Source organism: Corallococcus exercitus, assembly GCF_042231735.1.
Classification (GTDB): Bacteria; Myxococcota; Myxococcia; order Myxococcales; family Myxococcaceae; genus Corallococcus; species Corallococcus exercitus_B.
Window position 1 is genome coordinate 6,743,986 of sequence record NZ_CP102577.1, and the last position, 56,294, is coordinate 6,800,279.

Consider the following 56,294-nt stretch of genomic DNA (forward strand, 5'->3'; position numbering starts at 1 on the left):
CGGCGCCACGCCGTTGAGCCACAGCATCAGCCGCCCCTGGAGGAACGCCGGCACCGACGTGCGGCCCGGCCGCTTCGCCAGGCGCACCACCGCCTTCGCCACCAGGTCCACGTCGTACGTGGGCGGCACCGGCACGGGCTTCTTCCCGAGCATCGTGGGCGCGTGGTCGAACATGGGCGTGGACACGGACGGCACCAGCACGTTGGACACCTGGATGCCCGTGCCCTTCAGCTCCAGCTCCAGCGACTCCGCCCACCCCAGCGTCGCGTGCTTCGCCGCCGCGTACGCGGACAACAGCGGCGCGGACCCGGACGACAGCATGGACTGGATGTTGAGCAGGTGGCCGTGGCCCTGCTTACGGAAGTGCGGCAGCACCGCGCGCGCGAAGCGGAAGTAGCCGAAGCACGCCACGTCGAACACGCGCGTGATGTGCTCCCAGGGCAGCTGGTCGAAGTACCCGTAGGACTGCACCGCCGCCGCGTTCACCAGCAGGTCCACGCGGCCGTAGTGCGCCACGCACTCGCGCACCACGCGCTCCACGTCCTCCGCCACCGTGACGTCGCCTTCACACACCAGGCACTCGCCGCCCTTCTGGAGCACCTCCACGCGCAGCCGCTCCAGCGCCGCCTGGCGCCGCGCGGTGACGCACAGCCGCACGCCGGCCTCCGCCAGGCGCAGCGCGGACTGCCAGCCCACGCCGCTCGACGCGCCCGTGACGATGGCCACCTGCCCCTTCAAGTCCTCGTGACGCGCCATGCGCTTTCGCCCCTCCTCGCGAAGAGGTGGGGCCTCCGGGCGGGCTTCGCACGAGCCAGGCCCCGAAATCCGCCGCGCATCCCTCCCTCGCCCGGCCGCCCTGCGGGCCGGGGGGCAGGACGCCCAGGGGCTTCAGGACCAGGAGACGTCGTAGACGGCGTCCACCAGCGACTGCGCCTTGCCGCGCACCTGCACGTCGTGCACGCCCGTCACCTCCAGCGCGGACTGGAGGATGCCCTCGTTGTAGGCCACCGGCATCAACGAGCGCTTCATGATGACCCGGCCCGACGTGGGCCCCGTCCACTCCACGGTGCGCTCGCCGAAGTTCAGCGCCGTGCGGTAGCCGGAGTGCATCAGCTCCAGCAGCCGCTTCGGGTCGCCTCCCGCCTGCTGCACGAAGTCGCGCGCGAACATGGAGTTGAGGAAGTCCAGCATCGCCTGCGTGCCAATCTGCCGCTGCGCCGCCTCATGCCCGCCGACGAGCGACGAGAGCTGCTCGGCCGCGACGTAGGACAGCCGCAGGAAGCGCGGGAACGGATAGGTCTGCATGGGCATGAAGTCAGCGGTCTCGCCCACCTGCTCCAGACAGCGCGTCACCGCCTCCGGTCCGCCCAGGAAGCGCACCGCGTCCAGCACGCCCAGGAAGAACAGGCCGCGGCTCGTGTCCTCCGGCGTCGTCGCGGCGAGGCGGGCCTCCAGGTCACGGGCGACGTCCTCGGGGAGATTCAGCGCGCCGTGCGGCATCAGCGTCGTCCTTTGAATGAGGGGGAATGGGCCAGGCGGGGGCCTGACGGGGCGCGAGGATTCCACAGGTCCCGTTCCATCGCGAGTCCTGGATGGCCCCGCCTTGCGCCACGCGACACATGTCTCACGACGTGGGAGGTCCTTCCGGGTCTTCCCTGGATGGAGGCAGGAAGCGGCGCACCACTTCCATCAGCGGATCCACCGCCACGGGCTTGCGCAGGTAGGCCGAGGCGCCCGGCGGATGGAAGGGGCTGCCGGACAGCACGATGATGGGCACGCCCTCCAGCATGCGTTCCTCGGACAGCCGCGCGAGGAAGGCCTGTCCGTCCATCACCGGCATCATCAGGTCCAGCATCACCAGCCCTGGACGGGGATGGGACTTCAGCCAGTTCCATGCGTCCTGACCGTGGATGCATTGCGCGACGCGATAGCCCTCCATCTCCAACAGCGTCGCGACCGCGTCCCGGATGTCTTCCTCGTCCTCGATCAAGAGGATGAGGGGGGCACTGTCTGTCATGCAGTGTCTCCACTCGCTCTCCGCCACGTCGTCCGGCCGTCACGTGGCTGTGGGTCGTCCGGCTCCTCCTGAAGGCACGGAAGGCCCACGGAGAGGGTGGAGCCGGACGAGGCGTTGGCACCGTGGAGAAATAACGGCTGGAGCCCCCCGGTCTGATTTCGCGTGCCGTGCATTTTCATGCCTGCCCGCCTGCTCTGACCCCCGCTTCGCGGTCGCAGGCCTTCGCGGCACTGGCCTCCCCCGCCGCACGTCCCCATCTTGTGGGTCGGGGTTCCACGTGCGCGTCCCCTCTGGAGAGGAGCGGCCTTGAAGTTCCGCGACCTGTTGAACGGCTGGCCCGTGCTGCGGCAGCTCGCCCGGGGGGACGGGCGGGCGCTGGGGGACACGGCGATGACGGCGCGCAGCCGGTCGCTGGAGCCGCGCACGAAGTCCGCGGATGCGGTGGTGAAGTCCATCTGCCCGTACTGCGCGGTGGGCTGCGGGCAGGAGGTGCACGTGCGCGACGGGCGCATCCTCGACATCGAGGGTGACCCGCATTCCCCCATCTCACGCGGCAGGCTGTGTCCCAAGGGGGCCGCGACCTTCCAGTTGGTCACGGGAACGCAACGCGTCCAGCAGGTCCTCTACCGCCGCCCCGGTGGCACCGAGTGGGAGCCCCTCCCGCTGGAAGAGGCGATGGACAAGGTGGCCGAGCGCGTGAAGCGCACGCGCGACGCGACGTTCCAGCAGCGTGACGCGCAGGGCCGGTGGGTGAACCGGACGCTGGGGCTGGCGCACCTGGGCGGGGCCACGCTGGACAACGAGGAGAACTACCTCCTCAAGAAGCTGTTCAGCGCGCTGGGCGTCGTGCAGGTGGAGAACCAGGCTCGAATATGACACGCGTCCACGGTGCCCGGTCTGGGCATCACGTTCGGCCGCGGCGGCGCCACGACGTTCCAGCAGGACCTGCAGCACTCGGACTGCATCCTCATCCAGGGGTCCAACATGGCCGAGTGCCATCCGGTGGGCTTCCAGTGGGTGATGGAGGCGAAGGCCCGGGGCGCGAAGGTCATCCACGTGGACCCGCGCTACACGCGCACCAGCGCGGTGTCGGACCTCTACGCGCCCATCCGCGTGGGCACGGACATCGCGTTCCTGGGCGGGCTCATCCACTACGTGCTGGAGCACGAGCGGTACTTCCGTGACTACGTGGTGCAGTACACCAACGCGGCCACGCTCATCCGCGAGGACTTCGTGGACACGGAGGACCTGGAGGGGCTCTTCAGCGGCTTCCAGGCGAAGGAGAACCGCTACGACATCCACAGCTGGCAGTACCAGGACGTGCCCGGCGTGGTGCCGGCGGCGGGCCACAAGGAGCTGACGGACGAGCCCGGCGCGGGCGGCGGCGGACACGAGCACCAGGCGGACCTGGACGACCGGCACCGCGACGAGACGCTCCAGCATCCCCGGTGCGTGTTCCAGCTGCTCAAGCGCCACTTCTCCCGCTACACGCCCCAGGTGGTGTCCCAGGTGTGCGGCGTGCCGGAGGAGCTGTTCCTCCAGGTGGCCCGGACGCTGTGTGACAACTCCACCCCGGAGCGCACCAGCGCGTTCTGCTACGCGGTGGGCTGGACGCAGCACTCGGTGGGCGTGCAGTACATCCGCACCGCGGCCATCCTCCAGCTCCTGCTGGGCAACATCGGCCGGCCGGGCGGCGGCATCCTCGCGCTGCGCGGGCACGCGTCCATCCAGGGCTCCACGGACATCCCCACGCTCTACGACCTGCTGCCGGGCTACCTGCCCATGCCGAACGCGGCCAGCACCCCGGGCGGGCTGGAGCACTACATCCGCAACAACAAGTCCGGCAGCGGCTGGTGGTCGGAGTTCCCCAAGTACGCGGTGTCGCTGCTCAAGGCCTGGTTCGGGGACAAGGCCACGAAGGACAACGACTACCTCTTCGCGCACCTGCCCCGGCTGACGGGGAACCACTCGCACATGCGGACGGTGGCGGACATGGCGGACGGGAAGCTCCAGGGCTACTTCGTCATGGGCGAGAACCCCGCCGTGGGCAGCATGAACGGGGCGCTCCAGCGCAAGGGGCTGCGCAAGCTGGACTGGCTGGTGGTGCGCGACTTCACCCTCATCGAGACGGCGGAGTTCTGGCGCACGGCGCCGGAGGTGCGGTCCGGGCAGGTGCGGCCGGAGGACATCCCCACGGAGGTGTTCTTCTTCCCGGCCGCCGCGCACACGGAGAAGGACGGCAGCTTCACCAACACGCAGCGGCTGCTGCAATGGCACCACAAGGCGGTGGAGCCGGCGGGGGACACGCGCAGCGAGCTGCACTTCGCCTACCACCTGGGGCGCAAGCTGCGGCGGCTCTACGCGGGCTCCACGGACCCCAAGGACGCGCCGCTGCTGGATTTGACGTGGGACTACCCGACGCACGGGCCGCACGCGGAGCCGTCCGCGGAGGCCGTGCTGAAGGAGATCAACGGCTACACGGTGGCGGACGGCAGGCCGGTGGAGGGCTTCACGGCGCTGAAGGACGACGGCTCCACGGCGTGCGGCTGTTGGATCTACTCGGGCAGCTACAAGGACGGCGTCAACCAGACGGCGCGGCGCAAGTCCGGGAAGGAGCAGACGTGGGTGGCGCCCGACTGGGGCTGGGCGTGGCCGGCCAACCGGCGGATGCTCTACAACCGCGCGTCGGCGGACGTGGACGGCAAGCCCTGGAGCGAGCGCAAGCGCTACGTGTGGTGGGACGCCGGCCAGAAGCAGTGGACGGGCGAGGACGTGCCGGACTTCATCGCGGACCGGCCGCCGGAGTACCGGCCGCCTCCGGGCGCGACGGGGCTGGAGACGCTCGCGGGGAATGATCCGTTCCTCCTCCAGGCGGACGGCAAGGGCTGGCTCTTCGCGCCCAGCGGGACGATGGACGGGCCGCTGCCCACGCACTACGAGCCCATGGAGTCGGTGGTGCCCAACCCGCTCTACGCGCAGCAGTGCAACCCCACGCGGGTGGAGTGGCGGCGCAAGGACAATCCCTATCACCGGGCCTGGGACGACCCGCGCTACCCGTACCTCGTCACGACCTACCGGCTCACCGAGCACCACACCGCGGGCGGCATGTCGCGCTGGCTGTCGTGGCTGAGCGAGCTGCAGCCGGAGATGTTCTGCGAAATCTCTCCGGAGCTGGCGCGGGAGAAGGGGCTGAAGAACGGGGACTGGTGCACGCTCGTCACGGCGCGAGGGGACATGGAGTGCCGGGCGCTCGTCACGGAGCGCATCCGCCCGCTGAAGGTGAAGGGGCGGCAGGTGCACCAGATTGGCCTGCCGTACCACTGGGGCGTCACGGGGCGCGTGCGCGGCGAGGGGGCCAACGAGCTGACGTCGTTCGTCGCGGATCAGAACGTGGACATCCAGGAGTCGAAGGCGTTCACGGCGGACCTGCGCGCGGGGCGGATGCGTTCCGGGGAGCGGGCCGCGGCGGGAGCGGCGCCGCCTCCTCTCACGGTGCCGGAGTTGCCGCGCGACGTGACGCCGCCGCAGGAGACGACCGACCACGTGGAAACCCAGGACTCCGAGGGGAAGGGATAGGCGCATGGGGAGCCGCAAGGGGTTCTTCACGGACACGACGCTCTGCATCGGCTGCAAGGCGTGCGAGGTCGCGTGCAAGCAGTGGAACCAGCTTCCGGACGACGGCTTCCACTTCACGGGCATGTCCTACGACCAGACGGCGCACCTGGGCGCGTCGACGTGGCGGCACGTGGCGTTCGTGGAGCGGCCGGTGCCGATGCCGGGGCAGGCGTCGGGCGCGGGGGACTTCTCCTGGCTGATGATGTCGGACGTGTGCAAGCACTGCCAGCGCGCGGGGTGCCTGGAGGCATGTCCCACGGGCGCCATCGTGCGCACGGAGTTCGACACGGTCTACGTGCAGCCGGACGTGTGCAACGGCTGCGGCTACTGCGTGTCGGCGTGTCCGTTCGGGGTGATTGACCGGCGCGAGGACGACGGGCGCGCGTGGAAGTGCACGCTCTGTTACGACCGCATCGGCGACGACCAGACGCCCGCGTGCGCGAAGGCGTGTCCCACGGCGTCCATCCAGTACGGCGACCTGGACGAGCTTCACGCGCGAGCGGTGACGCGGGTGCGCGACCTGCATGACCGGGGCGTCACGGACGCGTACCTGTACGGGAAGGACGCGGAGAACCAGCCGGGCACGGGTGGGCTCAACGCGTTCTTCCTGCTGCTGGACAAGCCGGAGGTCTACAACCTGCCGCCCGACCCGGTGGTGCCGACGAAGAAGGCGCCGCGGTCGTGGGCCTCGGTGGCGATGGGCGCGGTGGGCATGGTGGCGGTGGCGCTGGGCGCGGTGGCGTTCGGGCGGGAGGGCCGAGGATGAGTGACGACACGCTGCTGGACCGGCTGCAGCGCAAGGCGGACGGGCGGAACATCGATTCGCGCGCGGGCATCCTGGAGGGCGAGGGCGCGCAGCAGCGGGTGAAGGACCCGGAGCCCGCGAGGCACGGGGCGGAGGTGCTGCCCACGGTGCCGTCGAGGTCGGGGCCGGACAGCGCGGGGGCTCCGAGCTACTACGGCATGCCGGTGTTGAAGGAGTCGCTGTGGATCTGGACGGTCCCGGCGTACTTCTACGTGGGCGGGGTGGCGGGCGCGGCGAGCGTGCTCGGGGTGACGCTGGAGTCGCTGGGCGGGCGGCGGCTGCATCGGCTGGCGGAGCGCTGTCACACGGTGTCCACGGCGGGCGACCTCGTGAGCGCGGTGCTGTTGATCCACGACCTGGGCCGGCCGTCGCGCTTCCTGAACATGCTGCGCGTGTTCAGGCCCACGTCCCCCATGAGCATGGGTTCGTGGGTGCTGGCGGGTTCGGGCGCGGTGAACTCGGCGTCGTGGGTGCTGCGGCGCAGGCCCGGGGTCCTGGGAGGACTGGGGCGTGCGGCGGGGTGGATGGGCGCGGTGTTGGGCCTGCCGCTCGCGGGGTACACGGCGGTGCTGGTGAGCAACACGGCGGTGCCGCTCTGGCAGCAGGTGGGGCGCACGCTGCCGTTCTTCTTCATGTCCTCCGCGACGGCGAGCGCGGGGAGCCTGTTGTCCCTGTTCCCGCACACGGCCGCGGAGGAGCGCGTGCTGCGCCGCTTCCGCATCGCGGGCAAGGTGGCGGAGCTGTTCACGCGCGAGGCGGTGGAGCTGGAGGCGCGGCAGGTCGCGGAGGTGGGCAAGCCGCTGCGCACGGGAGCGTCCGGAGCGCTGTGGATGCTGTCGCGGACATGCTCGATGGCAGGGCTGGTGGTGGACGTGCTGCCGGGGCGGTCGCGGTGGAAGCAGGTAGCAGCGGACGTGCTGTCCACGGCGGGCGCGGTGGCCGCGCGCTACGGAATCATCCAGGCGGGCAAAGCGTCCTCGAGGAACCCGCAGGCCACGTTCCAGGGACAGCGACAGGGACTGGGTGCGGCGCAGGTGGAGGGGAACACGGAGGCATCAGATGGAAAGCCCCTGAGCTTCCCGTTGCCCGTGCTGGGGCAGGGCGCGGCACGCACGGCACCCCGGCCGGAAGCACCGTACGCACGGTTCATGGTGACGCAGCCGGACCCGTGACGCCGCTTCCACGGCCTCCTCACCCCACCTTGCACTGATCGACGCTTGCCACGAAGCGCGTATAGGATCCGCTCTTCGCGGCGGGCTTCCTGGCCAGCCCCTTCTCTCGCACCGCCTGAGCAATCGCGGGTGAGTCTGACTCCTGGTAGGTCTGGAAGCTTTTACGCTTATCGGGCTTGAGGTCCTTGGGAACTACCCGCTTCTTGAGTTCCTCCTTCGCGTCCTTGAGCCGTCCTACATCCTTGCCGATGTAGTCATCGGGAGCGCGCCAACTCTTGGGGCGAACGGCCTGGACCGCATCGGGCCACATGAACCACCACGCCTCCAGTTCCCATGCAGGGACGACCGCATGGGCCGGGCAGCCGGCTTGCTGCATGGCTTGCTCGATTTTTCTGCAAGCCTCTTCATGTTTCGGCTCGAGGTCGTCGCAGTCTTCGTGAGCAAAAACGCAAACGATGTCTTGAGTGGCTCGGCTGATATCCACAACGTCCGCGATCTTCTTCGCGCGCTCCGGAACGTCCTCAGGCCGTGCGTTCTTGATCAGGACCAAAGGGTCCCTTCGGGTCTGGACCTTTCCGACGAGGTCCCCCCGAAGAGCCACGATGAGTTCCTTGAGTGACTTCCTGTCGTTCTCGCTCTCACCGAAAACCAGTATCTGCTGGGGCCGCTTCCCCTTGGCCTTTTGACGAGAAGCCTTCTTGCTGCTCACCGGGGAACGCCTCCGAGAGAACCGGTGAACCACAACTCCCCCAGCCCCATCCGGCCGTTGGCCCTTTCCTCCATGGCCCGAACATCCTCCGGATCTGCTGCGGGAATGACCGACTCCCCAGTCTCCGTGTTGCGCTCACAGACAATGAGCTCGTCCGCACTCAACCTGTTGACGAGGGATGGCGAGTGGGTCGCGATGAGGAACTGCGTTCGCTTCGAGGCCGCGCGCAGGAGATCCACGAGCCGGTCGAACACGTAGGGGTGGAAGCCATGGTCGATTTCCTCCACACAGGTGAGCTGGGGTGGCTGGGGGTCGTAAAGCAATGCCAAGAAAGCCAGCGCACGCACGGTGCCAAACGAAGCTTCGGCCAGCGTCGTACGTCCCCTCAGACCCGACTCCTCCAACTCGATCGCGACTGCTTCCTCGGCACCGCCCACATTCCGGAAGTGGATGCGCACGAGGCCTGGGACGATGACCCGAGCGTCATCCTGGAGACGTTCAAAGTTCTCCTCGTCCTGGCGCAGGTAATTGAGGAACGCCGCGAGATTGCTGGCATCCGCCTGCAGCGTGGGGGTGGCGCTCACCGCCGAAGGGAGCCTCGCGGCGCGAGCATCCACATCAAAGACTCGGAAGGTGGAGAACAGCTCGGCGACCTTTCGCACCTCGTCGCCTCCGGAGGAGGCTGCCAGTCGCGGGAGGGTTGAAAGGCCGAGCGAATCACTACGGAGGGAGGGCCCACTTTTCGTGGTCGTCTTCTCTCCGTGGGTTTCACGTAAGTCCACCTTGGAGCCGCTGATGGTGATGCGCCGTCCCCGACCCTTAACCCGTTTGAAGGTGAACTGCTCATTTCGCTTGAGGATAAGGCCGATCCTGGTGCCCTCCGGAGCCCTGATGCGCCCTCTCATGCCAGAGATGCTGAGGACGTACTCGTCCGGAGCATCCTCATGCGAATGAGCAGTCACCTTCGCCTTCACATGGACGCGGATGCGCGGGTCGGCGGGGCTACTCGCCGTGTTCTCCCCACGGAATTGGACCCTCCACAACCCCCCACGTTTATCCAGCGCTGGCCGCAGGTCCTCGCGTACCGAGTCACCCAGGAACTGGAGGAGGTCCAGCAGGTTGGACTTGCCGCTTCCATTCGGGCCAACCAAAACGTTCAGCGGGCCGAGCCGCACGGTGACGTTCCGCAGGCTCTTGTAGTTCTTCACGGAAAGTTCGAGGAGCGGCCTCATGCCGTGCGACTTGACCATGATGCGCTCAGTGCCTCAAGCGCAGGTGCATCCGCTCGTTGATGAAGCACTGGTGGCCGCTAAAGCGGGTGCGAAGCATCCAGGCCCAGTGTCCGTGACGACTGAGAGATCCAATCCGCCAGCGCGCCATCCAAGACCCGTCCTGTCGTGGCCTCGTCGTACTTGAGCGATCGCCCCAGCGCGCGAGCAAGTCCCACCAGAACGCAATCCAGCTTTTCGGTCGCCCGCTGCACGGCGCTGTCCGCGCGTCGCGCAGACCTCAAGCGCCGCGCGGCCTCGCTGGAGCGAGGCGCTCCCAATGCAGGAAGGTGGTTCGACAGGAGCGACATCAGCACGTCCAGCCCCACGTCACTTGCGAGCGCGGCGAGATGCTCGCCCAGAAGCAGAACGAACCGCGCCTGCTCCTGCTGTTCGTCGGTCATCCGCGTTCCCGTGTCGAACGACCAGCTCGTGAACGCCTCCGAGTGGGGAACCCGCATCTCCGACAACTGCTTGTGCAGCGACAGGAAGAGGACGTACTCCGGCTTCTCTCCCACGTTCTCCAGCCGGACGCTGACGACCTGGCTCCCGGTTCGCAGCCGCGCCTTGAGCGATCTCAGGAAGGGTTCACCTTCCGCGCCCTCCAGCGCGTAGCGAATCAGCGAGTTCCAGTCCCGGGTCATCTCGAGATGATCCACCCGTCCATCCAACCGTCAACTCACCGCTCCGGCAACGTGACGCCGTACCGCGCCAGGTCCTCCGGCGTGTTCACGTTCGCCAGCGCGCGCAGCTCCGGATCCACCGCGCGCAAGGCGTCCACGGGCAGTGTCCGCGTGCGGAAGCGCATCAGCACCCGCCGCATGGACGGATCCTCCGCCAGCGCTTCGCCCCACCGCGTCACCAGGTCCGCGCGGTACGCCGCGAACAACGGCTCCCACCGTCCATCTCGCTCGAAGCACACCGCGTCCACGTCATCCGCCCGCGCGTCCAGCACCACCCGCGCCGCGGCCTCCGTGACGAACGGCATGTCACACGCCACCACGAACACCCACGGTGTGCGGGCCGCTCCCAGGGCCGCATGAACTCCCCCAGGGGCTCCCTTGCCGTGCACGGTGTCCTTCACCGTGCGAAGCCCGAAGCGCTCGTACGGTTCCGGAACATTCGCCACCAGCAGCACGTCCCCGAAATGCGACCCGAACGCCCGCAGGCGTTCCAGGGTTGTGAGCCCCTCCACGCTCAGCAGCCCCTTGGCCACGCCTCCCAGCCGGGTCCCCTGCCCCCCTGCCAGGATGGCCAGCGTCACGTCGGGAAAGGTCGTGGTTGCGTCCATGTCCGCCGACCCTACACAGCTTTCCCTCCGTCCACGCCCCCGCCGCTCCGCCCGGAAAGCACGCCACTCCCTGGATTTCGCCAAGCCCCAGAGGGAGGGAGCAGCCGCCGGTCCCATGCCCCCCGTGGACAAGGCACGCGCACCCCGTCGTAGAGTCCGGCTCCCCCTCCTGGACGCATGCCGCTGACTCCCCTCCCCGCCGCGCGACTGGCCGCGCTCGATGCCATCGCGCCCGCGGCCCCCACGCACCTTCCCCTGCTGGAAGCCCATGGCCGGTTCCTCGCCGCTGGCATCGCCGCGCCCCGCGCGCTGCCCGGCTGCGACAACTCCGCCATGGACGGGTGGGCCGTGCGCGCCGAGGAGACCCGGGGCGCCAACCGCGACCGCCCCGCGCGCCTGCGCATCGTCGACACCGTCTACGCCGGCCACCTGCCGCGCCGCACCCTCCAGCCCGGCGAGGCCGCGCGCGTCTTCACCGGCGCCCCGCTCTCCCCCGGCGCCGACGCCGTCGTCCGCCAGGAGGCCGCGCGCCCCACCGACGACGGCACCCACGTGGACCTCTTCGTCTCCGTCACGCCCGGCCACGACCTGCGCCGCGCGGGCGAAGAGGTGAGGGCCGGCACGCAGCTGTTCTCCGCGGGCCAGCGCGTGGATGCCACCGTGCTCGGCGTGCTCGCGTCGCTGGGTGAGGCCACCGCGCTCGTGCGCCCCGCGCCGCGCGTCGCCGTCGTCGCCACCGGGGATGAGCTCGTTCCTCCCGGCCAGCCCGCGCAGCCGCACCAGGTCTTCGAGAGCAACCGCATCCTCGTGGCCGCGCTCGCCCGCGAGGCCGGCGCGGACGTCACGCACCTGGGCCGCTCGCGCGACGACGAGGCGGAGCTGCACGCGCAGCTGGAGCAGCTGGCGCCCCAGGTGGACGTGCTCATCACCACCGGCGGCGCGTCCGTGGGTGATCGGGATTGCGTGAAGCGGGTCCTCTCCCGCATGGGAGCCCGGTTCCTCGTGGATGGCGTCGCGCTCAAGCCCGGCAAGCCCGTGGCCGTGGCCCGCCTGGGCTCCACCGCCGTCGTCGTGCTGCCCGGCAACCCCGGCGCCGCCACCGTCGCGTTTGACCAATTCGCGCGGCCCCTCCTCTTCAAGCACCAGGGCGTCGTCGAACAGCGCCGCGTCACCCGCGCCCGCCTCTCCGAGTCACGCCACAAGCAGGCGGGCCTCACGTACCTCGTCACCGTCGCGGCGCTCGAAGCCCGTGACGACGGCGCCCACCCGTGGGCGCGCCTGCGTCCCCAGGGCGCCGGACAGATTCTGCAGAACGTGGCGGCTCGCGGCTGGGCCGTGCTCCCCGCGGGCCGCGCCGACTTCGCCGAGGGCGAGGCCGTGGACGTGCAGCTCTTCGACCAGCCGGACTTCCAACCCGTGGAGGCCGCGTGAAGCCGCCTCCCGCGCTCGCCGTCATCGGTTGGTCCGGCGCCGGCAAGACGACGCTCCTGGAGCGCCTGCTGCCGGAGCTGGCCTCGCGCGGGCTGCGCGTGGCGTACGTGAAGCACTCGTCGGACGCGCACCCGCTCCACCGCCCGGGCAGCGACACCGCGCGCCTGGACGCCGCGGGCGCCGTGACCACGGGCTTCGCCACGCCGGACGGCACGCAGCTCACCACCCGGCAGCCGCTGTCCCCCGCGCTGCTGACGCGCGACACGGACCGCGTGGACCTGCTGCTCGTGGAGGGCTGGAAGGACGGCCCGCTCCCGAAGCTGGAGGTGTGGCGCGAGGGACTGGAAGCGCCGCTCGCGGCGTCACGTCCCGACGTGCTCGCCGTGGTGACGGACGCGCCCGCGCTTCCACCCTCCGTCGCCTCGCGTCACCGCCTGCCAGTGAATGCACGCGCCGTCGCGGACTTCCTCACCGCGTGGCTGCGTGATCAGTCCGCGCCGCGGAAGGTCCCTCGTTCCGAGCCGCGCGGCGTCACGCACCGCTCCGTGCGCCGCTTCGACGGTGACACGCTCCGTGCCACCGAGGATGACCGCGTGGCCGTGGAGGAGCCGCTGGAGATCCGCGTGAGCGGCGACACCGTCGCCACCACCATGCGAACCCCAGGCCATGATCGAGAGCTCGCGGTGGGCTTCCTCTTCGCCGAAGGCATCGTTACTGATGGGGACGACCTGGGCAGCCTCTTCCACTGCGGCCATCCCGGCGAGGAAGGTTACGGCAACGTGTTGGAAGTCGTTCCCGCCGCCGGCGCCGTGCTCGACCTGGAGCGCGTGGAGGCCACCCGCCGCGGCACCCTCACCACCTCCGCGTGCGGCGTGTGCGGCCGCCGCGACGTGGATGACCTGATGGCCACCTGCGACCCGGTTGCGCCGGGCCCCGTCCTCTCCGCCCGCACCGTGGCCCGCGCCACCGAACGCCTGCGCGACATCCAGTACGCCTTCGAGCACACCGGCGGAGTGCACGCCGCCGCCGTGCTGGATGCCCATGGCGGATTGCTCGCCGCCCATGAGGACGTGGGCCGCCACAACGCCGTGGACAAGGTGGTGGGCGCCCTGGTCCTGGCCGGCGCCGTGCGCAGCCCGCGCCGGCTGCCCACCCCGCCGTTTCCCGCCGCCCCCACGGTCCTCGCCGTCAGCGGCCGCGCCAGCTTCGAGATCGTCCAGAAGGCCGCCCGCGCCCGCATCCCCGTCGTCGTCAGCGTGTCCGCCGCCAGCTCCCTGGCCATCGACCTGGCCCTGCGTGCTGGCGTGACGCTCGCCGCGTTCTCAAGGAACGGCCGCTGCAACGTCTACACCGCGACAGAACGCCTACAGCCCCACGCCCAACCCCCGGGAATCCCTCATGACTTCCGCCATGACCCACCCCGGTGAAGGGGCAGGCAGCCAGGTGTCAGACCGGCATCGTACATGCAGTCCACGACCCGGCCGGGTCAGTTTGGAGTCCACGGAAGATCCAATGGACCCGCCAGACTTCAATCTCTCCGGACACGAAGTCGCATCAGACGTCCGGCGCAGGGCTCCAAGCTTTCACATGCTGTCACGTCTTTCTTGCTGAGCAGTGGTTGCGCCGCGACGCACAATTTGGCAGTCTTGCATTTCCTCCTGGTTAAACTTTTCTAGCCTAGACGGTATCCTCTGCGAAACCTGAACGTGAGCAGAGGGGGGTGGACACGATGAGCAGTGCGACTGCAAGCGCCGAGGTCAAGGCATCCGCGTCGACAGTGAATGCGGCCCCGACCGAGGTCACCGATCCGCCGCGCCTGGCGCCGGGCTTCGCGGCGAAGTTGAACCTCACCGTGGACGTGGCGCTGCTGGTGGGGGTGCTGCTGGGGTCCGCGTGGATGCGGGGTGGGCTGACGTTCCCCATGAGCTGGGAGCTGCCCAGCATGGTGGTGACGGCGGTGCTGGTGTGGCTCATCACGGGCACGGCGCTGTGCCTCTACGACTCGCGCTTCGCCGAGCGCAGCAAGCTGGATCACGTGGCGCTGGTGTCCGTCACCACGCTGGCCGTCGTGACGGTGCAGGCGGTGCTGGAGCTGGCGATGCCCGCGGCGGCCCAGGTGGGGCTGGCGCCGCTGCTCTTCATCTTCTGGCCGGTGGCGCTGCTGCTGCGCCTGGGCGTCTTCCGCCAGGTGGCCTCGCAGGAGGCCCCCACGGAGGAGGTGCTCATCGTGGGCACCGGCGCCATGGGCCGCTACACGGGCGAGGACCTGCTCAAGCGCGGCCGTCACAAGATCCTGGGCTACGTGCGCTTCCCGGAGGACCACGCCTCGGGTGACAGCCTGCCGGCGGACGTGCTGGGGCCCGCGGACGAGTTGGAGCGCCTCTTGCGCACGCTGCCCGTCAGCGAGGTCTACATCGCGGGCAACACGCTCAAGCAGGGCGAGTCCATGCAGGCGGCCATCAAGCTGGCGGAGCGCTTCGGCGTGCCGTTCGCGCTGCCGGCGCACTCGTTCCGCCTGGACCGCGCCCGCCCGGTGGAGTCCCGCGCGGTGGCGGACGGCTACCTGCACTTCGCCGCGGTGGCGCCCAAGCCGCACCAGATGGCCATGAAGCGCCTGTTCGACATCGCGGTGTCCGCGGTGGCGCTGTGGGCGCTGCTGCCGCTGTTCGCGGTGGTGGCGGCGGCCATCAAGCTCACCTCGCGCGGCCCCATCTTCTTCAAGCAGCTGCGCACCGGGCAGCACGGCAAGCCGTTCTACATGATGAAGTTCCGCTCCATGGTGGTGAACGCGGAGGAGCTCAAGGAGCGGCTGGCCGCGCAGAACGAGCAGACCGGCCCCGTCTTCAAGATGAAGAACGACCCGCGCATCACCGGCATCGGGCGGTTCATCCGCAAGTTCTCCATCGACGAACTGCCCCAGTTCCTCAACGTGCTGCGCGGTGAGATGAGCATCGTGGGCCCGCGCCCGCCGGTGCCCAGCGAGGTGGCGAAGTACGAGACGTGGCAGCGCCGCCGCCTGTCCGTGCGTCCGGGCCTCACCTGCATCTGGCAGGTGTCCGGCCGCAACCAGATCTCCTTCGAGCAGTGGATGTACCTGGACATGCAGTACATCGACCACTGGAGCCTCACCGGCGACCTGCGGCTGCTCCTGCAGACGGTGCCCGTGGTCATCACCGGTCGCGGGGCAAGCTAGCGACCGGAGTGTGCTTCCCGGGCCCGGCGTTGACGCGCCGGGCCCGTTTGTCTTTCCATGGGGCGGGCCTTCCTCCCCTTGAGTGCGCAGCAACCCCCGAAGGCCCGCATCATCCATGACCGTGAACAGTTCGACCTCCCCCTCCGCTGAAGCCGACGACGGCGCCCGTGCGAACGAAGTGCGCGGCGCGGTCCGCAGCACCCTGCAGCTCGGGGGCTCGCTGATGGTGACGTACGCCATCGCCCTGGGCATCCGCGCGCTGATGCCGCGCTACCTGGGCCCGGAGGCGTTCGGCTACTTCAACTGGTCGGAGGCGTTCGCCGCCACGTTCTTCGTGGCCACGAACCTGGGCCTGGAGACGTACATCCGCAAGGAGGTGCCCGTCCGCCCGGATCACGCGAGCGACTTCTTCGGCACCACCATGCTGCTGCGCCTGGCGATGACGCTCGTCCTCATGGTGGCGCTGGCGCTGGTGCTCCACCACACGGGCGAGCCCGCGGAGGTGCAGCACCTGGTGCAGTGGTTCGCGGTGGCCCAGTCGCTCATCGTCGTCAACGCGTCCATGGCCGCGCTGCTGCACTCCAAGGGCAAGGTCGCGGGCCTGTCCGTGTCCAACGTCATCACCAAGATTGTGTGGGGCGGGGGCCTGGCGCTGATGGCCGCGCTGGGCGTGGGCCTGGAGTGGCTGGCCGTGCCCATGGTGGCGTCCGAAGCGGTGAAGCTCATCATCAGCTGGAAGCTGGCGAAGCAGCACCTCAACCTCCAGTTCCGCATCGACATCGCCGCGACGAAGAAGGTGATGAAGGCGTGCCTGCCGTTCTTCCTCACCGCGGCGGCGCTGGCGTGCAACGGCCGCACGGACATGTCGCTGTTGGGCAAGCTCGCGTCGAAGGAGGAGGTGGGCTGGTACGGCGGTGCGTTCAGCATCGCGGGGCTGACCTTCCTCATCTCCCCCATCTTCGGCTGGGTGCTGATGCCCATGATGTCGCGCGCGGCGGCCCGCTCCCCCCAGGAGCTGTCGAACCTGACGCGCCGCTCGCTGGAGGGCGTGCTCGCGTTCACCGTGCCGGTGATGATGGCCATGGTGCTGGGCGCGGACCTCTGGGTGCGCCTGATGTGCGGCCCCGGCTTCGAGCCCGCGGCGCTGCCCCTGCGCGTGCTGTCCCCCATCTTCGTGATGGCCTACGTCACCATGGTGAGCAGCATCTGGCTCACCATGTCCAACAAGGAGTGGTGGGTGACGCTGGCGGCCACCATGGGCGCGGTGGTGAACCCCCTGCTCAACCTGGCGCTCATCCCCTGGCTGTACGGGCGCATTGGCCCGTCCGGCGGCGCCACCGCCACGGCGCTGTCCATGTTCCTGACGGAGGTCATCGTCACGGTGCTCTTCCTCAGCCGCATGGGAAGGAACTCCTTCGACCGGCGTTCGCTGGTCATGGTGGCGAAGACGGCCGTGGTGTGCGGCGTGTGCGTGGCCCTGGACCGCGTGCTGATGGGCGCCGGCCTGGCGCCGTGGCCCCGGCTGGGGCTGACGGCCGCCGCCTACGTGGTGGGCGTGCTGGGCACCGGCGCGGTGCGCCCCGCGGAGCTGCTGCAAGTGGTGCGCATGGCGCGCCAGCGCGGTGGTAATGGAGCATCCGCCGAGGTGGCCGTGCCGGCCGCCCCCACCGCGTGAGGAGCGCCATGCCGTCCGTTCCGTCCCGATTCCGCGGCCCCGTCTCCCGCGCCCTCGCGTGCGCCGGGCTGCTGCTGCTCCTCCCCGCCTGCAGCGGCCTGGGCAAGTACACCTGGGTGAACGACTACCAGGAGAAGCCCGTCGCGTCGGACGAGGCCTACCGCATCGTCCCCGGCGACGTGCTCAACGTGAAGGTGTTTGGCCAGGAGGCGCTCACCACGCGCGCCAAGGTGCGCGAGGACGGCCACATCAGCCTCACCTTCCTGGACGACGTGGAGGCCGCGGGGCACTCCCCCGCCCTGCTGGCGCAGCAGATCCAGACGCGGCTCAAGGACTTCATCAACCACCCCGTCGTCACGGTGTCGCTGGAGGAAGCGCGCCCCATGTCGGTGACGATGCTGGGCGAGGTGGCGAACGTGGGCGCGCACGTGCTGGACCCGGGCGCGACGCTGCTCCAGGCGCTGGGCGCCGCGGGCAGCTTCACGGACTACGCCCACCGCGACCGCATCTTCGTGCTGCGCCGGGACGACCCGCAGGCCGAGCAGCCCACGCGCATCCGCGTGCGCTACGAGGACATCATCCGCGGCGAGGGCCGCGCGGCGGCCTTCCGCCTGCGCCCCGGCGACGTGGTGGTGGTGGAATAGCCGGATGCTGGACGCGGCCCTCGCGAGCCTGTGGCTGGAGGTGGCCTCCTCCGCCGTGACGTACAGCACCGCGGCCCGCGTGGACACGCGCGCGCGCTCCATGGATCAGCAGGCCACGGGTGAGCCGGTGGCCCCCGTGGCGGCGGACATGGACATCGTCCCCACGCTGGGCCTGAAGTACGACGACGGCAGCGCGGTGGCGTCGGTGGAGTACGCGCCGCGCATCTCCTTCCGCGAGGCCACCACCAACCCCCGCACCGAAGTGCAGCACGTGGGGCGCCTGTTGGGGGACTGGCGCCCATCCCGCGGCCTCACCCTGCACGGCACCCAGGAGTTCGTGCTGGGCCAGGTGAACCTCTTCACCAACCTGCCCCTGGGCGGCAGCCTGGACGACGACCCCGCGATTCCCGGGGACACGCCCGGCACGGACCTGCCCATCCAGCCCCTGCCGGAGGGCGTGGACACGGTGTTCTTCCTGTCCTCGCTGACGACGCTGGCGGCGGAGACGGTGTGGCTGGGCCCGGGCTGGCGGCTGTCGGGCAGCGCGGGCTTCTCCGCCAGCGGCGGCCTGGACGACGCGGCGAAGGAGGCCGTGCCCTTCCAGTACGGCCCGCGCGCGCAGCTGTCCCTGGGCCATTCCCCCGCGCCCCGGCACACCCTGGCCACCACGGTGGGCTACACGGACTCCCGCTTCTCCACCGGCGCGCGCGCCACCGTGACGACGCTCACCGGCGCCTGGACGCACCGGCTGGACCGGCGCACGTCGCTGGAGGCCGGGGTGGGCGTGGGCGTGGCGTACTCCGTGCGCGCCACGGAGGACGCTGCCCCGGACGACCCCGGGACGCCGGACGTCACCCCGTCAGCCACCACGTCAGGTGGTAGACGGCTGACGACCCTTCAGGTCGGGGACGCCCCGGTGGCGGACCCGGCGCAGCGCCTGGAGCTGCTCCCGGACCTGACGCTGGCGGTGACCCACCGGGTGCCGTCGCGGGTGGCGGACTTCAACGGCCGGCTCTCCGCGCGGGTGACGCCCTTCGTGGACCGGCTGACGGGGCTCGTCTACCCGAGGGCCGACCTGACGTTGAACGGCACCTGGGCGCTGGGGCCGCGCTTCCGGCTTTCCGGGACGGCGGGCAGCGCTTTCGCGGTAGGCGGGGCCGTGGGGGACCGGCAGGTGGTGGGCGGTGTGGGCGCGGGTTGGACGTTGAACCGGTGGGTGGCCCTGGAGGTGGACACCCGCACGGCGTGGACTCGCTCGCCCGACGTGGAGGCGGCCCGCACGGTGTGGTCCGCGACGCTGGGACTGACGGTCCAGAAAACGGGTATCCTCTGAGGCTCCCGACATGGCGAAGCTCATCCTCCTGTCCGTCCTCGTTGCCACCATCGCGCTGCCCGGAGCGGCCGCGCGCGATGCGCACCCCTGGCGGGGGATGAAGAAGGCCATCCTGTGGGTGGCCCTCTTCAACATGGCGTACGCATATGGCGTGCTCGTCCTCGTGCCCAAGTACGGGTTCGGGTGAGGGAAGGAAAGGCGTCAGACGTGATGGAGCTCCAACAGCTCACCGTCCTCCTGGTGGAGGACTCTCCGATGTTCCGCGTCATGCTGCGTGACATGCTCCAGCAGATGGGCGTGAAGAACGTGGTGGAGCAGCCCAACGGCAAGGCCGCCATGGAGTACCTGAAGACGGGCGAGCACACGCCGGACCTGGTGTGCCTGGACCTGACGTTGCCGGACGTGTCCGGCTACGACGTCTGCGAGCACATCCGCCGCACGCCCGCCATCGCGCACATCCCGGTGTTGATGGTGAGCGCGCGCAACCTGCCGGAGGACAAGGCGTACGCGGAAGAGGCGGGCGCCAACGGCTACCTGGGCAAGCCCTTCACGCCCGAGGAGCTGGAGAAGCGCGTGCGCCAGGTGCTGAAGACCGCGGCTCCCCGGGGCAGCGCATGACGACGCCCGCCCCCCGCACGCCGCGCCCCGCCGCGCCCCCGCCACCGTACGTCCCCGAGCGCGAGGAGACGAACGCGCCGGCCGACCTCATCGACTGGGGCTTCCTGTTCGACGGGCTGGGCTTCGTGCGCCGGGCGATCTTCCGGCACTGGTTCCTGGGGTTGTGCATCATCGCGGTGATGAGTGGACTGGGCTCGCTGGCGGCGAAGCTGATGCCGCGCAAGTACCACGTCGAGACGCGGATGCTGACGTACCGCAACCTCATCATCTCCTCGCTGGTGAACCCGGGCCGCTCCATCCCGGTGGAGGCGGATCAGCCCACGCGCGCCGCGTGGGAGATGGTGCTCAGCCGGGGCAACCTCAAGTCCGTCATCAAGAACGCGAAGCTCATCGAGTACTGGGACCACATGCGCTCGCCCATGAGCCGCATGAAGGAGCAGCTCCTGAAGAAGGCCCCGCCCCCCATGTCCGACGAGGACAAGGAGGAGGCGCTCATCGCCATGCTGGAGACCAGCCTCAACGTGATGGCGGAGGGCGGCAGCGGCACGGTCACCATCGGGGTGGACTGGAGCGACCCGCAGATGGCCTTCAACATCGTGGAGGCCGCGGCGCAGAACTTCCTCGACATGCGCCACGAGTCGGAGATGGGCGCCATCTCCGAGTCCGTGAACATCCTCCAGGGCCAGGTGGCCAACGAGGCCGCGAACATCAAGCAGGCCATCAACGACCTGGAGCGCGCGGTGAAGCAGGCGGACGCGCGCCGCAAGAAGAAGGAAGCGGACCCCAAGCAGGCCAGCGCGCGGCAGGCGCTCCTGCAGACGGACCACGCGCTCGCGCAGCTGAAGTTCCTGGTGCAGGCCAAGCGCCGCGCCATCCGCGACGTGGAGGAGTTCCGCGGCCGCCGCCTCACGGAGCTGCGCGCGCAGCTGGCCGAGCAGCGCGTCGTCTTCTCCCCGCAGCACCCGGTGATTGTCGACCTGGAGCAGCGCGTGGCGACGATGCAGGCGGACTCGCCGCAGCTCACCTCGCTGCGCTCCGAGGAGCAGTCGCTCATCCAAGAGTACCTGCGCATGGGCGGCACGGACGTGGACTCCGCGACGGAGGGCACGAGCCTGGCGGGCTTCGGCGGTCCCATGGCGGGCGCGATGCTGGGCACGCCGGATGATCCGGAGGTGGCGGTGGCCACGGACCGGATGCGCATGGTGGTGATGCGGCACCAGGAGAAGCTGCGCCGGCTGGACCAGGCGCAGACGGAGCTGGAGATCTCCAAGGTCTCCATGAAGCACCGCTACAGCGTGCTCCTGCCGGCGCTCTTCCCGGAGAAGCCGTCCAAGCCGAACCCGAAGCTCATCGCCATCGCGGGCGTGGTGGGCGGGGTGGCGCTGGCGGTGTTCGCGGCGGTGGCGCTGGACATCCTGCGCCGCCGGGTGCTGGAGCGGTGGCAGGTGGAGCGGTTGCTCAAGCTGCCGGTGCTGGCGGAGCTGGAACGCCGCTGAAGGTTCGTGCGCTCGGCCGTCCATGAAGATGGCGCGAGCGCGGGGGTGACACTGTCGTGACGGTCTGGACCTGGGTGGACGTGGCGCTGTGCGTGGGACTCCTGCCGGTGGCGGTGGGCTGCGGCTACCTGCTGCTCCTGACGCTGTTGTCGGGACGCAAGGCGGCGCCGGTGCCGCCGTCGCCCGCGACGCGGAAGTTCGACGTCATCATTCCCTCGCACAACGAGGAGCTGGGCATTGCCCGGACGGTGGCGAACCTGTCCGCGGTGGACTACCCCACGCACCTGCGGCGCATCATCGTCGTGGCGGACAACTGCTCGGACGCGACCGCGGAGAAGGCGCGGGAGGCGGGCGCCACGGTGCTGGAGCGCCAGGACGCGGAGAAGCGCGGCAAGGGCTACGCGCTGGCGCACGCCTTCGAGCGCAGCCAGCGCGACGGCTTCGCGGACGCAGTGGTGGTGGTGGACGCGGACACGGTGGTGTCCTCGAACCTGCTGCACGCGTTCTCCCGCCGGCTGGAGGACGGGGCGCACGGCGTGCAGGCGCACTACGGCGTGATGAACCCCACGGCGTCGTGGCGCACGCGGCTGATGACCATTGCCCTGGGCATGTTCCACCGCGTGCGCTCCATGGGGCGCGAGCGGATGGGCGTGTCCTGCGGCCTGCGCGGCAACGGCATGTGCTTCACGCACGCGGTGCTCAAGCAGGTGCCGCACGACGCATTCAGCGTGGTGGAGGACCTGGAGTACGGCATCCGCCTGGCCCGCGCGGGGCACCGCGTGCACTACGCCTGGGAGGCGGAGGTGCTGGGGGAGATGGTGACGGCGGAGAAGCAGAGCCGCTCGCAGCGTCAGCGCTGGGAAGGTGGCCGCGCGCAGATGCGCAAGCTGCACGGCTGGCCGCTGCTCAGTGACGCGCTGAAGCAGAAGAGCGGGCTGCTGCTGGACCTGTCCATGGACGTGCTGGTGCCGCCGCTGAGCCAGCTGGTGCTGGCGACGGTGGCGGGCTCGGTGCTGGCGGCCGGGGTGGCGTGGCTGTCCGGCGGCACGGCGGTGGCGGCGTCCGCGCTGGCGTCGTTCGGCCTGATGTCGCTGGCGCTGTACGTGCTGCGCGGCTGGTGGGTGTCCGGCGTGGGCGCGCGCGGTCTGCTGGACCTGGCGTGGGCGCCCCTCTACGTGGTGTGGAAGGTGTGGCTGATGGTGCGCGGCCCCGGCGCGGAGAAGCGCGGCGAGTGGGTGCGCACCACGCGCGAGGCCGAGCGCCGGTAGCGCTCAGGCTCGGGGCTTCCGCTTCGCCGGAGGCTTTTGCGCGCCGAGCGACGCCTGGATGGGGCACACGGTGTCCGGGGGACAGAAGCCCTCGGCCATCAGGGTGGTGATGGCGCTGCGCATGCGGCGCAGGTCGTCGATGCGCGCGTCGATGGCCTGGACCTTCGCCTCGGCGAAGCGGGCCACGTCGCGGGTGGGGGTGCCGCGCTGGCCGGTGAGGGCGAGGACGGCGGACACCTCCTTCAGCGTGAAGCCCAGCTCCTGGGAGCGGCGGATGAAGCGCACGCGGATGGCGGCTTCGGGGCCGTAGAGGCGCTGGCCGCTCTCGCTGCGGTCCATGGGCAGGAGCAGCTTGCGGCGCTCGTAGAAGCGCAGCGTGGACAGCTTCACGCCGGATTCACGCGCGAGCGCGCCGATGCGCAGGGGGGTCACTTCAACGGGCCGTCGCGGGGATGCCACCACGCCACCTCCTGATGCCGAGGATGGCACCGCCCTGGGCGAACATCCACGCCAGCTCCAGCACGAGGAACCCCACGAGCATCCGCGTCGCACCCTGCGTGAGGGCCCACGCCATCCACGAGGAGAACAACGCGCGGCCCGCGGTGTCGATGGCGCCGTTGAACGCGGTGGGATGGACGAGCCGCACCACCGACCACAGCGTCACGATGCTGCCGAACAGGGCCACGAAGAACAGGTGCGTGGGCGTGAACGCGGGGAGCGGCTCACCGCCTGGCCCCAGCGCCTGGTGCAAGGCCTGGAGGTTCGACAGCACCAGCTCCGCGGTCCACGGCGTGGCGAAGGGGACGGTGACGACGAAGTCATACAGCGCGCTGGCGAAGACGACACGGCGAAGCAGGGACGGTTCAGGGTTCATGCGAAGGACCCTAACCCCTGCACCTTGGTGCAGAGGCAAGGGCCTCCGTTCAGGCCCCCGTCGCGGAAGCCGCCTGTCGCCGTGCGCCGAGCAGGAACGCCCCCTGCACGAACATGCCCGCGGCCTCCATCACGAGGAACGCGCCCAGCACCTGGGATGCCCCCTGCGTGAGCGCCAGCACCATCCACGCGGCGACGAGTCCCCGGCCCACCGTGTCGATGGCGCCATGCAGCGCGGTGGGCTGGAGAACGCGAACCAGCGCCCAGATGACGGCGAGCACGCCGAAGAGGGCGACGAAGAACAGGTGCATGGGCGTGAAGGCCGGCAGGGCCTCACCGCCCAGCGCCAGGCCCTCGTGAACCCACCGCATGACGCCCAGCATCGCTGCCGCCGTCCACGGAGTGGCGAACGGCAACGTGACGCACAGGTCGTAGACCGCGAAGCCACGGACGGCGCGCTGGAGCAGGGAGGGGCTCACCGCGCCCTCAGTCCGCCAGCGGCATGCCGAAGTCCGGCTGGCCGCGCTCGCCGGACACCCAGCGATACACCTCCAGCACCTGCTCCGCCTTCGCCTTCCAGGTGAAGTGCTTGAAGATGCGCGCCCTCGCGCGCTCGCCCATGGGGCCAATCACGGACGGGTCCGCGACCAGCTTCTCCAGCACGCCGCGCACGCGCTCCACGATCTCCTGCGGCGTGCCCATGGGGATGGCGAAGCCCGTGGTCGGGCTGACAATCTCACCCGGACCGCCGTAGTCCATCACGATGGGCACCAGCCCCAGCGCCATCGCCTCCGCCACCACCGCGCCGCCGAACTCGCGCACGCTGGGGAAGCCGAAGATGTGGTTCTTCGACAGGCGGCCCTGCAGCTCCTGGTGCTTCACCCAGCCGGCGAACGTCACCCCGTTCTCCAGCCCGCCCCGCGCCACCTGCGCGCGCAGGTTCTGCATCTCCGCGCCGTCGCCGATGAGCTCCACCTGCACCTTGCCCTCGCGCACCAGCGGCGCCGCCGCGTCGATGAGCATCGCCATGCCCTTGTACGGCACGAAGCGCCCCACGAACGCCACCCGCAGCGGCTCTCCCGGCTTCGGCGGCTCCGCCTTCGACGTGCCGAAGCGCCGCACGTCGATGGCGTTCTCCGGGATGTAGACCACCTTGTCCTGGTACTCCTGGGACAGCTGCGCCCGCGTCGCCCGCGAGCCCATCATCAGCGCCGCCGCGTTCTGCCGCGTCGACTTGTAGAAGGGCATCAGCTTGTAGACGTCCCGGATGTAGCTCAGCCACTCGCGCTCACGCACGCGCGCGTCCCCGAAGCCCTTGGGCCACGGCAGGCCGCCGTTCATGGGCCCCATGATGAAGGGCACCCCCGCGTCCGCGCACCGCGCCGCCAGCGTGCTGGGCGTCGTGGGGCTGATGGGCGTGTAGCGGTGCACCACGTCGAATTCCTTCGCGCGGATGCGGTCCCCGAAGCGCCGCCAGAGCAGCTCCTCGAAGTAGTAGTACGGCAGCACGCTCAGCGCCGTGGCCGTCGTCCAGCCCACGCCCGCCTTGCCGCGCAGCACCTCGCCCACCTTCTCCAGCGGACGCTCCACCGGCGTGGAGTCCAGCGCGGTGAAGTCCTTCCCCTCCACCAGCCCCTGCTTGAGGATGTTCTCGCGGTTGCGCACCTGGGTGACCAGGTGCACGTCCGCCACCTCGGCGAGCGCCCGGGCCAGGGACCAGCCTTCCAGGGGAACGCTCACCCAGTCTGGGTTGCACAGCTCAGCAATCAGGAGGACGCGGGGTCGGGAGCCAGCCATACGCCTTCCGCATCTATCCCAACCCGGGCCCGGGATATAGCCTCCCCCTCGCTCCGATGGCCGCCTTCAAACCCTCCCCCGCCGCCTGGCTCCAGTACATCGTCATGGTCGTGGGCCTGGGGGCCGTCACCCTGGGTGCGGCCGCCGTGGGTAACGGGGACCCCATCGTCACGCTGGCGCCCGTGCTGGCCTTCACGGTGGTGTGGTGCATCCTGAAGATGCCGCTGCGCTACCTGGCCATCACGGTGCTCTACCTGGTGCTCGCGGTGGACTACACGCCCGAGCGCCCCCAGTCGATGTTCTGGCCCTCGCCGCTGTTCCCCCTGGGCAAGCTGCTCTTCACGCAGATGCACGAGCTGGTGGGCATTGGCGCCCTGCGCTTCCCGCTCATCGACGGGCTCATCATCGGCGCCATCGGCATTGGCATCTACCGGCGGGCCACGAAGTCCAAGATTGATCCGCCGGTGGTGCCCATCCCCCGGCCGCTGGCGGTGGTGCTGGCGCTGTCCTTCTTCTCCATCATGTGGATGGAGGTGTGGGGCATCGCGCGGGGCGGGGACATCAAGAACTCGCTCTGGCAGTGGCACCAGGCCGCGGTGCTTCCGCTGGTGGCGATGATGTACCACTACAGCCTGCGCGGGCCGGAGGACTGGCCGCTGGTGGCGAAGACCATCATCGCGGCGGCGCTGACCAAGTCCGCGGTGAGCACCTACTTCGCGCTCGTCGTCGTGCCGGCGCAGGGGCTGGAGGTGGAGTACACGACCTGCCACTCCGACTCGATGACGTTCATCTTCGCGCTCACCGTGTGCATCACGCGCTGGCTGGAGAAGCCCAAGTCCGGCCACGCCATCCGCGGCATCATCATCATGGTGCTGGTGTTCATCGGGATGTTCTTCAACGACCGCCGGCTCGCGTACGTGAGCCTCGTGGGCGGGCTGGCGGCGGCGTACTTCTTCAACCCGTGGACGCCGCTGAAGAAGGCCCTCACGCGCGGCCTCATCGCGTGCTCGCCGCTGCTGGTCGTGTACTTCCTGGTGGGGTGGAGCTCGAACAGCAGCGTGTTCAAGCCGGTGGCGACCTTCCGCTCCATCATCGAGGGCCAGCACGCCGAAGGAGAGCTGGACTACCGCGACATCGAGAACCTCAACCTCATCGCGACGTGGAACACGAACCCCGTCTTCGGCACGGGCTACGGGCACGAGTTCCTGGAGCCCTACCCGCTGCCCAACATCGCGTTCGTGTTCCCCACGTACCGCTTCCATCCGCACAACTCGCTGTTGGGCCTCCTGGCCTTCGGCGGGTGGTTCGGGTTCACGGGCGTGTGGATGTACCTGGTGGTGACGGTGTACCTGGCGGCGCGCGCGTACCACCGGGCGTACGCGGCGGAACACCGAACAGCGTGCCTGGTCATCGTGGGCGTGGTGGCGTCCTACCTGAACCAGGTGTTCGGAGACATGGGCATCATCTCGTACATCTGCACGTTCCAGGTCGCGGTGTGCTCGGTGCTCGCGGGCAAGCTGGCCATGGTCACCGGCGCGTGGCCCTGGCCCCAGCGGGAGAAGGTGCTGGGCCTCACACGCGCGGCGCCGGAAGAGGCCCCGCCCACCGGCGCGACGGCGGCCTAGCGCTGGATGGCCAGGATGCGCCACTGGCGCGTGTCGATGGCGTACGTGGCGCTCGCGTCCGTCACGGGCCCGTCGGAGTTGCAGGCGTCCTGCCGGGGCACGAAGCGCACGAACAGCACGCCCTCCGGGCCGGGCGCCGTCCACACGTCGAAGGAGTCCCGCCGGTAGAGGCACAGCTCGTCCGCGGTCGCGCCCTTGTGCGGCTTCAGGTCCAGGGGGCGGAAGTCATCCATCGCCAGCTGCGTCGCGGCCGCCACGAGGGCGGGCGTCCGCATGCGCCCCTCCGCGGGCAGGTCCAGCGGGAACTGGAAGCGGGCCGCCTCCTCCGGGGGCGCGTGCGGAGGACGCACGGGCCGCGTGAAGAGCGCGCAGGCGCACAGGGGCAACGCCAGCAGCGCCGCCAGCCCGCGCTTCACCACCACCCGCCGCAATGCCGAACCCTCGCGCCCCATCTAGTCCTCCACGGGCGTGATGAAGCCCGTGTCCTTGTCCGCTTCATGGATGTACCCGATGAGCTTCCACGCCTTGCCCTGCCGCAGATAGACCTCGCCCGGACGGCGCTCGCCCTGGTGGGGGACGAGCTTCGTGATGGTACATCCTGAATCAAATTGGACCCGCAGGGTCCAACGTTGTGACTGACTCCAGCGGTCCTCCTGTGACATTCCCGACGGGAACCAGGGGTGGCTGTGGAAGTCCGCCAGCGTGGACGCGGCCCCCCGGTCGTCCTTCACGATGCTGGGCACGCTGCAGCTCTTGCGGCGCAGGTCCGCGCCCACCAGCGTCGTGCGCCCCAGGGGCGACGGCCAGCTCGCGTAGTACTCGCCGGAGCCCAGCGAGTAGATGAGCCCGCAGTACTCCTGGCCGAAGTCCCGCTCCCTGGCCCGGTCCAGCGCCATCACCGCCGGACAGAGCTGGTCGATGACCTCATCCACGTCCGAGGACGGATGCACCGCGGGCCACGGGCCCTTCACCCAGACCCTGGCGCCCTGCTGGCCGAAGAGGGTCTCCCTGCCGCTCTGGAAGTAGGACGTGCCGACGCAGCCCAGCAGCAACGCCACGCCCACCGTCCATGCATTCCGTCCGCGCATCCCGTCTCGCCGCTCCCATGAGGGGAACCGGGAAAACGCATAGCACGGCCAAAACTACAAAACCAGAATTCAAAGAAAGTCATACCCGGCCCGTCCGCCCTGCGGCCAGCCCTTGGCTTCCCGCGTCATCCCCGGTGGACAGCCCCTGCCGGGGATGATTGTTTGCTCTCAAATCATCCAGGAGATGGGGAGAGCGCCGTGCGCCGTTTCGTGACGCCGTGGTTGTGGGCAGTGCTGCTGCTGGGGCCCGTGGGGGCCTTCGCCGACACGCAGGGGCCGGAGCAGCGGTCACCGCTGCTGGAGATGCTGCCGCCGGTGTTCTTCACACGCCCGCTGTGGGTGCTGGAGACGTGGCAGTGGCTGGGGCTCGCGGTCGTGCTCGTGGGGGCGTGGGGGGTGGGGCGGCTGGTGGAGGCGGTGACGTTGCGGGTGGGGGCCCGGGCCGCGGGGCTGACGAAGTCCGGCTGGGATGACGAGCTGCTGGCGGCGGGCCGGGGGAGCATCCGCTACGTGCTGGCGGGGATGCTGGCGGCGGCGGGGGTGCGCTTCCTGCGGATGCCGCCGGAGGCCGAGGCGACAGTGGACCTGGGGGCGCGCTCGGTGGTCATCGTGGCGGTGGCGCTGTTCGTGCTGCGCTTCCTCACCCGGGCCGCGCGGTTCCTGGAGGCCCGGGTCGCCAGGTCGCCCGAGGGCACGGACGTGGCGCGGGTGCGTGGGCTGCGCACGCAGCTGGCCATCCTGCGGCGCGTGGTGGAGGTGGCGGTGGTGCTGGTGGCCGCGTCGCTGCTGCTCCTCCAGTTCGAGGCGGTGCGCAACGTGGGCGTGTCGCTGCTGGCGTCCGCGGGCATCGCGGGCCTGGCCATTGGCCTCGCCGCGCAGAAGTCGCTCTCCACGCTGTTCGCGGGCATCCAGCTGTCCATCACGCAGCCCATGCGCATTGGCGACACGGTCATCATCGAGAACGAGTGGGGGTGGATCGAGGAGATCACCCTCACCTACGTCGTCGTGAAGGTGTGGGATTTGCGCCGACTGGTCATCCCCATCACGCAGTTCCTGGAGAAGCCCTTCCAGAACTGGAGCAAGGTGTCGCCGGAGATACTGGGCACGGCGGAGCTGTACGTGGACTTCCGCACGGACGTGCCCGCGGTGCGCGCGGAGCTCAAGCGCATCCTGGAGCAGGAGTCCAACGGGCTGTGGGACGGCAAGGTGCAGGGGCTCCAGGTGACGGACCTGAGCGAGCGCACCATGAAGCTGCGCGCCCTGGTGAGCGCGGCGGATTCAGGCAAGGCGTTCGACCTGCGCTGCCTGGTGCGGGAGAAGCTGGTGGCCTACCTCCAGGCCCAGCCGCACGGGCTGCCGCTGCTGCGCGCGGAGGCCACGCCCCTGCCCTTCCCGGAGGAGAAGGCCGCGGGCCCGGCGCTCCTGGCCGCGCGCGTGGGCAACACCGCCCGCGTGGAACCCCAGCGCTGACGGCCGGCTTCAGTGCCACGCGCCCACGGAGAGCTTGCGCTGCTCCGCGATGGGCTGGAGCCGCTCGCGGAGTTGTTCGCGCACCTGGTGGAGCCACCAGCCCACCGTGCCCGTGGAGCGGCCCACCTGGGCGCCGATGCTCACATAGGAGCGCCCCTGCGCGCGCAGGTGGAACACCTCGCGCTGCTGCGGCGGCAGGCGGTCCACGGCCTCGCGCAGGTCCTTCTCCTGGATGAAGGTCCAGAGCTCGCCGCCCTCGGCCTCCTGCGGGTCGTCCGCGAGCACCGTCACCCAGCCCGCGTTCACCGCCTTGCGCTGCTCCGCGCGGTGGTGGCGCAACAGGCTGATGGCCCGCGTGTTGATGACCCGCCCCGTCCACGCCCGGAAGGCCTCCGCGCCCTGCAGGTGCAGCCGCTCCTTCCACGCCTCGTCCAGCGCGTGCTGCACCAGGTCCTCCGCGTCCGCGGCGTTCCCCAGGATGCGCTGCGCGTGCTTCAAGAGCCCCGAACGGAATTGGATGACCAGCGCCGCGAACGTCTGCATCTCTTTGTCAGCCATGGAAGTGCCCCCCGAGCCGCGTTCCGTGCACGACCATGATGACAAAGGTTTTCAAATACGGCGTCGCATCCTTTCCGGGAATTACCAAGAGTGTCTGGAAATCCTATCCCACCCGGCCATTTCCACCGCCGCTGTCCCGAATGCATCCAGTGTCTGTCTTTCGGATGTCCACCGGGGGCAGGCCTCCCGGGGTTTCAGACAGAAGCCGGCCGGGATGATCAGCAGTCGTCATCGCGGGCGACTCCTCTCGACGAAGGCCCTCCGGGGCGATTGACCGGCCTCGCTTCGTGGCGCCGGGCGGGTGGGGCAAAACGCCCCGGTGAGGCGAGGCGTCCGGAGGGATGGGGCAGAACGCCCCGGCCCGATGCATGAAACACGCGTGATGACACGGCAGGGTTCTTGCTGACACGGCCCTGTCCCGCGGCCGGTGCCGGATCCACCGCCCCACACCCCATGACGGATCCGGCGCTGGCCGCGAGGCAGGAAGGCGGCAACCCCTCATGCTCGAAACCCGGCGCCCCGGGTCGGCCGTCCGCGACGTGCTTCCCTACCGGAAGCCGAAGCTGGGACGGGACTACTGGATCAAGGACCACGTCCTGCCCAACGCGCTGGAGGTCTACGAGCGCAACCTGGCCCGCGAGGACTGGACGATGGGTGCCCCGTGGCGCCCGGAAGTCTGGCCCGGCATCCGCGCCCCCCACGCGCTCACGCCTGAAGAGCTGGCGCCCGTGGAGCGGTGGATCCGCGAACAGGCCGGCGTGCGCGCCCTCACACAGGAGGCTCCCGCGCAGGGCTCGCTGTCCCACAACCACGTGCAGCTCGTGGGGGAGAAGGAGTCCACCGCCAAGCCTCACGTGGACTCGCTGGCGCTGTGCGACTTCGCGGGCGTCATCTACCTGCACCCCAGGCCGCCCGTGCGGCACGTGGGCACGTCCTTCTACCGGCTGCGCATGCCCGGCGGCGGACTGGGCGGCAACACCTGCCCTCCCGGCTGCGTCAACCTCACCCAGGCCTTCGGCGTGACGAAGCTGCCCGCGAACGCGTGGGTGCAGGACGTGGCGGTGGAGAACGTCTTCAACCGCCTCATCGTGTACCGAGCCGACTTCGTGCACTCGGCGACCGCGTACTTCGGGCAGGGCGACAAGCGGAACAAGCGCGCCACCGCCCTCTTCTTCTGGAAGGCCGTGCGTTAGGCCCGCGCGTCCAGCATCCGCGCCAGCATGTCCGCGCTGCGCTCGCTGCTGAACTGCTCCTCCACCTTGCGGCGGCCCGCCTCGCCCAGCCGGACCGCTTCGGCCGGGTCCCGCGCCAGCTTCTCCAGCTTCTCCGCCAGCACCGCGGGCGCCTGCGGCGGCACCAGCACGCCGTCCACGCCGTCGTCCACCAGCTCCTTCACGCCGCCCGCGCCCGTCACCACCACTGGCGCGCGCATGGCCATGGCCTCCATGATGGCCACGCCCAGCGGCTCCTGGAGGCTCGCCAGCGAGAAGAGGTGCGAGCGCTGGATGCCGTCCTTCACCACGTCCTCGCTCACCGCGCCCAGGAGCGTCACCGCGTCCGTCAGGCCGTCCTGCTGAAGCTTCGCCTCCAGCACCTTGCGGTACGTGGTGCCGCCCGCCTCGTCCTCGCCCGCGATGGATAGCCGCGCGTCGATGCCCTTCTTGCGCAGCATCCCCACCGCGTCGATGAGGTCCGCGTGCCCCTTGCACGGGTTCAGCCGGCCGCACGCGAACAGCCGCAGCGGGCCCTCACCCGACCACGGCTCGTAGGCCACCGTGCGCTGGAAGCGCGACAGCTCCACGCCCATGGGCGCCAGTTCAATCCGGTCCGGCAGGCTCCCGGCCAGCTCCTGGCGCACCTCCGCCAGCAGCTTCTTCGTGATGACGAAGGCGAACTTCGCGTGCCGCCACTTCTCCCGCTGGTTCGGCCCGTAGTCGTCCAGCGGCCCGTGCAGCGTCATGCTGTACGTGAGCCCCGACAACAGGTGCGCGAACATGGCCACGTGCGCCGCGTTGGCGCAGGAGTGCACGTGCACGTGCGTCCAGCCGCGCTCGCGCGCCAGCGACGCCAGCCGGCCGCCCATCACCGCGAACGCCACCAGCTGCGCGCGGCCCTTGGCATCCAGCCCCTCCGCCCGGGCGATGGAGGCCAGACACCGCGCCCAGCCCGTGGGCATGGCCCGGGCAATCTCCAGCGCGGCCCGCAGCACGCCCAGGGGCGGCGGCGGCGCCAGGTACTCCGTGCGCGACATGGCCTCGCGGGCCCAGCTGTGGCTGATGATGCGCGCGGGCGGCGGACGGGTGGACACCAGCTCCGGCGACACACCCTTCCCCGGCAGCGCCTGCAGCTCGCGCCAGAAGAAGATGTGGGTCTGTCCGGGGAACTCGGGAATCAGGTAGCCGATCTTCTGCACGCCCCATCCATAACACGCCGCGTCCCCCACGCCCCCCGGGCCCCGCTCCGGCCACGGGGGCAGCTCCAGAGCCCGTTGGGGGGTGTCACGTGTGACAGCAGACCGGCGGCGCGCTCCTTCGCCTGCCCGCCCGCCCGGGTCGTTGGGTCATGACGCCTCATTGCGTTATACCGTCCGCGCTCCCATGTCCGCCGATTCGAGTCCCCCGTCACCCTCCGAGGAGACCCCGCCCGCGAGCGCCGTGCCTTCGCCGGAGCTGTCGCGGCTGTGGTTCGCGCTGGACCGCCGCGCCTGGAGCTACCTCGTCGTCGTCCCCGCCCATCCCGGCTCCCCCGCGCTGGACGCGGCCCAGGCCCTGATGGAGGCCGGAGCGCCCTACCCGGAGCCGCCCCTGCGCCTGGTGGACGCCACCGGCATCGAGCCCGCCGGCGCCCCGCGCATGGTCCTGGAAGTGCGCCGCCGCGTGGAGCAGGGGGAGCGGGTCATCGTGGTCATCGACTCGCTCCTCACCCACCCGGCGAGCCTCCCGCTGGCCCTGGCCGCGGACACCGCCCTGCTGGTCGTCACGCTGGGCGAGACGGACTTCGGCTCCGCGCGGAAGACCCTGGAGCTGGTGGGCGAGAACCGCTTCGCCGGCAGCGTCACCTTCCCGCGTCCCACGAAGAAGCAGAAGCGCGCGGACGCCGCCAAGAAGAAGAAGCCATGAGCCCTTCCGACTCCTCCGCTGGCCCGGCCCCCCGGCTCAGCGTCGTCATCGCCACGTACAACCGGCTGCCCCTCATCACCCGCCTGCTCCAGCAGCTGGCCGGCCAGACGCTGCCGCCCGAGGACTTCGAGGTGGTGGTGGTGGACGACGGCTCCGCCACCGACGTGAAGGGCCCGCTCGCCGCGCTCAAGCTGCCCTACACCCTGCGTGTGGAGGTGCAAGAGAACGCGGGCGCCGCCGCCGCGCGGCACCGGGGCGTGCTGGCCGCCCGGGGCGCCACGGTGCTCGTCACGGATGACGACATGCAGGTGGCCTCCGACTTCCTCGCGCGCCACCTGGCCCACCACCCGCCGGGCTCGCGCAACGTGGTGCTGGGCCGCATCCGGCCGGACCCCGAAATCGGGGAGATGCCCCTGTTCGAGCGCTGGTACGCGTACCTGAACAACCGCATGGCCGAGGAGCTGTCCGTCCCCGGCGCGAAGGCGCGCGGCAACCACCTGTACACCGGCAACGTGTCCTTCCCCCGCGCGGACTACGTGGGCGTGGGCGGCTTCGACAAGACGCTGGGCCAGTCCGAGGACGTGGAGCTGGGCGTGCGCCTGGAGAAGGCCGGCTGCGCGTTCCTCTTCGCGCCGGACGCGTACGTGCTGCACGGCAGCGACCACGTCAGCTTCGAGAAGTGGATCCGCCGCGCCCACCGCTACGGCATGTTCGACACCCACGTCTCCGTGAAGCACCCGGACGTGAAGGGCGTGAACCCCTGGCGCCTCTTCTTCGAGACGAACCTGCTGTCGCGCCCGCTGCTCGCCTCCGCGGTGGTGGCGCCGGAAGCCTCACGCAAGCTGACGGAGGCCGTGGTGAAGGCCTCCACCGTCGCGGACCGCTTGGGGCTCACGGGCGCCGCGTTCGCGGGCACCTCCGTGGCGTACGGCATGGAGTACCTGCGCGGCGCCCGCACGGAGGCCGGCGGCTGGCGGGGCGTGGCCAAGGGCGTCGCGCGCTACCTGCAGGGCCGGGGAAATCCCCAAGGATGAAAGCCATGTTCGGAGCCCTCATCTCGGACGCGCTGGAGATGGCCAAGGCGGCCACCGGTTCGTCGGACGCGAAGTCCATCGCCAAGGTGGTGCTGACCAGCGACTCGTACCGCATCACCGCGCTCAACCGCGCGCGGGAGGCGGCGCTGGCCCTGCACATCCCGCTGGTCAACCACGTGCTGCGCGTGGCCCAGACGGCGGTGATGGGCATTGAGATTGGCAAGGACGTGACGCTGGGCAAGGGCGTGTACTTCGTGCACAGCCTGGGCGTCGTCATCGGCGGGGACGCGCGCATCGGCGACCGGGTGCGCTTCTACGGCAACAACACCGTGGGCACCGCCAAGGACAACGGCTACCCCGTCATCGAGGACGACGTCTGGATTGGCGCGGGTGCCCGCATCCTGGGGCCCGTGCGCATTGGCGCCCGGTCGCGCATTGGCGCGAACGCCGTGGTGCTCCAGGACGTGCCGCCGGACAGCGTCGCGGTGGGCATCCCCGCGCGCATCTTCCCGCGCAAGGACCAGGACGAGGTCCCGCTGTAACCGTCGCGCTGTGCATTGTTGATCCGCTGTGCCGGGTTCGTTCCGGGGGATGCGTTGAAGAAGGTCATGGCAGACAGGGCGAAGCACGCGCGGTGGAAGCGCACCGTCATCCTCACCTGCGCGGTGCTGGGCAGCGGCGCGGGCGTGGCGATGGCGCAGCAGCAGACCGCCGCGAAGGACGCCGCTCCCGCGAAGGACGCGGCCTCGCAGCCCGCCGCCACGGACACGGTGGCCGTCTACGACGGGGGCCTCCAGGCGGGATGGAAGGACATCGGCTGGGCGCCGCGTGAGACGCCCAAGGGGGCGCCCGCGCGCCTGCGGATGTTCAACTACGGCGGGTGGATCCTCTACCGGCCCAAGCTGCCGGGCGCGTACGGCGCGCTGCGCTTCCGCTTCACCGCCCCGGAGTCCTACGGCGAGTTCCTGGACGTGCGCCTGGACGCTCCCGGCGCCGCCACGTTCCCGCACGTGCGGATCAGCCCGGAGTTCATCGTCAAGAAGGACCGCGAGTGGGCGGAGGTCGTCGTGCCCATGGAGGTCCTCAACCCGCGCAGCGAGCCCTTCGACCGCCTGGTGCTGCGCGCGTCGAAGGAGGTGGGCCGGGACTGGGTGCTCTTCGACAAGGTGGCCCTGGTGCCGCTGTCGCCGGACGTGGCCGCCGCTCGGGCCGCGGGCGGTGGGCGCATGGGCCGGGGCGACGGCCGCGAGTCGAAGATGGTCATCGACTGCACCGCGCCGTCCAAGCCCATCAGCCCGCTCATCTACGGCATCGCGCTGGACGGCAACAAGGAGACCACGGACACGCACCAGTGGAAGCTGGGCGCCACCATCCGCCGCTGGGGCGGCAACCCCACGTCCCGCTACAACTGGAAGCTGGGGCGCGCGTGGAACACCGGCAACGACTGGTACTTCCGCAACGTGCAGCTGGGCTTCGGCGCGGATGACTTCCTGGAGTCCAACCGGAAGAACAACGTGCAGTCCGCGCTCACGCTGCCGCTCATCGGCTGGGTGGCCAAGGACACGTCCTCCGTGGGCTTCCCGGTGTCCACCTTCGGCCCGCAGCAGGCCCAGGACGACACGGAGCCCGCGGGCGGCAACGGCGTGCGCCGCGACGGCACGCCCCTGGTCCCTGGCGCCCCCACCACGACCAGCGTTCCGGCCCCGCCGGAGTTCATCGCGGAGTGGGTGAAGTCACTCAAGGCCGCGAAGCGCGGCGTGAACATGTACATCCTGGACAACGAGCCCGCGCTCTGGAGCTCCACGCACCGGGACGTGCACCCCGACCCGCTCACCTACGACGAGCTGCTCAGGCGCACCATCGACTACGGCACCGCCGTGCGGAAGGCGGACCCCGAAGCGGTCATCGCCGGCCCCGCGGAGTGGGGCTGGACGAACTACTTCTGGTCCGCCGCGGACTTCGCCCCCGGCCGCCCGCCGTACACCGACCGGCGCGCGCACGGCGACGTGCCCCTGCTGGCCTGGTACCTGCGCGAGCTGCGCGACCACGAGAAGAAGACCGGCGTGCGCCTGCTGGACGTGGTGGACGTGCACTTCTACCCGCAGACCAACGTGGGCCTGGGCCTGGAGGGCGCCACCGACCCTGACACCAACGCGCGGCGGATCCGCTCCACGCGCGCGCTGTGGGACCCGACCTACAAGGACGAGTCCTGGATCGCCGAGCCCATCCAGCTGATTCCGCGCGTGAAGCAGTGGATTTCGGAGAACTACCCCGGCCGGGGCCTGTCCATTGGCGAGTACAACTTCGGCGCCATGAAGCACATGAGCGGAGGCCTGGCGCAGGCGGAGGCCCTGGGCCGCTTCGGGCAGCAGGGGCTCACGTCCGCGTTCTTCTGGCAGTACCCCGCGGAGAACAGCCCCACGTTCTGGGCGTTCCGCGCGTACCGCGACTTCGACGGGCGGGGCGGCCGCTTCCAGGACAACGGCCTGTCCACCACCGCGCCGGAGGGCACCAGCCTCTTCGCGTCCCGCGACGCGTCCGGCAAGAAGCTCACCGCCGTGCTGCTCAACTTCGACCCCGAGCAGGCCGCCCAGGCGCAGCTGGAGTTCAAGGGCTGCGGCTCGCTCAACACCGTGCGCGTCCTGGGGTACTCGGGCGCGCCCGGCGGTTTCACCGAACAGGCCACCGGCAAGAAGGCCGAGCAGGCCCTGTCCCAACGCCTTCCCCCCTACTCCATCACCGTGCTGGACCTCACGGTGAAGTGAAGACGACGCCTTGACCACCGCACACGCCCCCGCCGCCTCCTCCCGCCCGCGCCTGAACATCGGCCAGCTCGCCATCGACCAGCTCACCTTCCCCCAGGCCGTCACGGCCATTGGCGAGCTGGTGGACGCGCACCAGGGCGGCTACGTCTTCACCGCCAACGTGGACCACGTCGTCCTGGCGGAGACGAACACGCGCTTCCGCGACGCGTACTCCAAGGCCACGATTTCGGTCGTGGACGGCATGCCCATCGTCTGGGCGTCGCGCATGCTGGACGTGCCCCTGCCGGAGCGCATCGCCGGCTCCGACCTCATCCTCCCGCTGGTGAAGCTGGGCGCCGAGCGCAAGTGGCGCATCTTCCTGCTGGGCGCGGGCCCCGGCGTCGCGGAGAAGGTGGGCAAGCAGTTCCAGGCCCAGTACCCCGGCATCGAAGTGGTGGGCTGGGACTCGCCCATGGTGAACCTGGACGCGGGTGACGCGCAGAACGACCCCATCGTCGCGCGCATCCGGGAGAAGGACCCGCACCTGCTCTTCGTCGCGCTGGGCAGCCCCAAGCAGGAGGTCTGGATTTCGCAGGTGGCCCAGAAGCTGGGGCCCACGGTGGCCATCGGCATCGGCGCGGGGTTCGACTTCATCGCCGGCACCGCCAAGCGCGCGCCCGAGTGGATCGCCAAGGCCGGCTTCGAGTGGCTCTACCGCCTCACCCACGAGCCCAAGCGCCTGTGGCGCCGCTACATCCTCAATGACTCGCAGTTCGGCGTGATTCTGCTGCGAGAGTTGTGGAAGCGCACCGGCGGCAAGCCCACGGAGTGACCCACCGGGCGGCCAAGAGCCGCCCGTCCGCCTGTCTGTCCTTGATTTCTGGGTTTGGCTGTCTTTGACCCCATCTGGACATTTACAGACAAGCTTGAGTATTCTTGCCCCGCACGCCTTTCGCGGGGTGCCTCTTCCAGTCAGACGCAGGCCGTGGACCACCGGGGCGCTGAGGTGAAGCGCGGGTGGACGGGCCGGGGTGTGCGCTGGGGGGCCTGCTCCCCGCGTCCGGGGCGTGCCCACCCGTAGGCCCCTGGACGTCTCCCCATGTCATCCGCCTCATCCCGCGCGTCGCCCCGTTGGGCGGCGCGCCTCGTCGTGTTCGCGGCGTTGTTGCTGTCTGCCTTCAGCCTGCCGGCGGCGGCCGCCACCAACACGCAGGCCACGCAGAAGGCCATCCAGTTCCTGGCCTCGGACGTGGCCAACTGGACCACGCATGAGAACTGCATCGCCTGCCACCGCCAGGGTGCGGCGGTGTTCGGCATGTCGAGCGCCAAGGCCAATGGCTACAACATGGCCCAGACGACGGCCAACGGGCGCACCCTCCAGGAGAACCTGGACGCCATCTCCTTCCGCATCAAGTCGGACCAGCTGCCTTCCGGCCACTGGCTGTATCAGGGGGCCTCGTTCCCGAACTCGAAGACGGGCTGGGCGTCGTTCGGCCTGGCGGGCTTCGACCAGTACGTGTCCACGCAGTACAGCAGCGTGCTGGTGATGGCGGCCAACTGGGCGCTGGGCATGCAGCAGTCCAGCGGCCGGTGGAACGAGGACCACAACGGCACGCCGGTGAACCACGGCAACGTGCCCATCACCGCGCGCTACATCGTGGCGCTGGCGCAGGCGAAGCAGCGCGTGGACCCGGCGAAGGCGGCGCAGTACCAGGCGGCCATCGACAAGGCGGCCGCGTACCTGCGGGCCAACATCAACACGCCCACCACGGGCGTCTTCGACGACGGCATGCCGTACACGTTCCAGAAGTCGTGGGCCATCGTGGGCCTGAAGGCCGCGGGGCCGGGCGTTGATGGCGTGAACACCGCCACCATCCAGACGCTGGCGAACCAGCTCATCGCGATGCCCATGGTGAACGGCAAGGGCTGGGGCCGCCTGCCGAATGGCGCGTCCGACGACTTCGCCACGGGCATCGCCGTGTACGCGCTGTGCCTGGCGGGCAAGGAGCCGGCGAGCAACACGCGCCTGTTCGACGCGATTGAGTGGCTGAAGACGAAGCAGGCGGCCGACGGCGGCTGGGAGCCGGGCTCGGCGGCGCGGGACATCGCGACGACGTTCGCGTCGCTGGGCCTGGCGTGCTTCGGCGACTTCAGCGTGGAGGTGTCCGTGGTGGGCGAGGACACGAAGATGTTCCCCATCTACGACCCGGCCATGTCGGAGACGACCTACACCTTCAAGGTGAAGAACCACGGCTACCAGGCGGACACGTACACGCTGAGCGCCAAGGGCGGCCTGCCCGGCTGGACGGCCGCGCTGAGCCGGCCCACGGTGTTCCTGGCCTCCGGCGCGGAGTCCACGGTGACGCTGACGGTGCGCGCTCCGGCGAACCTGCTGCCCTCGCTGCTGTCGGAGGTCACGGTGACGGCGGCCTCCGGTGGCGCGCCGGGCGTGTCCGCTTCGGCTCGCGCGAAGACGTATACGCCGCCGCCTCCTCCGGTGACGGGCGTGGCGACGACGACGGCCATCCTGACGCCGGCGGCGAACGCGAGCGTGACCATTGGCCAGGCGACGCTCTTGTCCGCGCGGGTGCGGAACGCGTCGAACAACGCCGTGGTGACGGGGCCGCTGAAGGGCGTGGTGACCTTCTTCGTGGCGGGCGTGGCCATTGGCGCGGATGACGACGCGGACGGCGACGGCGTGTTCAGCCTGCCGTGGAGCATCGCGACGGACACGTGGTCCGCCACGGGGGCGCAGGACTACCGCGCGGTGTACTCCGGCGTGACGCTGCAGCCGAACAGCCAGAACCTGCTGGGCAGCACGGCGGCGCAGACGCTGGTCATCAACGCCTATCCGTACACGCCGCCGGAGGTCATCATGGGCAACCAGCCCGCGTTCCTCCGCGAGACGACGCTGTCCGTGTGGGGCTTCGTGAAGCCGGCCACCAACGGCGCGGTCATCACCTACGCGGCGTTCATCGTGAACGGCGGCACGCCGGTGGTGGTGAACCCCGAGCTGAGCGGCGGTCTGGTCTTCACGCCGGTGGAGCTGGCGGAAGGGCCGAACATCATCCAGCTCACGGGCCGCGACAACCTGGGCGGCGTCACCACGAAGCAGATCAACCTGACGGTGGACCGCGTCCCGCCGGTCATCACCATCCAGTCGCCGGTGAACGGTCAGGTGGTGGGCGGGCTGGTGAACGTGACGAGCCTCATCGACGACCGGACGCCGACCCGCGTGGAGACGCAGTGGGTGAACACCACGCTCTTGGAGTTCGGCACCGGTTCGGTGACGCACCCGGTGAGCCTGCCGAACTTCGGCGAGCAGGGCATCCTGGTGCGCGCGACGGACTCGGCGAACAACGTGACGGAGGCCGTGGTGCACGTGTTCGTGGACTCCGGCACGCCCACGGTGACGACGGACCCCGCGGACGGCGCCACGTTCGGGCCTCGCGCGAACAACACGCTGCCGTATGTGGTTCGGGTGTCCTCCGTGTCCGCGACGACGGTGAAGATTGGCAGCCAGCTGTTCCAGCTGCCGCGCGGTGGCGGTGAAATCCAGACGTCGCTGACGCTGGTGTCGGGCGTGAACACGTTCAACATCGACGTGACGAACGAGGCGGGCCGCTCGGTGCGCGCGACGCGCACGGTGCGCTACGACACGCAGGCGCCCGTGGCGACGCTGCTGACGCCCGTTCCGGGCAGCACGGTGAGCGGCGTGGTGACGCTGACGGCGCGCGTGACGGATGCGCTGAGCGGCATCAAGAACGTGGCGTTCACGCGGGACGGGTCGGGCATCCGCGCCGGCACGCTCCAGTCGAACGGCACGTGGACCGCGGCGCTGGACACCCGCGAGCTGCTGGATGGCACGCACACGGTGGACGTGTGGATGACGGACGCGGTGGACAACTTCGTCATCCAGAGCTTCAGCTTCACGGTGAAGAACAACTGACCGTCTGCGATTGATGGCAGTGCCCCTTCGGGGCGGGAGGTCCTCACGGGCCTTCCGCCCCGTTGTCTTTGGGGGTGTCATGGGCCGCATGGATGCACACAGGGCCGGCGTGTGGATGTTGTTGGTCGTGCTGCTCACGGGCTGCGCCGGTGGGCCCACGGTGCGGCTGCGCACGAAGCGGGGGACTCGGACGTACGCCCCGGTGACGTGGGACCGGCGGGTGCCGGTCAGTGCGCGGGAGTTCGAGGAGGCGTTGGCGCGGTTGGTGTTGGACGCGCCGCTGACGCTGCGGTCACCGAGGGTGGTGCGCGCGGTGGCGAGGAAGGGCGCGGAGTTGGACCGGGGACTCGGGTTCATGCTGCGGGACCGGTACGGCCGGTGGTGCCGGGCCCATGAGGCTCCGGGCGACTGTCTGTCGTTGCTGGAGGATGGGGCGGGCTTCAGCGAGATGGACCGGCTGACGCTCGCTGTGGGCATGTCGTTGGACCCGTTGCGCGCGAGCATCGGGGATGCGCTGGAGGACACGCTGAACCCGGCGTTCTTCGTGTCCGTGGTCTCGGGAGCGATTGCGTCCTGGGTGGCGCTGGCGGCGGCTCCGGAGCCTGTGTTCACCAAGGGCGCGGCGGTGATTGCCGCCGTGTTCCTGGCGTACGTGGGCGTGCAGTCGTTCCTCACGGTGGTGAGGGCGTGCGCTGCGCTGAAGGCGGCGACGGATAGAGCGACGACGTTCCAGGAGTTGGAGGAAGCGGCGGAAGTCTTCGCTCGGGCCCTGGGGCCGGAGGTGGCGCGCATCTTCGTGCTCGCCGTCACGGTGCTGGTGAGTCACGGCGTGACGGTGGGGCTGTCATCCGCGCTCACGTTGCTGCCGGGATTCCCGGACGCGGTGCGATTGGGCACGGCGCAGGTGGGCTTCAACCCGGCCGCCGTGCTGGACGTGAACGCGGTGGCGGTGGTGGGCGGTGTGGTGGAGGTGACGCTCGCGTCCACGGCGGTCGCCATGGCCACGGTGGGCCCACCTCCTCCGAGCAGTTCAGGAGGTCCGGGCAAGTGGGTGCAGGTGAAGGAGTCGATGTCCGACCGTGCCCGCGACTATCAGGCCCAGGTGACAGGGGCGCCGAAGGGCTCCGCGTACCGGATCAAGCAGGGAGATGAGGAGGTCGACTTCGACGGCTATGACTCAGTGGAGGACTTGCTGCTGGAGGCCAAGGGCCCGGGCTATGCGAAGTTCATCAAGGACGACATGAAAATGGAGGAGTTCTTCCGAGGCTTTGACAAAGTGCTTGCCCAAGCGGAACGGCAGTTCAATGTGGCAGGAGGCCGACGCATCCGCTGGATTGTCGCGGAGGAGCGCTTCGCCGCATTCCTTCGTAAAGCATTTGAGTCGAACCGCCTCCCAATCGATGTGGTCTCCATCCCCCCAATCCGATGAGGCCTGCTGAAGCCATGGTCGAGACGTATTTCGCAGGTTCCTACTGGCTGGCTCGACTTGAGCCAGTGGAGGCCTGTGCCCGACGCCTGGAGGCATTCCTCGGGATGATGGCTCCACTTGAGCCAAGCTGGAACCGCTGGCATCAATCCGCAGCGACCTTCGAAAAAGCACGCAAGCGACAGGTCCAGCCAGATGCCACGACGCTCGCGAAGCTCCTGGGACAGAAGAGCAACCGGATTGGCGACAGCTCCAGGTTCTGGCTCTGGGCCGGGGAGACGCCGGATGAGACGTCCGCGTTCAACGGCAGGTGCGGCGGCTCGTCGATGCATCTGTCCTCCGCCTGTGTCCTCCACTCGCTAGGCCAGAGCGAGGTCGCGAAGCGCGTCGTGACCGCGTCAATCATGACCGGCGTGGTGCGCGCCATGGCGCTCGCGTGGGAACCCGAGTTCGCCCTGGCGGCCTCCGACCAGCACCGGGAGCTCATGGCAGCGCCCATGATCGAGAACTACATCGGCTGGGTCACCTACCTCGCCGACTTCCGCGGGCCCGTGCCCCCACTGCCCTCCCCCGTCCAGGTGGAACACCTCCCGGACCGGGGCACGCTCATCACCCTCACGCAGGAGAAGTTCTCCGTCTCCAACCCCGCCCACGTCGCCCTCGCCGCCGACGTGCAGGCGCGCCTCCAGGCCGCGGGGCTGCTCGCGCCCCTGCGCCCCTGGGGCACCTGAGCCCGCGCTTCAGCGCCGCACGGGCCGGGCCAACCTTCGCAAGAGCACCTCGTGCGCGGGGTGGCGGGACACCATCGCCTCCGCGTCCGGCAGCTCGAAGTCCGCGAAGTCGAACCCCGGCGACACCGTGCAGCCCACCAGCGTGTACGCGCCCAACGGCTCCGCCGCCTGCAGCACCCCCGCCGGCACCAGCACCTGCGGCTGATGGCCCTGCGTCACGTCCCGGCCCAGCACCGTGGACTCCAGCCGGCCGTCCTCGTGCACCAGGTGCAGCGCCAGGGGCTCGCCATCGTGGAACAGCCACAGCTCGTCCGCGCCCACCACCCGGTGCCACGCGGAGAACTCGCCCCGCTGCAAGAGGTAGTAGATGGCCGTCCCCGCGGACCTGCGCCCCCGGAGCGTCTGCACCTGGAACGCCGCCCGGTAGGTCTCCCGGTAGTAGCCGCCCTCCGGGTGGGGCTTGAGGTCCAGCCTGCGCACCAGCTCTTCGACCATGGTGGGACCAGTCTAACGCCGCGGCCCCTCAGGGCTTCTTCTTCTGCTGCTGCATCGCGGACGCCACCAGGTTCATCAGCTTCAGCTGCACGGGCGTCAGCCGCCGCAGGTTGCGCATCAGCCGCCGCATCTCCGGCACGTCCTCTTCCGTCCGCACCACCCGGGGCTTCTCCTTGGGCGGCGGCGCCGCGAACTCCTCGCCCAACCCCAGCAGGTCGTGCGGCGGGATGTTCAGGACGACGCACAGCCGGCGCAGGTTCTGGACGCTCGGCAGCATGTGGCCGCGCTCCAGCCGGCCATACACCTCCGACGCCATGCCGATGCGGTCCGCCACGTCCGCCTGCGTCAGGCCCAGCTTCACCCGCACCGTCCGCGCCGCCGCCCCGAGGATTCCCGCCAGTTCAGTGTCCATGCCCTTGCCTGTCCCCGGTGCGAAGCGCCTCCATGGCCTCGGCCGCAGGGCATAACCCTGAAGGTCGGGTCATGTCACCTTACCTCTGGCGTTTTTTCCCACCTCCCACCAGGGCCGGACACCCTCTGCGCCACGCAGGCGCGGGCCCTCTCAGGGCGTGGGCTCCGCCACGGGCGTACGGCGGCGCTCGGCCGCCGTGAACAGCAGCGCCAGGGGCAGCCCCAGGAACAGCGCGTGCCACACAATCTGGAGGAACTGCGGGACGCTCAGGAACCAGGGGAAGTAGCCGCGCGCCAGCAGTTGGAAGTCCACCAGCCACACGAAGATGCCGAAGAGCATCCCCACCGCCGCCTGGAACTCCCAGCGCCCCCGCCCGTCCAGGGGCAGCATCGCGTCCAGGAGCGAGTACACCACGCCCCAGCCCGCCGCGGCGGCCAGGTGCACCCCCAGCCCCACCGCCACCGCCAGCCCCGTGGACACCTGCGGCGTGAAGGCCTGCGGCCCCAGCACCACCGCCGCGCTCATCCGCACCGGCACGAGCGGCCCCTCGCCCGCGGCCACCGCCAGCGCCGTCTCCGCCAGTGCCAGCAACACGCCCGCCGCCAGGCCAAACAACAGCCCGTTCGTCAACGACCAGGGGGTGGGAGTCCTCGGCGCCATGGGTGTGCCTCCTGGGGGTGCGCGGGCGCCGGAAGCGGGCCCGTCTGTTCAACGCTGCGCACCCCACGCGGAAGGGGGCAGCCACCCCGCACCGGTGGCCCGCCCCAGCCCCACCCGGACGGGCGGACAGGGGCCCTCCATCCCCCTTCCAGCCCCGCCGCACGGACAGTCATTTCTTCCCCTGCGAATCGGTCGAGTCCGTAATTTCTTCAGACGTCAGCGGCGACCCACCGTGAAAGTGCCCGGAATTCCCGGGAGCGGTGGGCGGGCACGCCGTTCGCATTAGCGGAGACGCGTCGAGGAACCGAACCCGTGTCCCAGTCTTCCGCAAGAAACCGCCTGGTCCTGCCCTACCGCGTCCACTACGCGCCGCCCGCGTGGCGGGAGGTGGGTCGCATGTCCTCGGAGACCTTCGAGGCCCTGCAGCAGACCCTGGCGCGGCTGGCGGAGCGGTCGAAGAGCCACGACTCGGTGGCGGGACCCGCGCGGCACCGCGTGGAGGGCCACGACCTGGAGCTGCTCTACGAGAGGGACCCCCGCGCCAGCACGCTCACGCTGCTCGCGGTGACGCGGGTGGGCTGAGCCGCGGGCCCCAAACGCGGGCCCTGGGGCCGTGTCACGCGGTGCGGCCGGACAGCCGCCCCACGGTGGCCACGAGCTCGTCCGGGACGATGGGCTTCTTCAACAGGCCGCCCGTGTCCGGCAGCGGCTCCGCGCCCACGCCCGACAGGAGCAGCACCGGCACGGCCTTGAGCCGGGGCCAGTCCGCGCGCAGGTGGCGCAGGAACTCCGGGCCGTCCATCACCGGCATCCGCAGGTCCAGCAGGATGAGGCTCGGCGGAGGCAGGTGCTGGAGCTCGTCCAGGGCCTCGCGGCCATTGGCGGCGACAGCGACCTCGTAGCCTTCGGCTTCCAGGATTTCGGCGATGGCGGCGCGAGCATCCTCGTCGTCCTCCACCACGAGCACGGGCTTGTGCGGCACGAGCTTGGCCATGTCCCGCAGCATAGAGACCCCCTCCCCCAGGCGGACATGCCTTCCCGGAATACCCCGACGACTGGTGGACAGATGCCGGCCCCGGAGGGTGCCCCCCTGGGGTCAGGACATCCGCTCTGGAGAGGGGGACCCCTGAGAACGTTGCCCGGCCACCAGGAACCCCGTGCCGCAGGGCGAGGGCCCGCGAGGAGAGGCCAGGACCCGCGCTCCCAGTCACTTATTTTGGGCAAAAACGAACCTTTCAGTCCAGAATACTCCGGCAGAGGTGCCCCCGCTGATTAGGACTCCGGGGCAACGCGGAGGGGAAGCGGGCTCGCAAACGTGTGCTCCCTCACGGGACCCTCTCACCGGGGGCCCCGGGGGGTTAGCGAGCCCCGGAGCCCCTTCCTACCTTGGGCCGACCATGTCGCTGAGGAGCCTGGAGCAGCCAATCCCCCGTGTCCGCGAGGCCACGCCCTGGAAGGTCCGTGCCTGGCGGGAGCTGGAGGCGGGGAGCCAACGCATCCAGGCGATGCTCGCGCCGCTGCCGGAAGGGGAGCTGATGCGGCAGCACTCGCCGCTCATGTCCCCGCTCGTGTGGGACGTGGCCCACGTGGCCAACTACGAGGAGCAGTGGCTGTTGCGCGCGCTGGGGGCGCCGGCCTTCACGGACCCCGCGTTCGACGCCATCTACGACGCCTTCCGCCACCCGAGGAACACGCGCGCCACGCTGCCCTTGCTGGAGCCGGAGGCCGCCTGGGCCTACGCCACCCGCGTGCGCTCGGCGGTGGCCGCCCATCTGGAATCGCTGCCCGAGGACAGCGCGGATCCGCTGCTCCACGGGGGCTTCGTCTTCGGCATGGTGGCGCAGCACGCGCAGCAGCACGCGGAGACGCTGGCCGCCACGCTGCAGCTGATGACGGACGTGGAGTACCACCCGGTGGAGGGCTTGCGTCCCCGGCCCGGCGCGGTGCCCCAGCACGAGGTCTTCATCCCCGGCGGCCCGGTGCGCCTGGGCAGCGACGACGCGTGGGCCTACGACAACGAGCGCCCCCGGCACGTCGTGGACGTGGCGCCCTTCCTCCTGGACGCGCACCCCGTCACCACGGGGGACTTCCTCGTGTTCGTGGAGTCCGGCGGCTACGAGGATCCGCGGTGGTGGGACCCCAAGGGCTTCGCCTGGATTGAAGCGGAGCGGATCCGCCACCCGCTCTTCTGGAGTCCGCAGGGCCACCACGTCTGGCTGCGCCGCCGCTTCGGCACGGTGGAGGCGCTGCCCAAGGACGAACCCGTGCAGCACGTGTCCTGGTACGAAGCGGACGCGTACGCGCGCTGGGCCGGCAAGCGCCTGCCCACCGAAGCCGAGTGGGAGAAGGCCGCGCGGGGCAGTGACGGCGTCCCGCGCGCGCACCCCTGGGGGGACGCTGTTCCCACGGACGCGCACGCCAACCTGGGCGGGACGCGCTGGGGGCCGTCGCCCGTGGGCAGCCACCCCCTGGGCGGCAGCGCGGACGGCGTCTGGGGCCTCCTGGGCGACGTCTGGGAATGGACCGCCAGCGACTTCCAGCCGTACGCGGGCTTCCGGGCCTTTCCGTACCGCGAGTACTCGGAGGTCTTCTTCGGTGACACGTCCAAGGTGCTGCGCGGCGGCGCCTGGGCGAGCGCGCCGGTCGCGGTGCGCAACAGCTTCCGCAACTGGGACTTCCCCATCCGGCGGCAGATCTTCGCCGGCTTTCGCTGTGCACGGGACGTGAGGTGAGGGTCGCATGAGGATGAGGACGGAGCAGGGCGAGGCACGCGTCGCGGACGGCGACCAGGCGCCGGGCGTGAAGGTGGACGTCCACGTGAGGCCCGGGGACGCGCAGCGCGCGCGGCGCGCGGAGGTGCTGGAGGGGCTCTGCCGCGGCCCCAAGGAGCTGAGCCCCAAGTGGCTCTACGACGAGCGCGGCAGCCAGCTCTTCGACGACATCACCCGCCTGCCGGAGTACTACCCGACGCGCCGCGAGCGGGAAATCTTGCGCGCCCACGCGGACGACGTCGCGCGGTTGAGCGGCGCGGACACGCTGGTGGAGCTGGGCAGCGGCACCAGTGAGAAGACGCGCCTGCTCCTGGACGCGATGGACGCGGCCGGGCAGCTCAAGCGCTTCGTGCCCTTCGACGTGAGCGAGGCCTTCCTGCGCAAGGCGGCGGAAGGGCTGGCGCGCGAGTACCCGCGCATCACCGTGCACGCGGTGGTGGGCGACTTCGAGCAGCACCTGGGCCGCATCCCGGGCGGCGGGCGGCGGCTCATCGCCTTCCTGGGCGGCACCATCGGCAACCTGAAGCCCGCGCAGCGCGCGCTGTTCCTGCGCGAGCTGGCGTCAGGACTCAAGCCGGGGGACGGGCTCTTGCTGGGCACGGACCTCATCAAGGACCGCGAGCGCCTCTTCGCCGCCTACAACGACAGCGCGGGCGTGACGGCGGACTTCAACCGCAACGTGCTGCGCGTGCTCAACCGCGAGTTGAAGGCGGACTTCGACCCGGAGGCCTTCGAGCACCTGGCCCCGTTCGACGAAGCGAACAAGTGGATCGAGATGCGGCTCATCTCGCGCAAGGCCCAGACCGTGTGGCTGGAGGACCTGGGACGGCGCGTGGACTTCGCGGAGGGCGAATGTCTGCGTACGGAGGTGAGCTGCAAGTTCTGTCGCGAGCAGGTGCAGGCGGAGCTTGGCGACGCGGGCCTCGACCTGGCCGCGTGGTGGACGGACGCGGAGGGAGACTTCGCGCTGTCGCTGGCGATGAAGCGCTGAGCAGGAGCGCCGCTTCGCTGAGGGCCGCCCGGCGCTGCTTCACGCGCGCCGGGCCAGGGCCCGAATCCAGGGGACGACGGGTGCCGCGGGAAGGCCTAGCGGCGGCGCGGCGGGTTGCGACGCACGGGCACCGGCACCGGGGCCGGCTGCTGCGCCGGGCGGGTCCACGCGGCCCAGAGCGCCGCCGCCGCGGTGATGACCAGCCCCCCCGCCGCTGCTAGCTGCTCACCCAGCGGCCCGATCTCCACGGCGGCCAGGGGGAGGGGAAGCATCTCGGTGAGCGTCATGCGCGGACTCCTTACGAGGGGGCACAGCGTGAAGGCCGGGGCCGGGCGGGCGCTCGACACAGGCCGGGAAGCTAAGGTTAGGAAGTCGGACGGCTTTGGGGAAGTCCTGGAGACCTCAGCTGACGGGGCGTGGACGGAATTGCACCCCGGGCCGGTCCCGAAGTCCATCCCCTCCCCGTGCCAGTCGCCAGAAACATCACCCGTCTCACGTAATGGGGACACCCGGGACGCGCAGGACGTTCCCGAAGCCCCCGCCGCTGTCGCTTATCGGCCTTCCGGGTGGCGCTTCTTCCACTCCACCTTCATGCAGTGGTCCTGCACCACGCGGATCCCCGCACGGGCCAGCCGCTCGGCCGCGGCGTCGTTGCGGATGCCCAGCTGGAACCACACCGCGTGCGGCTTCTTCGCCAGCATCCCGTCCACGTGCGCGTCGATGTCGTCCGGCCGGAGGAAGACCTGCACCACGTCCACCTCTCCGGGCACGTCCTTCACCGACGCGGAGAGGGGCTCACCCAGGATGCTTCCCTGCTCGCCGTGCGTGGGCACGGGCAGCACGGTGAAGCCGTGGTCCTGGAGGAACTTCGGGATGGCGTGCGCGGGCTTCTCCGCCTGGGCCTCCGGACGGATGCCCAGCACGGCGATGCGCTTCGTGCGCGCGAGCAGCGCGTCGATGCCCGCCGCGTCTTCGATGAGGTTCTTGCGCCAGTCGTCCATGGGGTACGCGCTCCTTGCTGAAGGAGGCCGCGAGCCCCGGGGGGACCTTCAGCGGGGCGCGGCCTGGACCTGGATGGTACGGCAGGCCTCGGTGGCCAGGCGGACTTCCTCGGTGGAGGCGCCGGGCAGGCTGGCGCAGAGGAACAGGTCGTCCCCCACGCGCCGGGCGCCGAAGAACGCGGGCGCCTCCGGGCCCAGGCCGCCGTCCGCCAGGGAGGGGGCCATGGTCACGCGCAGCAGGGAGAAGGAAGGGGTGTCCTCTTCCTGGTCCAGCGACAGCGAGAACTGCTTCATCTGCTGACGGACGGTGTCCGCCAGCTTCTCCGAGGAGGGCATCTCTTCACCCTGCCCCGGCTTCAAGTCCACGCGCAGCGCCGGGCGGCCGGGAGGGCCCGCCTGGAAGCTGCCGTCGGTGGCCACCTGCGCGGACCAGCCCGGCGGCAGCGGCACCTTCACGCCCGAGCGCAGCCCCGCGTCCTCCGCCAGACCTTCGACGGACGGCTTCTTGTCCGAGCAGCCCTCGCAGCCGCCAAACAGGACGCCGAGCGAGACGAGCCCGAGGCCCAGGAGCCTCGGGGTCTTCCGCGCGCTGGACGCGAGAGGGCGCACCGTTACTTCTTCTCTCCGGGCGGGGGCGGGTTTCCGCCGCCCTTGCCGATGTTCTCCATCTTGAGGGAGCCCTCGAAGATGACGCCGCGGTCCATGGAGAGCGACGGCGTCTCCAGGTTGCCCTTCACGCGGCCCGGCTGCTTCAGCTCGATGAGCTGCGTGGCGCGCACGTTGCCTTCCACGGTGCCGTTGATGATGACGGTGCCGGCTTGAATCTCCGCCTGCACGCGGGCGCCGTCGCCAATGACGAGCACGTCCTTGGTGACAATCTGCCCGTTGAACTTGCCGTCGATTCGAACCTGACCCTCGAAGGTGAGCTTCCCCTCGAACTCGCTTCCCTTGCCCAGAAGCGTGTGAACCTCACCCGGACGCGTCGACACGAAATCCTCCTCCCGTTTGAACAGGGGCTTGCTGGGTGCTTCGTCTTTCTTCCCGCCAAGGAGCGCCACGCCCTACTCCTTCCTCAGAAGCTTCAACAGCCTGTCGAGGTCATCGTAGGAGAAGAAGTCGACTTCCAGGGTGCCTTTTCCCGGGCTTTTCTCCGACAGACGGACCTTTGTTCCCAACCGACGCTGCAGCTCCTCGGTGAGCGCCTTCACCTGCGGGCTCACCTTGGGGGCCGGCTTCCCCGCGTCCTTGCCACCCTTCGCGGACTTGCCCTGCTGCACCAGCCGCTCCGTGTCGCGCACGGACAGCTTCTTCTCCGTCACCTGCTTCGCCAGGTTCTGCAGCTCCGGCAGCCGGGGCACGCCGAGCAGCGCTCTCGCGTGGCCCATGCTCAGCGACCCGTCCGCCACCATGGCCTTCACGTCCGGGGGCAGGGCCAACAGGCGCAGCGCGTTCGCGACGGTGGAGCGCTCCTTGCCCACCTTCTGGGCCACCTGCTCCTGCGTGAGCTTGAACTCCTCCACCAGGCGCCGGTAACCGTCCGCCTCTTCAATGGGGTTCAGGTCCGCGCGCTGGAGGTTCTCCACCAGGGCGAGCTCGAAGGACTCGGCCTCCGTGACCTCGCGCACGATGGCGGGGATCTCCTTGAGGCCCGCCGCCTGGGACGCGCGCCAGCGGCGCTCGCCCGCGATGATGAGGTAGCCGTCGCCGCCCTTGTTCGGGTTCTTGCGGACGAGGATGGGCTGGAGCAGGCCCTGCGCCTTGATGGACTCGGTGAGCTCGTGGAGCTTCGTGTCGTCGAAGTGGCGGCGGGGCTGGAGCGGGTCGCGGTGGATGGACTCGATGGCCAGCTTGAGCACGCCGGCCTTCGGAGGCGCGGCGGGCGGCGGAGCGGCGGGGGCAGCCTGGGGGATGAGGGCGGAGAGGCCCCGGCCCAGGGCGCGCTTCTGGGTGTCTGCGGTCTTCTGCACGGTGGTTGGGAACTCCCGCGCCAGCGTGGGGCCGGCGCGCATGGGCCTTGAGTGCTTCACGGCGAACCGGGCACCCGGTCCCACCATTCACATCTCTCTATAAAGGAGGCGGCCGGTCAGGCGACCCGGCGCTTGGAGGGCTTGGGGGAGTCCCGGCGCATCAGCTCGCGGCCCAGGGCGAGGTAGCTCTCGCAGCCCTTCGACTTGATGTCATAGAGGATGATCGGCTTGCCGAAGGACGGGCACTCGGACAGGCGCACGTTGCGCGGCACGACCGCCTGGAAGACCTGGTCCTTGAAGTAGCCGCGCACCTCGTCGACGACCTGGTGGGCGATGTTCGCTCGCGCGTCGAACATGGTGAGCAGGATGCCCTCCATCTTCAGCGAGGGGTTGAGCCCCTGCTTGACCAGGTCGATGGTGTGCGTGAGCTGGGAGAGGCCCTCGAGCGCGTAGTACTCGCACTGGAGCGGGATGAGGACGGAGTCCGCGGACACCAGCGCGTTGAGCGTCAGCAGGCCGAGCGAGGGCGGACAGTCGATGATGATGTAGTCGTACTTGTCCTTGAGCGGCAGCAGGGCTTCGCGCAGGCGGAACTCGCGGCGCTCCTGGTTCACCAGCTCCACTTCCGCGCCGGTGAGGTCGGGCGTGGCGGGGATGACCTGGAGGAAGCGCAGCTCGGTGGGGTGGATGAGCTCGGAGGCGGGACGGCCGCCGAGGAGCGCGTCGTAGACGGTGCCGTTGAGGGAGTCGCGCTTGAGGCCCAGGCCGCTGCCCGCGTTGCCCTGGGGGTCCATGTCCACCAGCAGGGTGCGGCGCTCCGCGGACGCGAGGCTCGCGGCGAGGTTGATGGCGGTGGTGGTCTTACCCACGCCGCCCTTCTGGTTGGAGATGCAGATGATACGACCCACGTGGCCCATCCTCTCTCGCCCCGGCTGACGCCAGAGCCCCCACACTAGTCAGTGCCGGAGGTGCACTAGTTAGTGCTGATCAGGCAGCTAGCACGGGGTTCGAGGACGGATCAATTTCCCATCCGTGAGCAGGCGGATCCCGCTGCCCGGCCCCTCGCTCGGGGGCCTGTGGGTGGCCGGGAGGGGGTGGGAATGGGCGCGAAGGAGGGGGTCGGGGCGTGCCTGCCCGCCTGCTCTTGGCGGAGGTTTTCGGGCCGGCGGCGGGTGGTTGGTTTTTTCAGGGGGTCACGCGGGGTGAGTTCCGGATTCGGGCTCCGGAGGTTTCGCGGGTCCGCCGTTTCACGTGGAACGGGCGGGCCTCGCGGGTCCGTGATGCGGGCGGAGTTCACGTGGGCCGGTGGTTTGAGGATGCGGATCGCGGGTTCGCGTTGGGGTTTTCGGCGCCGGGTTCGGCCGGGGCGGAGCTGGCGCCGGCTCACGGACGGGGAGCCCACGCGTGCCCGTGCATCGGTTCCGGCGACTTCGGACCGGGGGTTCCGGATGCGCGGCCAAGGTGAACGCGTTGGCGCAGGTCCGGTTCGAGAATCCGGGCCGGTGGCGTGGAGGCCGCGCGAGCACTTCAGGTGCCCGCCCCGGATTCGGAACGGAGTCGTTCGGCGAACGGCCGACAACGGCGAGGTCCGCATCCGCGTTTCCTGGGCCTGACTTTCAACGTCGTGGCCTCATGAGGAGTGCCCCCACTACCGCGCATGGTCCCGTGACGGCATCCCCGCCAGCTTCATGGGGGGAGCCACCTGAGCGCGTGTGAGCTTCGCGCGGTTCGCGGCGCGCACCGGGCGGCTTCCGGTTCGCCGCGCCATCCGGATGCGCTTTCCCCGCTCCGAGCCTTCGCGGAACCGAAGTCGGCGTGCGCGATGCCGCGATGGCCAGAACCGCTGCGGCGTCATGTCGGCGCATGGTCCGCGGATTCGCATGGGCGATGGCCGCGCCCGTCGTTCCACGTGGAACGCGCATCGGCGAGGACGTGCGCCATCGCCCCGCATGCCGACTTCGTCTCGTGGGTTGGCGGTTCCTGAGCAGCACCTCACCGGCTGCGTGAACCACCGCGCATGCGCGGGCTCCATCGTCGCGGCTCGGGGTCCGGCCCAGCCGTGGATGCAACGGTGCGCTTCGCGGCGCCAACCGGACTGCATGGATGGACGGGCCTCCACATGGACCGGCGGCGAGGCTGACTGAATCCATCGGCCCGCCGGTGCCGGCTTCGGTCCGCGGAGCCACGCTTCATCAGGTCCGCGTCCATCACACGTGACGAAGCACCGCGTTCGGTCCGGCGCCTCACGGAAGTAGCGGGGTCATAGAGATGCGGTGGGCCCTGGCATGGGTGGCCGGAAGTTCCACGTGGAACACGCGCCACACCGCCGCGCGCATCACGCCGCGAAGAACACCCCTGTGCCCATCGCGAACCAGGTCCGCCGAAGCGATCTGCTGAAGACGCGTCGTCTCTCGCCCATCAACGCTCACGCGGACGCCCTGGTGCGCACGGGAGGTCCGCTGCTTCCCCCACCGGAGGCAGCGCAGCGAAGGCGAGGCGTTCCACATGACCGACCCGACGGCGGCGCGGATGCGCTTCGTGGACCGGGGCAGTTGAGGGCGCTCCATCCACTCAGGGCGTTCCACGTGGAACACGCTCACGCATGGGTCGGCGCGCGATGAAGCGACGGCTCTTCTTCTGGAGTGGTCTCAGTTCCTGCCAACGCGAGCACTCAATGCGGCGCCGGTCCTTCAGCCGGCGTGGGCCCGACCAGCTCACGCATCGATGGGCGCGAAGCGACGGCTCTTCATCTGGAGTGGCTCCAGTTCCTCCCATCGCGCGCACTCGAAGTGGCGGGCCCGACCAGCTCATGCATCGGTGGGCTCTCGATGAAGCGTCGGCCCTTCATCCGGAGTGGTCCCAGCGCCTTCCATCGCGAGCACTCAATGCGGCGACGGTCCTTCAGCCGACATGGGCCCGACCAGCTCATGCATCGGTGGGCTCACGAAGAAGCGTCGGCCCTTCATTTGAAGTGGTCCCAGTTCCTGCCATCACGAGCCTCCATTCGGCGCCGAGCATTCAGCCGATGTGGCCCGACCAGCTCATGCATCGATGGGCTCACGATGAAGCGTCGGCCCTTCATCTGGAGTGGTCCCAGTTCCTGCCATCGGGCGCACCCGATGCGTGACGCTCCTTCAGCCGACGTAGGCCCGACCACCCTCAGCGCGGGGACACGGCAGGACGTTCCACGTGGAACACGCTGACGCCATCGCGAGCATCCACTGCGATGACGGTCCGTGAGTTGGCGCGGCCCATCCAGAACGGACGGATGGAGCCGCAGCAGACGTTCCACGTGGAACACGCTCACGGCATCGCGGCCGCGAGGCACCTCGCGCGACCGTGACGACTCAAGCCACGGATCCGGTGCAGGACGTGCCCCATGAAACGCGCTCAAGTCGTTGCGACCACGCGCTTCGAAAGAACGGGCAGCACTTCATGGGAACGGCCCCACCAGCGGACCGAGCCCCAAGCGGACGTTCCACGTGGAACATGAGGGCGCCTCTTCATCGCCATGCTCGTTGAAGGCACCGCACCCGAAGGAACTCGCGCGCTCCTTCAAGCACCACGAACCGCAAGAGCATGAGGTTCCACGTGGAACATGCTCACGCGCTTCCAGCCCCTCCATGTGAAGCAGCGGCCCCGTCTTCTCATGAGCCATGCCCACTGAAGGCTGCGCAGTTCCAGCATGCCCACCACATGGAACACGCGTGCGCTGACCCCACCAGCTTCACGCGAGAGCACATGCCCACGCCCTCATGGGCCACGCGCTCAAGATGGATCCCACAATGCAGGACGTTCCACGTGGAACATGCCCACGCTTCACACGACCACGGCACGCGGAACGGTCAGGGCTTGTTGTCGAAGTGCTCACCCTCCGCGACGCATCAGGCGCAGGGCGTTCCACGTGGAACACCGTCGAAGCCGCGTCCACGACGCAGGTGCTTCGCATACCGGTTGGGGAAGAAGCAGTCAGCCTGGCGCTCCCTTCCACCTGTTCCGGTCCTCATCCGCACGCAGCAACTCGCGCTACGACCGGAACATGGATCCGCTCCCTGAAGGTCCGGCCACAGGTGCGGTGAGTGCCTGATGCGCAGTCCTTCATGAGGTCCCCTGGTCACCTTCCAGGAACGCTTCCATCACGCCGGCCCTCACGCTGACGGCCGGAGTCCGAGCAACCAGGGCAGCCCCTTCTTGAAGCGTGTTCCACGTGGAACATGCGGGACCGCATGGGCACCAGGTCCCCTGCCCTGCGCTCCATCAAGCGCTTCACGCCGGGCACTTCCAACATCACGGCGAACAGCCAGGTGCCGCTCCACTTGCTCACGGGTTCTTCAACCCAGGCGCACGTGCGCCCCCAAAGTCGGCCGTGTTCCACGTGGAACACCGTTCGACCGGGCGGCCCTTGCTCCCCATGGTGGCCGGTTCTTCAACACCACTTTCCCCCATCGGATCCGGTGCGCGGGCTTCAGGCCGCCACGCGTGCACATGGTTTGGAGGTGTGGCGTGAAACGCGCTGCGATGCGCGTGCCCGGGCATGCGACTCCGGCCGCTGCTGATGCCTGCACAACGAGACGAACCCGGTCCCTCTCGCTCCCCCAGTCCCGAACCTTCAAGGTCTGCGTGTTCCACGTGGAACATGGCCATCCACATGCGCCAGCAACACGGGGCTTCCTGACGGGGTGGCACCGGATGGGAGCGCGGGGATCCATCACCACCGCGTCTGCTTCACGCATCCGCCGCTGCCGGGTGGTTCCCATCGCGGCGTGTCCCCTCCCCCGCCATCTGCGCTCCACATCGTGGACTCCACCGTGGATGTTCCACGTGGAACGTGGAGTCACCCGCTCATCCTCCTGACCTGGGATTGGGTCCCGGACCGCATGCGCTTCGCTTCATCCGTCGGCTGCGCTTGAAGCCCCGTTCCACGTGGAACACGCGCTGCCGCGGACCTGCTTCAGCGTGACCCGGCGGATCGCTGGAGCACGCCGGGGCCGGCACGTGGAACATCGAGGCCCTGCCCGTCCCGGTAGAAGCGCACCACCGAGTCCATG

General features: G+C 70.0%; 52 protein-coding genes and 1 pseudogene (1 of these 53 running past the window's edge). 28 read left to right on the forward strand and 25 right to left on the reverse strand.

Features of this window, described 5'->3' with window-relative positions:
* The 3 genes from NR792_RS26895 to NR792_RS26905 all read right to left on the reverse strand — a co-directional run.
* Positions 1-756: the 5' portion of an SDR family NAD(P)-dependent oxidoreductase gene (locus tag NR792_RS26895; RefSeq protein WP_375755554.1), read on the reverse strand. The gene continues 243 nt to the left of window position 1, outside the view; the window shows 756 of its 999 coding nt (coding positions 1-756); its start codon is at positions 754-756; the stop codon falls past the left edge of the window.
* A 132-nt stretch (positions 757-888) separates the two neighbouring features.
* Positions 889-1,500 carry a DUF2378 family protein gene (locus NR792_RS26900; RefSeq protein ID WP_375755555.1) on the reverse strand — a complete coding sequence of 204 codons (612 nt, stop codon included), beginning with the start codon at positions 1,498-1,500 and terminating at the stop codon, positions 889-891.
* Between the two features lie 124 nt (positions 1,501-1,624).
* Positions 1,625-2,017: a response regulator gene (locus tag NR792_RS26905; RefSeq protein ID WP_375755556.1), complete on the reverse strand. Its 393-nt coding sequence runs from the start codon at positions 2,015-2,017 to the stop codon at positions 1,625-1,627.
* A gap of 306 nt (positions 2,018-2,323) precedes the next feature.
* On the opposite strand from NR792_RS26905, the gene fdh reads away from it, so the two are divergent.
* From fdh to nrfD, 3 genes are read left to right on the forward strand one after another with little or no spacing between them, the layout of a single operon-like run.
* Positions 2,324-5,593, forward strand: coding sequence for a formate dehydrogenase (fdh, locus tag NR792_RS26910; RefSeq protein ID WP_375755557.1), 3,270 nt, complete (start codon positions 2,324-2,326; stop codon positions 5,591-5,593).
* A gap of 4 nt (positions 5,594-5,597) precedes the next feature.
* Positions 5,598-6,398 (forward strand): 4Fe-4S dicluster domain-containing protein, encoded by an 801-nt coding sequence (locus tag NR792_RS26915; RefSeq protein ID WP_375755558.1) that lies wholly within the window; start codon positions 5,598-5,600, stop codon positions 6,396-6,398.
* Entirely contained in the window at positions 6,395-7,609 is a 1,215-nt protein-coding gene (gene nrfD, locus NR792_RS26920; protein ID WP_375755559.1) for an NrfD/PsrC family molybdoenzyme membrane anchor subunit, read from the forward strand. The genes NR792_RS26915 and nrfD overlap by 4 nt, the downstream gene beginning before the upstream one ends.
* Before the next feature lie 19 nt (positions 7,610-7,628).
* Here the strand turns inward: nrfD and NR792_RS26925 are convergent, their stop codons facing one another.
* From NR792_RS26925 to NR792_RS26940, 4 genes are read right to left on the reverse strand one after another with little or no spacing between them, the layout of a single operon-like run.
* Positions 7,629-8,318, reverse strand: a complete 690-nt coding sequence (locus NR792_RS26925; RefSeq protein ID WP_375755560.1) for a hypothetical protein — start codon at positions 8,316-8,318, stop codon at positions 7,629-7,631.
* On the reverse strand, positions 8,315-9,568 hold the full coding sequence (locus NR792_RS26930) for an AAA family ATPase (RefSeq protein WP_375755561.1): 1,254 nt from the start codon (positions 9,566-9,568) through the stop codon (positions 8,315-8,317). Before NR792_RS26930 ends, NR792_RS26925 begins: the two co-directional genes overlap by 4 nt.
* Positions 9,569-9,627: 59 nt before the next feature.
* Complete coding sequence (locus tag NR792_RS26935) at positions 9,628-10,245, reverse strand: hypothetical protein (protein WP_375755562.1); 618 nt, start codon at positions 10,243-10,245, stop codon at positions 9,628-9,630.
* 20 nt (positions 10,246-10,265) lie between these two features.
* A complete protein-coding gene (locus NR792_RS26940; RefSeq protein ID WP_375755563.1) occupies positions 10,266-10,877 on the reverse strand; it encodes a molybdenum cofactor guanylyltransferase in 612 nt (203 codons plus the stop codon).
* Between the two features lie 177 nt (positions 10,878-11,054).
* Here NR792_RS26940 and glp point away from each other — a divergent pair, with 177 nt between their 5' ends.
* From glp to epsU, 11 genes and pseudogenes are all read left to right on the forward strand, one after another.
* The gene (gene glp / locus NR792_RS26945) at positions 11,055-12,308 is read left to right on the forward strand and encodes a gephyrin-like molybdotransferase Glp (RefSeq protein WP_375755564.1); all 1,254 of its coding nucleotides are present in this window, start codon (positions 11,055-11,057) and stop codon (positions 12,306-12,308) included.
* Positions 12,305-12,703 (forward strand): annotated as a pseudogene (gene mobB / locus NR792_RS26950) (molybdopterin-guanine dinucleotide biosynthesis protein B); the annotation flags it as partial. The gene glp and the pseudogene mobB, both read left to right, overlap by 4 nt.
* 84 nt (positions 12,704-12,787) lie before the next feature.
* Positions 12,788-13,735, forward strand: coding sequence for a formate dehydrogenase accessory sulfurtransferase FdhD (gene fdhD / locus NR792_RS26955; RefSeq protein WP_375761700.1), 948 nt, complete (start codon positions 12,788-12,790; stop codon positions 13,733-13,735).
* A 293-nt stretch (positions 13,736-14,028) separates the two neighbouring features.
* A complete protein-coding gene (gene epsZ, locus NR792_RS26960; RefSeq protein WP_375755565.1) occupies positions 14,029-15,501 on the forward strand; it encodes an exopolysaccharide biosynthesis polyisoprenyl-phosphate hexose-1-phosphate transferase EpsZ in 1,473 nt (490 codons plus the stop codon).
* Between the two features lie 115 nt (positions 15,502-15,616).
* Positions 15,617-17,176, forward strand: coding sequence for an exopolysaccharide biosynthesis flippase (gene wzx, locus NR792_RS26965; protein ID WP_375755566.1), 1,560 nt, complete (start codon positions 15,617-15,619; stop codon positions 17,174-17,176).
* 8 nt (positions 17,177-17,184) lie between these two features.
* Positions 17,185-17,820 carry an exopolysaccharide export protein EpsY gene (epsY, locus tag NR792_RS26970; protein WP_375755567.1) on the forward strand — a complete coding sequence of 212 codons (636 nt, stop codon included), beginning with the start codon at positions 17,185-17,187 and terminating at the stop codon, positions 17,818-17,820.
* A gap of 4 nt (positions 17,821-17,824) precedes the next feature.
* Positions 17,825-19,153 carry an exopolysaccharide export protein EpsX gene (gene epsX / locus NR792_RS26975; RefSeq protein WP_375755568.1) on the forward strand — a complete coding sequence of 443 codons (1,329 nt, stop codon included), beginning with the start codon at positions 17,825-17,827 and terminating at the stop codon, positions 19,151-19,153.
* Positions 19,154-19,163: 10 nt separating this feature from the next.
* Positions 19,164-19,340 (forward strand): hypothetical protein, encoded by a 177-nt coding sequence (locus tag NR792_RS26980; RefSeq protein ID WP_167506575.1) that lies wholly within the window; start codon positions 19,164-19,166, stop codon positions 19,338-19,340.
* 23 nt (positions 19,341-19,363) lie between these two features.
* Positions 19,364-19,771 (forward strand): exopolysaccharide biosynthesis response regulator EpsW, encoded by a 408-nt coding sequence (gene epsW / locus NR792_RS26985; RefSeq protein WP_375761701.1) that lies wholly within the window; start codon positions 19,364-19,366, stop codon positions 19,769-19,771.
* Positions 19,768-21,267, forward strand: a complete 1,500-nt coding sequence (gene epsV, locus NR792_RS26990; RefSeq protein ID WP_375755569.1) for a PCP family exopolysaccharide biosynthesis protein EpsV — start codon at positions 19,768-19,770, stop codon at positions 21,265-21,267. The genes epsW and epsV overlap by 4 nt, the downstream gene beginning before the upstream one ends.
* Before the next feature lie 56 nt (positions 21,268-21,323).
* Positions 21,324-22,535, forward strand: coding sequence for an exopolysaccharide biosynthesis GT2 family glycosyltransferase EpsU (gene epsU, locus NR792_RS26995; RefSeq protein ID WP_375755570.1), 1,212 nt, complete (start codon positions 21,324-21,326; stop codon positions 22,533-22,535).
* A 3-nt stretch (positions 22,536-22,538) separates the two neighbouring features.
* Here epsU and NR792_RS27000 read toward each other — a convergent pair whose 3' ends face one another.
* From NR792_RS27000 to epsH, 4 genes are read right to left on the reverse strand one after another with little or no spacing between them, the layout of a single operon-like run.
* Positions 22,539-22,994, reverse strand: a complete 456-nt coding sequence (locus tag NR792_RS27000) for a MerR family DNA-binding protein (RefSeq protein ID WP_375755571.1) — start codon at positions 22,992-22,994, stop codon at positions 22,539-22,541.
* Complete coding sequence (locus NR792_RS27005) at positions 22,969-23,409, reverse strand: hypothetical protein (protein ID WP_375755572.1); 441 nt, start codon at positions 23,407-23,409, stop codon at positions 22,969-22,971. The genes NR792_RS27000 and NR792_RS27005 overlap by 26 nt, the downstream gene beginning before the upstream one ends.
* Positions 23,410-23,458: 49 nt before the next feature.
* A complete protein-coding gene (locus tag NR792_RS27010; protein WP_375755573.1) occupies positions 23,459-23,887 on the reverse strand; it encodes a hypothetical protein in 429 nt (142 codons plus the stop codon).
* Positions 23,888-23,894: 7 nt separating this feature from the next.
* Entirely contained in the window at positions 23,895-25,148 is a 1,254-nt protein-coding gene (gene epsH / locus NR792_RS27015; protein WP_375755575.1) for an exopolysaccharide biosynthesis glycosyltransferase EpsH, read from the reverse strand.
* A gap of 113 nt (positions 25,149-25,261) precedes the next feature.
* Here epsH and wzy point away from each other — a divergent pair, with 113 nt between their 5' ends.
* Positions 25,262-26,830, forward strand: coding sequence for an exopolysaccharide repeat unit polymerase (gene wzy, locus NR792_RS27020; protein ID WP_375755576.1), 1,569 nt, complete (start codon positions 25,262-25,264; stop codon positions 26,828-26,830).
* Here the strand turns inward: wzy and NR792_RS27025 are convergent.
* Positions 26,827-27,282, reverse strand: coding sequence for a hypothetical protein (locus NR792_RS27025; protein WP_375755577.1), 456 nt, complete (start codon positions 27,280-27,282; stop codon positions 26,827-26,829). The genes wzy and NR792_RS27025 overlap by 4 nt on opposite strands.
* On the reverse strand, positions 27,283-27,918 hold the full coding sequence (locus NR792_RS27030) for a hypothetical protein (protein ID WP_375755578.1): 636 nt from the start codon (positions 27,916-27,918) through the stop codon (positions 27,283-27,285). It lies immediately after the preceding gene.
* A 198-nt stretch (positions 27,919-28,116) separates the two neighbouring features.
* On the opposite strand from NR792_RS27030, the gene NR792_RS27035 reads away from it, so the two are divergent.
* Positions 28,117-29,388: a mechanosensitive ion channel family protein gene (locus NR792_RS27035; protein WP_375755579.1), complete on the forward strand. Its 1,272-nt coding sequence runs from the start codon at positions 28,117-28,119 to the stop codon at positions 29,386-29,388.
* A 9-nt stretch (positions 29,389-29,397) separates the two neighbouring features.
* Here the strand turns inward: NR792_RS27035 and NR792_RS27040 are convergent, their stop codons facing one another.
* Positions 29,398-29,946, reverse strand: coding sequence for an RNA polymerase sigma factor (locus NR792_RS27040; RefSeq protein WP_375755580.1), 549 nt, complete (start codon positions 29,944-29,946; stop codon positions 29,398-29,400).
* Positions 29,947-30,446: 500 nt separating this feature from the next.
* Between NR792_RS27040 and NR792_RS27045 the strand changes: the two genes are divergently transcribed.
* A complete protein-coding gene (locus NR792_RS27045; RefSeq protein WP_375755581.1) occupies positions 30,447-31,139 on the forward strand; it encodes a DUF6445 family protein in 693 nt (230 codons plus the stop codon).
* Here the strand turns inward: NR792_RS27045 and epsE are convergent.
* The gene (gene epsE, locus NR792_RS27050) at positions 31,136-32,359 is read right to left on the reverse strand and encodes an exopolysaccharide biosynthesis GT4 family glycosyltransferase EpsE (protein ID WP_375755582.1); all 1,224 of its coding nucleotides are present in this window, start codon (positions 32,357-32,359) and stop codon (positions 31,136-31,138) included. The genes NR792_RS27045 and epsE overlap by 4 nt on opposite strands.
* A gap of 184 nt (positions 32,360-32,543) precedes the next feature.
* On the opposite strand from epsE, the gene NR792_RS27055 reads away from it, so the two are divergent.
* The 8 genes from NR792_RS27055 (at position 32,544) to NR792_RS27090 (ending at position 42,949) form a co-directional block, all read left to right on the forward strand.
* On the forward strand, positions 32,544-33,065 hold the full coding sequence (locus tag NR792_RS27055) for a hypothetical protein (protein WP_375755583.1): 522 nt from the start codon (positions 32,544-32,546) through the stop codon (positions 33,063-33,065).
* A complete protein-coding gene (epsD, locus tag NR792_RS27060; RefSeq protein WP_375755584.1) occupies positions 33,062-34,099 on the forward strand; it encodes an exopolysaccharide biosynthesis glycosyltransferase EpsD in 1,038 nt (345 codons plus the stop codon). Before NR792_RS27055 ends, epsD begins: the two co-directional genes overlap by 4 nt.
* Before the next feature lie 5 nt (positions 34,100-34,104).
* A complete protein-coding gene (gene epsC / locus NR792_RS27065; protein ID WP_171421923.1) occupies positions 34,105-34,641 on the forward strand; it encodes a serine O-acetyltransferase EpsC in 537 nt (178 codons plus the stop codon).
* Positions 34,642-34,707: 66 nt separating this feature from the next.
* Positions 34,708-36,864 (forward strand): GH44 family glycoside hydrolase EpsB, encoded by a 2,157-nt coding sequence (gene epsB / locus NR792_RS27070; RefSeq protein WP_375755585.1) that lies wholly within the window; start codon positions 34,708-34,710, stop codon positions 36,862-36,864.
* Positions 36,865-36,874: 10 nt separating this feature from the next.
* Positions 36,875-37,675: an exopolysaccharide biosynthesis glycosyltransferase EpsA gene (gene epsA, locus NR792_RS27075; RefSeq protein WP_375755586.1), complete on the forward strand. Its 801-nt coding sequence runs from the start codon at positions 36,875-36,877 to the stop codon at positions 37,673-37,675.
* Between the two features lie 267 nt (positions 37,676-37,942).
* On the forward strand, positions 37,943-40,792 hold the full coding sequence (locus tag NR792_RS27080; RefSeq protein WP_375755587.1) for an Ig-like domain-containing protein: 2,850 nt from the start codon (positions 37,943-37,945) through the stop codon (positions 40,790-40,792).
* An 88-nt stretch (positions 40,793-40,880) separates the two neighbouring features.
* A complete protein-coding gene (locus NR792_RS27085) occupies positions 40,881-42,221 on the forward strand; it encodes a restriction endonuclease fold toxin 5 domain-containing protein (protein ID WP_375755588.1) in 1,341 nt (446 codons plus the stop codon).
* A 14-nt stretch (positions 42,222-42,235) separates the two neighbouring features.
* The gene (locus NR792_RS27090; RefSeq protein ID WP_375755589.1) at positions 42,236-42,949 is read left to right on the forward strand and encodes an immunity 52 family protein; all 714 of its coding nucleotides are present in this window, start codon (positions 42,236-42,238) and stop codon (positions 42,947-42,949) included.
* Positions 42,950-42,958: 9 nt separating this feature from the next.
* On the opposite strand, the gene NR792_RS27095 is transcribed toward NR792_RS27090, so the two are convergent.
* From NR792_RS27095 to NR792_RS27105, 3 genes are all read right to left on the reverse strand, one after another.
* A complete protein-coding gene (locus tag NR792_RS27095; RefSeq protein ID WP_375755590.1) occupies positions 42,959-43,444 on the reverse strand; it encodes a cupin domain-containing protein in 486 nt (161 codons plus the stop codon).
* 28 nt (positions 43,445-43,472) lie between these two features.
* A complete protein-coding gene (locus NR792_RS27100) occupies positions 43,473-43,856 on the reverse strand; it encodes a helix-turn-helix domain-containing protein (protein ID WP_375755592.1) in 384 nt (127 codons plus the stop codon).
* A 150-nt stretch (positions 43,857-44,006) separates the two neighbouring features.
* The gene (locus NR792_RS27105; RefSeq protein WP_375755593.1) at positions 44,007-44,516 is read right to left on the reverse strand and encodes a hypothetical protein; all 510 of its coding nucleotides are present in this window, start codon (positions 44,514-44,516) and stop codon (positions 44,007-44,009) included.
* A 312-nt stretch (positions 44,517-44,828) separates the two neighbouring features.
* On the opposite strand from NR792_RS27105, the gene NR792_RS27110 reads away from it, so the two are divergent.
* A complete protein-coding gene (locus NR792_RS27110) occupies positions 44,829-45,098 on the forward strand; it encodes a hypothetical protein (protein WP_375755594.1) in 270 nt (89 codons plus the stop codon).
* 34 nt (positions 45,099-45,132) lie between these two features.
* On the opposite strand, the gene NR792_RS27115 is transcribed toward NR792_RS27110, so the two are convergent.
* A complete protein-coding gene (locus NR792_RS27115) occupies positions 45,133-45,510 on the reverse strand; it encodes a response regulator (RefSeq protein WP_375755595.1) in 378 nt (125 codons plus the stop codon).
* A gap of 403 nt (positions 45,511-45,913) precedes the next feature.
* Between NR792_RS27115 and egtB the strand changes: the two genes are divergently transcribed.
* Together egtB and egtD are read left to right on the forward strand one after the other, a co-directional pair.
* On the forward strand, positions 45,914-47,248 hold the full coding sequence (egtB, locus tag NR792_RS27120) for an ergothioneine biosynthesis protein EgtB (RefSeq protein WP_375755596.1): 1,335 nt from the start codon (positions 45,914-45,916) through the stop codon (positions 47,246-47,248).
* 7 nt (positions 47,249-47,255) lie between these two features.
* Positions 47,256-48,278 (forward strand): L-histidine N(alpha)-methyltransferase, encoded by a 1,023-nt coding sequence (gene egtD / locus NR792_RS27125; protein WP_375755597.1) that lies wholly within the window; start codon positions 47,256-47,258, stop codon positions 48,276-48,278.
* Between the two features lie 95 nt (positions 48,279-48,373).
* On the opposite strand, the gene NR792_RS27130 is transcribed toward egtD, so the two are convergent.
* From NR792_RS27130 to NR792_RS27155, 6 genes are all read right to left on the reverse strand, one after another.
* Positions 48,374-48,550, reverse strand: coding sequence for a hypothetical protein (locus NR792_RS27130; RefSeq protein WP_244222173.1), 177 nt, complete (start codon positions 48,548-48,550; stop codon positions 48,374-48,376).
* Between the two features lie 279 nt (positions 48,551-48,829).
* Entirely contained in the window at positions 48,830-49,279 is a 450-nt protein-coding gene (locus tag NR792_RS27135; protein ID WP_375755598.1) for a CoA-binding protein, read from the reverse strand.
* Between the two features lie 48 nt (positions 49,280-49,327).
* The gene (locus NR792_RS27140; protein ID WP_375755599.1) at positions 49,328-49,888 is read right to left on the reverse strand and encodes a hypothetical protein; all 561 of its coding nucleotides are present in this window, start codon (positions 49,886-49,888) and stop codon (positions 49,328-49,330) included.
* 2 nt (positions 49,889-49,890) lie between these two features.
* On the reverse strand, positions 49,891-50,337 hold the full coding sequence (gene bacM, locus NR792_RS27145) for a bactofilin BacM (protein WP_014400844.1): 447 nt from the start codon (positions 50,335-50,337) through the stop codon (positions 49,891-49,893).
* A gap of 3 nt (positions 50,338-50,340) precedes the next feature.
* Positions 50,341-51,246, reverse strand: a complete 906-nt coding sequence (locus NR792_RS27150; protein ID WP_375755600.1) for a ParB/RepB/Spo0J family partition protein — start codon at positions 51,244-51,246, stop codon at positions 50,341-50,343.
* A gap of 116 nt (positions 51,247-51,362) precedes the next feature.
* The gene (locus tag NR792_RS27155) at positions 51,363-52,154 is read right to left on the reverse strand and encodes a ParA family protein (protein WP_120556898.1); all 792 of its coding nucleotides are present in this window, start codon (positions 52,152-52,154) and stop codon (positions 51,363-51,365) included.
* Between the last annotated feature and the right edge of the window lie 4,140 nt (positions 52,155-56,294).

Excerpts from the sequence above, each read along its gene's own strand:
- NR792_RS26900 (WP_375755555.1), bottom strand. The coding sequence starts at position 1,500 with ATGCCGCACGGCGCGCTGAATCTCCCCGAGGACGTCGCCCGTGACCTG.
- NR792_RS26905 (WP_375755556.1), bottom strand. The coding sequence starts at position 2,017 with ATGACAGACAGTGCCCCCCTCATCCTCTTGATCGAGGACGAGGAAGAC.
- NR792_RS26915 (WP_375755558.1), top strand. The coding sequence starts at position 5,598 with ATGGGGAGCCGCAAGGGGTTCTTCACGGACACGACGCTCTGCATCGGC.
- nrfD (WP_375755559.1), top strand. The coding sequence starts at position 6,395 with ATGAGTGACGACACGCTGCTGGACCGGCTGCAGCGCAAGGCGGACGGG.
- NR792_RS26930 (WP_375755561.1), bottom strand. The coding sequence starts at position 9,568 with ATGGTCAAGTCGCACGGCATGAGGCCGCTCCTCGAACTTTCCGTGAAG.
- NR792_RS26940 (WP_375755563.1), bottom strand. The coding sequence starts at position 10,877 with ATGGACGCAACCACGACCTTTCCCGACGTGACGCTGGCCATCCTGGCA.
- glp (WP_375755564.1), top strand. The coding sequence starts at position 11,055 with ATGCCGCTGACTCCCCTCCCCGCCGCGCGACTGGCCGCGCTCGATGCC.
- wzx (WP_375755566.1), top strand. The coding sequence starts at position 15,617 with ATGACCGTGAACAGTTCGACCTCCCCCTCCGCTGAAGCCGACGACGGC.
- epsY (WP_375755567.1), top strand. The coding sequence starts at position 17,185 with ATGCCGTCCGTTCCGTCCCGATTCCGCGGCCCCGTCTCCCGCGCCCTC.
- epsX (WP_375755568.1), top strand. The coding sequence starts at position 17,825 with ATGCTGGACGCGGCCCTCGCGAGCCTGTGGCTGGAGGTGGCCTCCTCC.
- NR792_RS26980 (WP_167506575.1), top strand. The coding sequence starts at position 19,164 with ATGGCGAAGCTCATCCTCCTGTCCGTCCTCGTTGCCACCATCGCGCTG.
- epsW (WP_375761701.1), top strand. The coding sequence starts at position 19,364 with ATGGAGCTCCAACAGCTCACCGTCCTCCTGGTGGAGGACTCTCCGATG.
- epsV (WP_375755569.1), top strand. The coding sequence starts at position 19,768 with ATGACGACGCCCGCCCCCCGCACGCCGCGCCCCGCCGCGCCCCCGCCA.
- NR792_RS27005 (WP_375755572.1), bottom strand. The coding sequence starts at position 23,409 with ATGAACCCTGAACCGTCCCTGCTTCGCCGTGTCGTCTTCGCCAGCGCG.
- wzy (WP_375755576.1), top strand. The coding sequence starts at position 25,262 with ATGGCCGCCTTCAAACCCTCCCCCGCCGCCTGGCTCCAGTACATCGTC.
- NR792_RS27025 (WP_375755577.1), bottom strand. The coding sequence starts at position 27,282 with ATGGGGCGCGAGGGTTCGGCATTGCGGCGGGTGGTGGTGAAGCGCGGG.
- NR792_RS27030 (WP_375755578.1), bottom strand. The coding sequence starts at position 27,918 with ATGCGCGGACGGAATGCATGGACGGTGGGCGTGGCGTTGCTGCTGGGC.
- NR792_RS27040 (WP_375755580.1), bottom strand. The coding sequence starts at position 29,946 with ATGGCTGACAAAGAGATGCAGACGTTCGCGGCGCTGGTCATCCAATTC.
- NR792_RS27045 (WP_375755581.1), top strand. The coding sequence starts at position 30,447 with ATGCTCGAAACCCGGCGCCCCGGGTCGGCCGTCCGCGACGTGCTTCCC.
- NR792_RS27055 (WP_375755583.1), top strand. The coding sequence starts at position 32,544 with ATGTCCGCCGATTCGAGTCCCCCGTCACCCTCCGAGGAGACCCCGCCC.
- epsD (WP_375755584.1), top strand. The coding sequence starts at position 33,062 with ATGAGCCCTTCCGACTCCTCCGCTGGCCCGGCCCCCCGGCTCAGCGTC.
- epsC (WP_171421923.1), top strand. The coding sequence starts at position 34,105 with ATGTTCGGAGCCCTCATCTCGGACGCGCTGGAGATGGCCAAGGCGGCC.
- epsB (WP_375755585.1), top strand. The coding sequence starts at position 34,708 with ATGGCAGACAGGGCGAAGCACGCGCGGTGGAAGCGCACCGTCATCCTC.
- NR792_RS27080 (WP_375755587.1), top strand. The coding sequence starts at position 37,943 with ATGTCATCCGCCTCATCCCGCGCGTCGCCCCGTTGGGCGGCGCGCCTC.
- NR792_RS27085 (WP_375755588.1), top strand. The coding sequence starts at position 40,881 with ATGGATGCACACAGGGCCGGCGTGTGGATGTTGTTGGTCGTGCTGCTC.
- NR792_RS27090 (WP_375755589.1), top strand. The coding sequence starts at position 42,236 with ATGGTCGAGACGTATTTCGCAGGTTCCTACTGGCTGGCTCGACTTGAG.
- NR792_RS27095 (WP_375755590.1), bottom strand. The coding sequence starts at position 43,444 with ATGGTCGAAGAGCTGGTGCGCAGGCTGGACCTCAAGCCCCACCCGGAG.
- NR792_RS27100 (WP_375755592.1), bottom strand. The coding sequence starts at position 43,856 with ATGGACACTGAACTGGCGGGAATCCTCGGGGCGGCGGCGCGGACGGTG.
- NR792_RS27105 (WP_375755593.1), bottom strand. The coding sequence starts at position 44,516 with ATGGCGCCGAGGACTCCCACCCCCTGGTCGTTGACGAACGGGCTGTTG.
- NR792_RS27115 (WP_375755595.1), bottom strand. The coding sequence starts at position 45,510 with ATGGCCAAGCTCGTGCCGCACAAGCCCGTGCTCGTGGTGGAGGACGAC.
- egtB (WP_375755596.1), top strand. The coding sequence starts at position 45,914 with ATGTCGCTGAGGAGCCTGGAGCAGCCAATCCCCCGTGTCCGCGAGGCC.
- egtD (WP_375755597.1), top strand. The coding sequence starts at position 47,256 with ATGAGGATGAGGACGGAGCAGGGCGAGGCACGCGTCGCGGACGGCGAC.
- NR792_RS27130 (WP_244222173.1), bottom strand. The coding sequence starts at position 48,550 with ATGCTTCCCCTCCCCCTGGCCGCCGTGGAGATCGGGCCGCTGGGTGAG.
- NR792_RS27135 (WP_375755598.1), bottom strand. The coding sequence starts at position 49,279 with ATGGACGACTGGCGCAAGAACCTCATCGAAGACGCGGCGGGCATCGAC.